Genomic DNA, 57671 nt, shown 5'->3' with positions numbered 1-57671 from the left:
CACGGCCCACAGGCAACGCTTGGGAGAACCCCTGTAGCGCATCCTGTGCGCCTTCTTCCCCCATCAAGCCAGTCCATACGCCCGTTTCAATGATGCCAGGCACAATGGTATTCACACGCAAGGGTGCCAGTTCTAGTGCCCAGACGCGGGCCGAGGCCTCGGTCGCCGCGCCAACCGCTGCAAACATGGTCGAACCCGGAAGGGGCTTCTGGGTCACCGTCCCCGAGAACAATGTGATCGACCCGGTGGGGCGTATGACTTTTGCGGCATGGTGTACACACAGCATCTGGCCCCATTGTTTGGTCTGTAAAATGCTCCAGGCCGCGTCGAAGTCCATGTTAGCGATCGGGGCGAACATGCTCGTGGCTGCGGGCGTAACGAGGTGGTCGAAAGGACCGACGGCAGCAAACAGCCCAGCCACGGCGTCAGAATCCGCCAGATCCATAAGCTGACCGTCAACATCGCCCGACAGATCGGCCAGTGCATTGTCCAGTTTGTCCTGCGTGCGGGCGGTGACGACGACTTTGGCTTCCGTTTTCAGAAGCGCTGCCGCTGTGGCTTTTGCTATTCCACCCGTTATTCCGGTTACGACAACGGTCTGCCCCTTGAGTGATGAAGTCATGCTGTATGTCCTTTGATCCATGCCCGAACTTCGGGTGTGATTCAAAGATACGAGATCACTTGAATTCCCCAATGGAAAGTAATTCATTTAGGAAATGACAAAGCGGAATATTGAAACACTCAGTCTGCTCGAGACCTTTGTTGCCCTGATCGATCAGCGCAGCGTGACCGGAGCCGCTGATGCCTTGGGCCTCACCCAGTCGGCAGTGAGCAAGCAGCTGGTAAAATTGCGAGAAAGCTACGGCGACCCTCTGTTTGTGCGCACCAGCCAGGGAATGTTGCCCACCGCACGTGCGCAGGCGATGTTGCCGAAGGTTCAAGGCCTGCTCGAGGGGCTTGACGCGCTGAAGACCAGCGATCGCTTTTCACCCCCGGAAATGAAGGGCGATATCACCATCGTGACAACCGATGAGATCCGAACGGAGCTGTCTTCTACGTTATTAAGAACCCTCAGGCATCAGAGCCCAAACCTGCGCCTGAACATGCGCAGCTTGCCCGCAGACTATGCGGCAACGGCGTTGGAGTTGGGGCAGGTAGATCTTGTTCTGTCTGTGGACTGGCACGCGCCGCAATCCCTACGCCAGCGTTTTTTGTTCGATGACCACTTTGTCTGTTTGCTTGATCGTCTGCACCCGGCAGCAGAGGCTGGCCTTACCTTGCATAGCTACGCACAGGCGCGGCACGCATTGGTCGCCCCTTTGGCGATGCATCGCGGCTATGTTGATGATGTTCTGGCGCGTCGTCGCTTGAAGCGGCACATCGCATTTTCGTTACCCGACTTCGTTGGGTTGACCGAGGCGCTATTGGGAGGTGGTTTGATCGCGACCGTACCCGCTCGGGTGGCGCATCGGGCGGTTTCGGCGTCAAATGGGCAGCTGATGACGTACGACGTTCCGATTTCGCTCGCGCCCATCCGCTACTACGCGTTCTGGCACGAGAGATTTCATAACTCGCCCCGCAACCAGTGGCTGCGGGGCGTGGTGCAACAGGCTCTCAGTAAGCCGGTTTAGCCTTTTAAAACATTGCCTACCTATTTCAGCGCGTTCGCAAAGTCTGGGCTTAATTCCGCCGCAACCAATCGGCTAGGGTACGGCCAATCGCAACAGGCTGATCTTCTTGAATAAAGTGCAAACCTTGCCCGACAAACACAGCCTCGACGTTAGGGATCAGCGCGCTATTAAACGAAACGGCCTGCGGAGGGACCAAAACCCCGGGTTCGGTATAGGTCAGCAGTACCGGCATATCGTTAGCGCCCATAAATAACTGAATATCATCCATCGGCCGCACAATCGCCGCATGTGCAAAATCCCGGATACAGCGAATGATGGTGAGCAGGACTTAGCTTCCGTTAGCAGTGGTGCGAAACAGAGATCACAGTTCATACCCGGCGCGCCTGCGCCATACCCGACCACCCCCCGGAAGGGCATTCGTTGAAGCACCGGCAGGTCTTGTGTCAACGATGCTCTGGGTCAAGACCGTCCCACGGGTAGCAGGGCCCACCCGAGGTCGGGCATGGAGTATGCGGCCTGATCGTTCTGCAGGATGGTTAAGCAACTCTGGGCTCAGCACCGACTAACGCCGCAAAAGGGACAAACACCCGCTTCGGAATGGCGAACGGCAGGACCGTTCGCCAAGATGGCTCAGATGTCGATACGCTCAGCGATGCTCAGGGCATCTTCTAGTTCGACGCCAAGATACCGAACAGTACTGTCGACCTTGGTGTGGCCAAGCAGCAGTTGAACGGCACGGAGATTGCCGGTTTTTCGGTAGATCTCTGCTGCCTTTGTTCGGCGGAGCGAATGGGTGCCATATCCACTGGGCTCCAGTCCGATCGCCGTAACCCAATCACGAACGAGCCGTCCATACTGGCGGGTTGAGATGTAGGGCCGATCATGGAAGCGGCTGGGAAACATAAACCGACACGCAAACATCTCCGGTGATTTGACCCAAGCCAGCACGGTTTCACGCGTGTTTTCAGTCAGTTCAAATTGAACCGGTCGCTTGGTCTTGCTCTGGATGACCAACACACGTTCACGGACGCGGTCATCTTTGACGAGATCGGATACTGACAGTTTAACCAGATCACAGCCACGCAGCTTGCTGTCGATGGCGACATTGAACAAAGCCAGATCGCGTAGATAGCCCGCAAGTTCGAGCCAGGCCCGGATCGCCCAGACCTGTTTTGGCAACAGCGGCCTCTTCTGACCAATGATGCGTCCTTTGTTCCAAGCCTTGCGCTTGGGGGTGATTGCGGGAAGTTGAACTCGTGGCATAATATGCCCTCCGATCCGCCCTCCGCACCCAAGCATCAGCACCGCGCTGACGGGACGATCCTACAGTCGGAAGGGATGACCGGTTTCAAAGACGCTCGATGTCAGTCGTTGCCGCGCTGGCATTGGTCCGGTCAGAGCCCAAAGTACCGATTGCTGCGCCTGTCGCAAAGGTCTGCTTTTCAGAGAGCACACAGAGACCGAAAATAACAGACACCATGACGGCGAGAATTCATCTCAAAGTCACTCGTATTGCCTCCGAAATGATGCCGTTCTCATTTTAAGCGAAATACGAAAGCTAGTTTTCCTTCAACACTTTGGATATGCGACTTCTAACTTCAAGTAAGGTTTCCCGGTTGTTCTTCAAGTCATGAAAATCCAAGTTAAAATTGACTTTCTCTTCAACTTCCATCAAATGCTTCTCAGCACTTCGAAGGTAATACACTCTTTTCGAAACATCTTCACAGTCTGCTAGATCGCAAAGTATGAGTGCAAGGTTTCTTTTCGTCATGATCCACTGTGTAGTAAATCGATCAAAAAGTTCTTCGCTTGCAAGATTTTCAAAAACCTCGATAGATTTTCTTAGATAAAGTAATTTGCTCGCGCCAGTGGAGTGATCTCCTAGGGTCTGGACTCATTGAGTTTCAAAGCCAGTAGATGACCAGGGCAGCAAGTGCGATTGCTGATAGGAAGACCTTTGGGCATCTGTCGTAGCGTGTCGCCACACGCCGCCAATCCTTTAGCCTACCGAACATGATTTCGATCCGGTTTCTGCGCTTGTAGCGGCGCTTATCGTACTTCACTGGCTTCCTGCGTTGTTTCCGGCCCGGGATGCAGGCGCGTATCCCTTTGTCTTGCAACGCTTCTCTGAACCAGTCGGCATCATAGCCTCGATCTCCGAGCAACCAATCGACGTGCGGTAAGTTGCTGAGCAAAGCGCGTGCCCCGATGTAATCGCTTACCTGTCCGGCGGTTACAAACAGATCAAGCGGGCGTCCTTGGCTGTCGCAAATGGCATGTAGCTTGGTGTTCATGCCGCCCTTGGTTCGCCCGATCAGGCGTCCACGCCCCCCCTTTTTGACGCCCAAATTGGTCGCTGTACGGTGAGCCTTGAGGTAAGTTGCGTCGATCATCACAGTCTTTTCTTCACGATGCTCGGCGGCCAGGCCGACCATCAGACGAGCGAAAATGCCCTTGTCACTCCACCGCTTCCAACGGTTGTAGAGCGTCTTGTGGGGGCCATACTCCTTCGGCGCATCACGCCAGCGTAAACCATTGCGATTGATGAAAATAATACCGCTCAAGACGCGCCTGTCATCGACGCGTGGTTTGCCGTGGGATTTCGGGAAGAAGGGCTCAAGGCGCGCCATCTGCGCGTCCGTCAGCCAGAAAAGGTCTGACATGTTCACCGCTCATTTTCGAAGCAGTGAATCACGCAGCCCGACGGAAATCAATGGGTCCTGACCCTAGAGGGCCAACACGCTGGGCCTGAGGCAAATAGGCAGAGTAAATCGGCCTGATTTGGTCACTCCTTGCACGAACCAAAAGTCACTTAACTTCAATGAGAAAGGGAAAAAATGCTTAAGGAAAACAAGACTGCTCGGGTTTCGATATTTCTGTCTTTGGCTGGCATCACGTTGGTGCTGATCGAGCGGGTTCACCATGGGTGGTGGCCGTTTTAACCGCAATAGCAACAATCGACCGCGCTAAGCATACGGGGCCCAACAGTCTTACTTGTAGGCCTTGGGTGCGTTAAGTTTCATCGTGTCGGCTCCTGCACAACAGACAACTCGGAAAAAATGGGCTTTTCAGCCAATGCCAGATAAGTTCTGCGGCTGAAGCACACGTGACAGATCCGTAATTCGCGGCGACTGCAAAACAAGTGACTAGTCAGAGGGCAGCACTGCGGACATAGTGAGCTTTCGCTGCACATGCACCAATGGCGGCTTTGGATAATTTTTCTTAGTAAATTAATGCCAAACCCTTAAACTGAAGGAAAAGTATCATCCGCCAATAAACACGTTTCCAGACCCGCTTGCGATGGAACCGCCGCAGTCGATGGCGTCGCCGACGCGGCCAGCGGGTTGGCCGTTGATGAACACGCTCCCGGACCCGGCTGAAAGTGCGCGTCCGTGGGGTGGGTGTTTGGGCTTTGCGTGCGGCGCGAAAGGGTCCCCTTTGCGCAGTGCGGGTTTGCCATTGGCGTAGACATCTCCGCTTCCAGCCGTGGCCGGTGTGGGCGGGAAGCCATCGTGTCCAGATCCTGTATCGCCTTTGCGGCCTGCTGCGGGCATATGTGATCCTCTGAAATCGTTTTGATTTTATGCTCAGCGCGGCAAATGCAACACCGAGCGCCTGTCCTGATGTTTAGACCGGATTATAGTATCGGGGCCACAGCGTGTCGGGGCGTTTTTCGCTACGATAGTTCAAGAAGTGGCGTCCTTCTTTGCCCCAGGCCCAGGCCAAATCTTCGGGTTTGATACGGATCCCATTTGGGTCCAGAAGGTTGGCGGGCTGACCGCGGCAGCGTTCATCCAGGATATAGGCTGCAAGCCGTTCTGCATGTACGCGCGCCTCGCCCCAGACGTCATCGCGACCGATCTGTAAGCCAAGCGCAAATGTCCCCGAGAGAATATTGGTTTTTACCGGAAGGTAACAAAAACAATTCTTTGCGACATTCGCCTCTATGTCCCATTGATGGTAGCTCTCGGCAGATCCGCCTGAATTCACAACCTGACGCACCACCACCATTTTTTCATAGATGGCTTCGAGAAGCGTATCGCGAACGAATCCCAGCGGGTTCATATTTTTGTGTGGGTAGTCATTTTTCCCGTAGAGCTGTTGCAATTTCTCTGCAAGAAATGAGACCCAAAAAAAGAAGCCCTCATCTGAATCCAAGCCATTCGGGTGATCGACAAGAGCCTTGGCCATTAACTCAAAGGCCCTGACCGTGTCCCCTCCGGTGGATTGAATTTTTTCGACTTCGTTTTCTAGCTTTGGTAAAAACCGATCTTCCCAAAGCGCATCGCGTAGGGTGCGGCCCGCGTTTAACGCCTCGAACATGAATTTCATCATCAAATAGGTGCCCTGAAAGGTCACAGCCCCCTGACCTTCGTTGGCCAGTTCGATATAGGCGATACAGGTCTCAAGCGCCTCGCGCTCTGTCAGGATGGGAGGATGTTGAGGTTGGGTCATTCTGCAGGTTCCAATGTCCATTGGGTCAAGGTGATCTTTGGGGGCGGCGGGTTGCGGTTGTCCACTGTAAACACGTCTTTGGTCAACCGGCCTTCCTCCGAGGTGAAACTGCCATCTGGCTGTTCGGCCCATTTTTTGTTTTCGGCAAAGTCGCGCCATGTCATGCCGCTGGCGCTCATATCTTCGACCAAGGGCTTGGCCTGATCGGCGATAAACCATTGGGGTGTGCCCCCTTCGGTGATTTCCTCTCGGTTTTTCACCGTCCAATTGTCGGGATACTTATCTTTCCCGTATCCTTCGATCGCCAAGCCGCGCCCCTGCGGCACATAAACCTCGCGGGTGCGGCCAATGCTGGAGATACCCAATTGGCTGGGAGTGCTGTTGCCGGTGGGGTCAAAGAAATTCCCGGTCAGCGTATTGTCTGGCATTCGCCATTGCACCAGCTGATCTGGTGGCGGAAATTCCAAGACCCGGATTGGCCGATTATAGGTCATACCAGCGGTGTTCCCGGTCGCGGCACCATCGTAGGCTTCACCATACGCCGCAATAACTTTCTTCCGAGCTTTGCTTGCAGCGTCACTGACCTCATCCGACGCTGCCAGCTTGATATCTTCCGGGCTGACGGCGGCATGGAATTTCTCCCACCTTGCATCAACGTCGTCCAATACGCGCTTGGGGGCATCGGCGGGTTCGGCCTCATCTGCGTCCGGTCTTGTAGATCCCTGTCCGCCTTCGCCCATGGCGCGGGCTTCCTCCGGGGTGAGGTCGGTTTCGACATTTATTTTTTGCTCATAGTCCAGCTTGCGGGTGACCGAGACATTCACCGGGATCGGGTTGGAGTAGAGAATGCCGGGTTCGACCTTGCTCAGCTCGATCTTGAAATCCCAATGCGCCGTTATTTTGCGTACTGACCGCGTGCCAAGGCGGGCGACACTGATGGCCGCGCGCAAGGCCGCACGCAAAGCCAGGGCAACGCCGGCCAACAGCCCCCCTGTTATGGCGACGATACCGGCCATGAGGCCCGTTATCACCACTTCTTCCGCGGCAAACACCATGGCGTCAATGGCGATCCGCCCGGTGGCCAGAAGCCACTGGCCGTTGCGGATAAGCTCCATGTTGTCGTCGTAATAACTGCGGATCCCGTCCCAGACGCCCTGCCACCATTCGCGCCGCCGTTGGGCGGCCAGTTCGCGACGAACAAGGTCCAGACGCACGGCTTCTTCATAATGCACGGCAGCCGCGTTGATATAGTCCGCCCCCGCCTGAGAGAGATCTCCAGCCGCGAGATAGCGGCTCATGTCTGGACGTCGAAGACCGTCCACGATGCCTTTGGCGTAGCTGGCGGTGTCGCTTGGGTGGCCGATACTGCCAATGCGTTGAACGGCTTCCTGAACGATGAGTGCCTCGTCAATGCCAAATCGATCATAGAGGTCCGGGGCGTTCCTCAGATCCAGATACTGGCGGTATCGCTCCGAAACCTGCGTGCTGAGCGGTCCGCCATCCGGGTGCAGAAAGTCGGAGATTGCTTCCATGATCGCATCACGGGCATCTTTGACCTCTTCATCGGTGCCATTGGGCCCTTTGATGCCGCAGACAAGCCCCATGAAACGGTATTGGGCCAGGACCTCGTTGAAGGCCGATTGGGCATGATCCCCAAGCGCGGCGAGTTGAGACTGGTAACTGCTGTCCACCACATCCGGCACCTCCGCAGAGCGAAGCTCCGCCAAGACAGCCTGCGCTTGCGCGTCCTGTTGTTCCCAATCAGTCATCGAACCAATTTGCCCAACTCATATTGAAATGCGCAGCCTGGAAACGGTCTCCTAGAACTTCACCCAAGGTGACCTGATTGGGCTTTCTGATCGGCAGGTTTTGGATGCCAAATTGCAGTGTTTTCAAGGCTTGATCCAGCGCATCAAGGCCGGATTGATCGCTATTGTGACCTGCTCGGGCAATAGCAATAAGCTCCATCACCTTGCTGTGTTGTGTCGCCCCGTCGGTCCCAATCTGGAATGGATCGCGCAGGCGCGGCGCGCTGTAGTCGGCAAAGAATGCGTCTCTTTTCTCATCGCGCAGCGCACGACGCGCAGCTTCTTTCTGAGCAAAAACCCCATCTCTATAGCTCATCTCGGGTCCTCAGTTCAGGTCGATCCGGCCTGCGGCGGCCTTGATCGAAGAAGAGCCTTTGAGCTCAATATCGACCCCTTCCAGAACGATTGACCCATCTTCATTGAGCTGCAACATCGACTTTCCTGAAACCAGCTCAATTCGTTTTCCGGCAACAACAACTTTGTTCTGGCCCACCTCCTCGTAGGCACCAAGCAATGTCGATTCATTGCGAATACCCTGGACAGACAGCTGATAGCCGCCTCCAACGGTCACGGTTTTTGCTGCGCCCACAATTTCGTTCGAACTCACCATCACGGTTTCGGCTTTGTTTTTGGCAACGCCAATGATCAGGTTGCCTTCGCCCATATTCAGCGCGTCTGGCAGGCCGAGTTTGCTGGTCATATCGCCGATGGCGCTGGTGAATTTTTTGAAGGCAGAGGTCACCGCAGCCTGCAGCTTGTTGGGGCCAACCATCAGGGTCATATTGCCGCCGATGACCTCGTGGTGGTTGTTTCCAACTTCAATGGATTTGTTGTGACCGACAGATTCCGACTGATTGCGGTCAATCCGTTTGGCTCGGTTGTTCTCGACGTGTATCTCCTGATCCTTTTCGGCGTGGAGATAAATCTTTTCTGCACCCGTGGCGTCTTCAAAGGTCAGTTCGTTAAATCCCTCGCTCTTATGGCTGTCCGAGCGGAAGGTGGATTTGGTTTTATGTTCCGGCAGCTCATACGGCGGCGTGTTGTGTCCATTATACACACATCCCGTGACGATCGGTTTGTCGGGGTCGCCGCGGAGGTGTTCTACGATGACTTCCATGCCGATGCGGGGGATGACCATGCCGCCCCAGCCTTTGCTGGCCCAGTTCTGGCTGACCCGCACGCGCATGGAATGCGCGCCGTCGAGGTCCCAGTGGTAGCGCACCAGAATGCGGCCGTGTTCGTCGCAGTCGATCTCGCCTTCGCCCACAACCACTGCCGTCTCGGGCCCCTGCACCCGCGGGGCGGCGGTGCGCCGTTCCGGTCGGAAGGGGGCGCTGTCGGGCATCAAGACATAAGCGCCCTCATAGGGGGTCTCATCGCCGCCTGCGTCGCCTGAGCCATAGCCCTGTGCGCGGAATTGGTGCTCGGCCCGCAGGCAGACAAAGCTCTGCCCCGTGGCGCCCGACACCGGATCACCCGCAAGCGTCACCCGCCAGCCCGCGCCCAGCGAGACCACATCGCCGACCGCCTCGTGACGTGGGGCCTGGCCGCGTTCTTCGTCAAGGCGGCGGGTCACAACCTGGCGGCCCTCATCCTGGGTCAGATAATCGCCGGGCCAGTCATAGCTTTCCACATCGCCCTGCGGATGCGCGGCCTCGCCCAGCTGGTCAACCTCTTGGGTGGCATGGGGAATTTTGAAATTATACTCGGTCAGCCGCACCGCGCCGGTGGTGATCCGGGCGGCTGTTGACCATTTGCGGAAATGTTCGTCCTCGTGGCGGTGAAACCCCTCGACCCCGTAAAAGGGGCGCACGCCACCGGGCACTTCGGGCAGCTGAACAGCGGCATCGCTCAGCACCAGCGTGTGCGAGCCAGGGGCGTGTTTCCACGACCAGCTGATGCCATGGCGCTCCAGCTGGCGGCGGATGAAATCCGCGTCGCTTTCGCCATATTGGACGGTGTATTCCAGCACCGGATAGGCGCCAGAGGTCAGGATCTCAAGATGCGGATTGCCCATGGCACCATAGGTTCCCAGCACCTCTTCGACGATCTCGATTACCGTTTTATTGTGAAAGATCCGCATATTACGCCGCAGAGAGGCAACATGCAGCCAGGGCCGCAACACCAGATCATAGCGAAACCCGTTCTCAAACGCGCCCCGGCTTCTGGCCTCGCAGACAATCCCGTCAAAGGCCCGGCGGCCCTGGGCGTGGTCGATTTCCACGGTGGCATGGGTGCCCAAAAGCGCGTTCAGATCGATCTGGTCCTGCAGGGAAAGCGCCTCAACGCGCCACTCAAACGGCCCCGAGATCTCCTCACGGCCATCCATGCGCAACAGCACCAATTGGTCCCCGCCAAGCGCGGTCATCAGCCGACCCTGACGGTCCTGCTGCGAAAAATGCCTATTCAAAATAAAAATCCAACAAACAGTTAATGCCAAAGGAGGTAGCAAGCCGAACGCCCGCACGCAAGACGTGTGTTAAGCGGTATTGCAGCAAAGCAGCCCCAAGAACACAGCGCAGCATCGGGAAAAGGGGCTCTGAGCTGCCTTGCGGTGGCGCGGCAGCAAGGGTGCAGCGAAACGGCACCTCACCCCCGCCTCCAGATGACGCCAGCCAGCCCAAACTCGATATTCGATCCCAGCGCAGAAGGTCCTATGCTGCGGTTGCGTGATCCGTATGCCAATTTCCCGAAAGCAGCCCTTCGTCGGCCCTGGTGAAGGCTCCCCAATGCTGCGACCGGCGCCAGTGTCAGCGAAGCGCAGAGAGCGGGCTTTGCAAAGTCGGCAGATCTGACGACGTGGCAAACGATCTATGCCGCAGACGCGCAAGGAAGAGCGGACCTTTGCCGCAGGTGCAGCCACCAACCATCATCGAACGGAAGGGGTGCGTACAGAGTGCCATTTCGCTGCGCCCGCTCCAATGGCTGCTTTTCTTGAGCTTGTCACAAACCCTAGATCTGGATCGTATGGGCAAAGGTCACCTACATCGACTGTTCATCAAGGTCAAAATCTGCTTGCAACCCGCATTTACCTGACTAAAGTCAGCTAAATGCATCAAGATCAGATTACTCGAATTCGAAACTTTGGCCGCTCAGTTGCTGTTGAAGTTGGCGCGCTTGAAGACTCATTTCTGGATCGAGGGCGGCCGCTTGGCGCAGCTCGTGTTCTGAATGCCATCGGCCTCGGATATGAAAATGTCGCGGAGTTGCGCGCCCTTCTGAAACTGGACACCGGGCTTCTGAGCAGATTGCTGCGCGGGCTTGAGGCAGAGGGGCTCGTCGAAACAAAGCCAAATCCGAATGACCGCCGCAGCCGCACTACCAAACTTACTGAGAACGGCGAAAAGGAATTCAACATTTACGAAACGCTTTCAAATGAACGAGCCGCAGCAATTCTGGCCCGGCACAAAAATGCCCCCCGCCTGCTTGACGCCATGGATGTCGTGACTGTCGCGCTGTCACGTGAGGACATAGTCTTCGAAGAAGCGGATTATTCATCTGAGATAGCCACCAAATGCCTCAGCGCGTTTGCAGCAGAGCTGAGCAAACGGCTGAGCCTCGAGTTCGACCTCAAAAGATCGGGTGATCCGGAGCTTTCTCAGATGAAACACCCGCACGGAACCTTTGTCGTGGCAAGGCTCGGAGACATGCCCGTGGGCTGTGTCGGCGTCAAGGGAAACGGCGATACCCTTGCAGAGATAAAGCGAATGTGGATCGCGCCCGCCGCACGAGGATTGGGGTTAGCGCGGCATCTCATGACAACTGCAGAAGATGCGGCGCGGAATCTGGGGATTGAGACGCTTCGTCTGGATACCAACCATACCTTGTTCGAAGCTGTCGGCCTCTACCGGAACATGGGCTGGCGCGAAATCGAAAGGTTCAATGACGACCCTTATCCGGATCTCTTTTTTGAAAAACGGCTTTAGCGCAGCGCCCGCTACGAACCAAAGATTAGCCTTGGCTGGAATAAACCGGAAAGCCTCTGAATGGAGCAGCTTTCTGTATCAGCTTGCCTTTTGAAAATTGAACAAAACCTGAGGATTTAAGGAAAGATATATGCTCCAGACCCGACTGACCCGGACACTTAAAATCGACCATCCAATCATTTCAGCACCAATGGCATTTGCTGCAGGCGGCGAGCTTGCCTCAGCTGTGTCCCAGGCAGGCGGGTTGGGTCTCATCGGCGGGGGCTACGGAGAGCGAGCCTAGCTTGAAGAACAGTTCAAAAAAGTTCAGCCCGCCGCAATCGGGTGCGGTTTCATCTCATGGTCCTTGCAGCAGCAGTTACCTTTGCTGGATTTCGTGCTGGCACAACAGCCCAAAGCAGTGTGCCTGTCATTCGGCAACCCTTCCGGCCTGATCAGAAAAATCCGCGACGCGGGCGTCACCACTATATGCCAGGTGCAGACCCAGAAAGACGCAAAAGCCGCAATTGATGCGGGGGCTGATATTATCGTCGCTCAAGGGACCGAAGCAGGCGGCCACGGCGAAAAGCGCGGGACCATATCCCTCGTCCCTGAAGTCGCAGACTGGATTGCGCAGAACGCTCCTGAAACTGTCCTTTGCGCCGCTGGCGGCATCGCTGATGGCCGCGGATTGGCTGCAGCCTTGATGTTGGGAACTGACGGGGCTCTCGTGGGGTCGCGGTTCTGGGCAAGCGACGAAGCGCTCGTGCATCCCAAAATGGTGAATGCAGCGATAACTGCTTCCGGTGATGATACCATCCGCACCAGTGTTATGGATGTTGCGCGCAGGCTTGCATGGCCCGGACGATATACTGCGCGGGTTCTGCGGAACCAGTTTACGGAGCGCTGGCATGGCGACCCCCACGGTTTGCAGGAAAACCTTGATGAACAGGCGGCAATCTGGACCAAGGCCTGGCAAGCGGGCGACCCCGATCTGTCAAACACCTTTGTTGGCGAAGCTGCTGGTATCATCCGTGACAAACGCCTGGCGGCTGATGTCCTGCACACGATTGTGACAGGAGCCGCGGATCACATCAGTCGAATATCAAAGGGCACTTCCAATATCTGACTGCTTTTTAGCAGACAACCTGCACCCGCTCATAAAGGCGGACAGGGGGCAGTCGCGGATAGATTTTATAGATCGAACACAGACATTGGGAACGACTTTGGCTGTGGGCACAAGACTTGACAACAATGACGGGTTCTGGAGTGAATGTTTTCACGCGCCCACCGGATAGCTGCCGCTCGATCGCGGCGCAGCATCAAGCAATATGGGCTCCAAGCGGACTTGCGGTGGTGCGGCAGCACTGTTGCAGCAAAACAGCGCTCGGTCCTACCCGCCTGATGACACCAGCCAGCCCAAACTCGACATTCGATCCCAGCGCAGAAGGTCCTATGCTGCGGATGCGTGATCCGTATGCCAATTTCCCGAAAGCAGCCTTTCGTCGGCCTTGGTGAAGGCTCCCCAATGCTGCGACCGGCGCCAGTGTCAGCGAAGCGCAGTTAGCGACATTTGCAAAGTCTCAGGATCTGCCACCTAGGCAACGGTCTCATGCTGTACGAGCAATGGAGGGAACAGACCTTCGCCGCAGATGCAGCCACCAACCACTGTCGAACGGAAGGGAGGCGGACGAAGCGGAACTTCACGATAGTGATGTAGTCTATTGGCCAATGCTTTGAACACGGAGTTCCGGCCAGAGATTTTGCCAACGCTGCGCCTTATTTTGATAAGTTTCCGCATCGAAGTGAGTAAGTGAATTCGGCCTGATGACTAAGTGTTCAAGGTCCGTAAAGCCTTTAGGCGCGTAAACGTTCACGACGTCTTTAGCCGAACCCGCAACGCCAAACATACAGGCAGTAGCAAGAAAGCGGTCGATGCCATCGGTCGCTCTTTGCAATGGTTCGTATGGCACTCCAAATTTTTCCGGATACCAAAGATGAACTCGTGCCTGATTTCGTATTTCTATTTCTACGTCAATACCGGCAAGCACCTGCATCGCTTGATGAATTGCTGCATCCTCAGCTTCCCACGATAGGTCACTGTTATCGTAATAGAAAAGGTCATAGTCTTTGATGCCGTAGTCGGGTGCGCGTCCGGTCTTGCTGTTCCAAACAGTCTGGAACAGACATCCTGACACCAACCAAACGTCACTGAGCCCTGTTTCAGGCAGTAGGTCCAAAATAGCCCGGTTGATCGGGTTTCCTCGGACAATTGAAGCAAATTCAAGCATATCCATCGTTGAGCTCTTCGGGATTTAAGAATCTTTGATACAGCAATCACCTGAGAGTGATTACCAAAGGGATTGATTGAACGCCAACAGAGGATGCTGCGCGGCAGAAAACCGCAGGATGGGCTCCGAGCCGACTTGCGGCGGTGCGGCAGCGCTGTTGCAGCAAAACAGCGCTCGATCCTACCCGCCTTATGACGCCAGCCAGCCCAAACGCGACACTCGTCCCAGATGCAGCGCGCACTCCGCTGCAGGCGCTAAATTCTGAAGCCGCTTTCTGGGAAGCGGACATCCAGTTCGGTTTAACCGACCTGGGGGATTCTGCGCTCGAAGCAGAGGTCAGCGAAGCGCAGGGAGGGGGCCTTGCAAAGCCTGCGCCGTTTCTCGATAATACTACTTGATCATTTTTGTTAGAAATTCAGCACTAAAGAACTCGGGTTTAGCCTTCATGGTATATCGAAGCGGCCTTCTGATAACGTAACGTTTGTCGCGTTGAGGATCATAGAAAGTGCATTCAAATTCAATATGAGTATCAAGGTCATCGAGACTCTGCCCTTCAAACAGCATTCCTTCGAAAACAAACTCGCGATGCTCACCACCAGAAAGCACGTGTTCTAGTCGATAATCCGCGCGTGTTGAATTTCGGAAAACCCAATCATCATCTGGGTGCGATCTACCGTAGCTTTGGTCGAATTCTAATCGAGAAGAAGTTACGCTCATACTGCGAAGAACCACAGGATACGTTCGACGATTCCAAAGCTCCAATTCAACAAACACTGCCTGCCCCAAGCGGTCTTCCGCTCTTTTCGATTTCAGGCCGTGAGTAACATCGAGGAGTATTGGCGGCCAACCAAAGTTGCTACGATAAGATTGGCGAAGAGAAATGATTGCCACGGTGATGCCGGTTATGGTCAGCGTCACGTATGCGATGAGTTGCACAAAAGCCAAAAGGTCGGGGTCAAGCACTGCTTTTTCCTATTATGTCTCTGCAATACCAATACATATGATGCCGGGGGATGGGCAAGTGATGGTATAGAACGGTCGTTTTCTATGGGGCAGGAGCGCGCGGTTTCCTTACCCTTCTAGAACCGCGCGCTCGTGCCGGTGTCCGCTTTGAGGCTGACGGCCGTCATCTTTAACAGCGACAGCAACAGTCCCGCCCGATGACCAGCCTGCTGCACCGCCGCAAGGCAGCAGTGAGCCCAAATTACCGGATGCTGCGCTTGGCGCGAATGTCCGGCTTCAGGTTTTTGCGCCGGTTCGCTTTCTTGGAGAAGTCGCATTGCTATCTCAGTGTTGCATGAGGCTGCGTATCCCAATGCGCGCTTGATGCCGGGCAAGAGCGCAGCTTCATTCATGGAAAATCTAAGGTCGATAAGGCCCGCTTCTCCAAAATGCTCTCGGATGATACCCCGGCTTGTTGCATCATCTTCCCGCCTTCCCACAAGTGCATCTGGCAATGTCGTGACTGCTCTAAATTCGTTTGAAAATTAAGGTTACATTCGGCCAGGACCGCTGCGAGGACTTGTGCATCGACACCAGCAGAGTCTGCGAGATTGAGCTCGGCTTCGACGTAGGTTCTGCAATCTGCCGTTATCGCCGCTCTCAGCCTGACTAATTAAGAAAAAAGTCAGTCGCTAGAATACCATTCGGGTTCTCACCATTCACAAAAGCATACCTTACTGTATGTTTGATGCAGAAAACATACAATAAGGTATGCTTTTTGAGAGGATATCACATGAGCTTTTGGTTTTTTTCTGCGGCTAGCGTCTTGTCGGCAATCTGGCTCGTCATCCATTTGACGGCTGGAGAACGTGAAGTCGCACAGCCTCTTTTACAGGCAAAAGAGTTAGAGGACGTGGTTCGGGAAACCCAGTATCTTTGCTGGCATTTCACAAGCGTTTCAATTGCTTGCATGGCGGGTTTCTTTGGGTTTGCAGCCTTTTGGGATGTAGATGTTTTGGCGGCTGCAGGGCTCACACTCGCCTCAGGCTTTGCTATTTGCGGTATTGGTCTCGTGATGATCCGAAGCGCCAGTCATAGCCTGATACCGCAGGGATGGCTTTTTGTCCCTGTGGCAGTCCTTGGTATGCTTGGGTTGCTAGCATGACCAAAAAGCGGCGATTGAATGCGGATGATTGGGTGGCGTTAGGATTGGCCGAGCTTGCGCGTCATGGTCCCGATGCAATTAAGTTGGAAGCGATTTGTAGTGCCGCAGGCCTAACCCGTGGGTCGTTCTATCACCATTTCAATGATCACTTGGGTTTTCTGACGTCAGTTGTAACTGCATGGCGAAACCAGTCCACACTAGATGTCATCCAAGGCATCAATAGCGCTGAATCCACCGAAGAGATCGCCTCGAATTTGACGACGGCCGCATTACAAATTGACTATAGGCTCGAACTGGGCATTCGGGAACTTGGGCGGCGTATACCCAAGATCGCGGATATTGTTCGTGAAACTGACCTAACGCGCATCGCCATACTAACCAAAATCTATGCTGAGCGGTTCGCAATGGATAAGCCGATAGCCGAGGATTTCGCATTCTTAGAGTATGCGGCCTTTAGCGGAATGATCTTGCTCAATCCTGACATGGACAGGGAAAAGCAGCATCGACTGGCAACCAAGTATGACAGATTAGTAGAAAAAGGCTTGTCGACAGATATTTAAAGAGCGCGACCTCATTGGCCGCCATTGGCGCAACCGCGGCGAACGGTAACAAAGTCCGGCGTCTTTCCCGTTCAGCCCGAGCGCAGCGAAGGCCTGCAATCTAGAGATCTAGGGGGCAGTGCGCAGGCTATGTGCCAAACCATCCTATCCGAATAATGTGCAGCAAAAAGTTCTGAACACCCTGGAAAATGTGGGTGCGTCCAACGTACTCCGCATTATCCCGTCCTCGCGATAACTCATGGACCTCTACGGTGACATGGCGAACCCCTTCATCGCCAATGCTGGGGTGCAACAAGTCTTTGGCGTGAACGACTTTGAGACGGCCAAGTGGCTGAACCAGATGATCGGCCAGGAAACCACCGTTTTTGGGAAGTCCGGATTTCCGTAAGCAGCCATTGGCGCAAGTGCGGCGAATTGGCGCTTTGTCCCGCGCCCTTCCGTTCGATGATGGTTGGTGGCTGCACGTGCGGCGAAGGTCTGCTCCTTCCATTGCTCGTGCAGGATGGGATCGCCGCCCGGCTTGCAGATCCCCAGACTTTGCAAATGTCGCTATCTGCGCTTCGCAGACATCTGAACCGAGCGCAGCATTACCCTGGTCAGTTGCGCCGGCCTGAAGGTCCGCTTCCGGGAAATTGGCGTACGGATCATGCAACCGCAGCGTAGGCTTTCTGCGCCGGGATCGAATGTCGAGTTTGGGCTGGCTGGCGTCATCAGGCGGGTAGGATCGAACGCTGTTTTTCTGCAGTCGTGCTGCCGCGCCGCCGCAAGGCAGCTCAGAGCCCAACTTTGACCGATGCTGCACACTGGACAAATGTCAGGTATTGCGCGCTGCAGCCAACCCAAAGCCACTGGCAACAAAAAGGCCACCGGTTGTCTTGTATACTCGGGTCATCAACGAGCGAGACAATTCCAGTCCGCGCACATAAGCACCGAGGCACCCATAAAACGCTGCGACTGCGAATGCACTGAGGCAAACAAATAAGACCATTCCGGCCAACTGACCAATGCCGTTGCCATCCGGGGATAAAAATTGCGGGAAGAGTGCCGTGAAGAACGCAATTGCCTTTGGGTTGCTAGCAGCAACGGTGAACCCGCCAGAAAAGAGCTTGAATGTGTGCTCTGATGCTCCGGTTCCCATCGTTCCTAACGCCACGCGCTGCGTGGCGGACCGCCAAAGCTGGATGCCAACGTAGATCAAGTACAAGGCCCCAGCGTATTTGATAATCGCAAAAAGAAGCGCCGAACTGGTGATGATCAAGCCAAGACCAGCAGATGCTGCAATTGCCTGAAGGGTCGAAGCTGATGCGTTTCCACACGCCGTGACCAAGCTTCGCAACCATCCGTAGGTCGCACCATGAGCAAATGCGATGAAGGTGCTGGGGCCGGGAATTAGTGAAACGCCGATGACGGTTCCTGCGAATATCAGCCAGTAGGTAAGGTCCATGTCGGTCTTTCCAAATCGTCTAATACGAAGAGAATGTACCGATACCTTCTAAGGCGCAAGTAAAGTCCGAGTTGAAGTAGAGCGGATAATCTGTGGGACCCAGTGACTTCTTGAAAACAGACCTTCGCGCAAGTGCAGAGAAGGGGCGATATGTCCGGCACCTCTTCCGTTCGATGTTGGTTGGCGGCTGCACGCGCAGCGAAGGCCTGTTCTTTCCATTGCTCGTGCAGCATTGGACCGCCGCCCGGATGGTAGATCCCTAGACTTTGCAAAGTCCGAAATCTGCGCTGAGCTGACAGAGGTGCGGCTGCGGCATCAGAAATATCCAAACCGCCTCACCGAGTGTCCGCTTCCGGGAAAACGCCCCTGAAATTTTGCGTCTGCAGCGGAGTGCGCGCTGCGCATGGTGCGAATGTCTCAAAAGGGCTGGCTGGCGTCATAAGGCGGGTAGGATCGAGCGCTGTTTTGCTGCAACAGTGCTGCCGCACCATCGCAAGGCGGCTCTGAGCCCAAAGTCATCGATGCTGCAAAATGCTTGAAAGTCAGCTATGCTTCACGGTACTGACGAGGGTATCGGTCCCCCCCCCAATAAAAGAACTTGGTCAAGGATGGCGGCGTAATGATTTTAATTCTTCGAGTTTTCAATCGGTGCGTCGCGATTGTTGCCCTAGCCACCGCTGCGGCTGTTGGTTCTAGTTCAGCAAGTGCCGAGGAACTGGTTCGTACCTGTGAACGTCTGCAGTATGACACGGAGGTGAACGCCACACCGCGGTACCACCTGCGCTACCGAGAAAAGGCAACCGGAGACCGGATATACTTTGTATGGGATTCTGCGTCGAGTTGCAGCTTTGTGCTTTCCACGCCGTTGGCCCCAGAAACAGATAGAATTTGGATGTTTAGGATGGCAGATCTCACGCTGCCCTCGGAATTCGTGAGACCTGCCTCGGTGAGAGTTCAGAGGTTTCTTGCAGATCGAGAAGCAGAGTCAATGATCGTGCGGGCTTTGTTTAGGGATTGTCGAAAAAGCCATCCTAGAAAACTGTGTCGTGAATTAGTATCACAAAATACGTCGAAAAACTCGGCAATACTCGACGTTAGACGGCAAACGAACCAGAACTGGGTTAGTATCTTTCGGGATCAAACGTTTACCAATGGGAATGGTTAGCCAAAAACCTAGCCGGATACTATGCAAACAGGACATTGGCGCAACAGCAGCGAAAGCTCACTTTGTCCGCACCCCTTCCGTTCGATGATGGTTGGTGGCTGCACCTGCGGCAAAGGTCCGCTCTTCCTTGCGCGTCTGCGGCATAGATCGTTTGCCACGTCGTCAGATCTGCCGACTTTGCAAAGCCCGAAATCTGCGCACAACTGCCGTTCGTACTGATCGCAGAGAAATTCGGCTCTCCGCCCATGCTGCGTTTCGCTGCAACGGCTAAATACGCGCTTCGAGCATCCGGCTACAAATAGCATGTACGCTTGGGGGTCAGCGGCCGTCTTACGCTCTAGGAGCGCGTCTTGTGACAACTTTAGTGCAAGGTAGTCGGGCGCGACCGACTTAAGACGCAGGGTCTTGCACCGGATGTTGCTTGCAATGTGCCCATACATAATTGATCAGTCGAGCTTCAGCGCAAAAATCAAAGGCTACCATGACACTGCCTGTTTGTTGCACCCACCAGGAGGGAGAGACTTTAGCGTCGTTCACCTCACGTCTTGCCGCAGCCAATGGTTTGACAGCGACTGAATTTTGTAAGGATCTTGGTCTTTCCTTTTCCGCTGTCATTTTGGGAGACACCAACACGCTTGCCAAGATTGCTGACTTTTCTGGCGCCCACCCACAAGTGCTTGCGGCTTGGTCACCGCAAAAGACTGAAGAGAGGCGGACTGATCTGCGCGGCCATTCGTTTCTGTCAAAAACGTTGAGAACTGCCCAGGTGCGGGGCTGTTTACGCTGTCTGGCAGAAGACGCCGCTCGCAATCCGAAACAGCCCGAGTTGGAACTGGCCCTACGCGGAGCCTGGATGGTGCCCCATATGCAGATCTGCTTGCGTCACGGCACTCCATTGGTGCCCCTTTGGGAACATGCGCAACCAATACAACGCTATGATTCTGCGTTGAATTTTCGTGACACTTGGTCGAAGCTTGAGGCCGTTACGAACACATTGAAACCCGTTGCGCCATCGCGTTTTGACCTCTGGATAGCGGACCGGATGGAAGGCAACTCGCAAAACACCTGGCTCGACAATCACCCTTTGCAAGCCGCATCCAGCTTTTGTTTTGCGCTTGGCACCGCAATTGGGCGTGTGAAACCCATCAAAAATCAACGCGACGCATACGCGCGCGGGTTTGACGTTGCACGCGGCGGACCCGAGACGATCAGATGCGCGCTTGAAAGCCTGCAGCACCTACCGCTTGGTCCGCAAGCCGGTGCAAAGAAAGTCTTTCCAAAGCTCTACGAACGCCTCGCCTATGACACTGCGGATGATCCAGAATACGATGTCTACCGGGACATCCTTCGCGCCCATATGACTGCGACCTGGCCGCTGGAGGCAGGCCAAGACATCCTTGGGGTCTCCCTCAAGAAACGGCGGCTGCACTCAGTGCGCACCGCTGCCAAAGCGTATAAAATCGATCCTCGCCGCTTGCGAAAAATGCTTGCGGCCGCTGGCGTGGTGCCCGCCGCAGGCGCCCAAGGCGCGCGTGCTGACACCTGGGACGTCTTCCCTGCGGAAGACATGCACGCGCGACTGGGCCAATTCTCACGCCTTTGCGACGCGAAAGAATTTGCCGCAAGCCTGAACATGAGCCGCTCACAATTCAACTTGCTCGTACGCGATGGTGTTTTACGCCCATGCTTGCCCAACGCCGACGTCAAAACCATCTGGGATCCGGAAGACGGCGCGATGTTCTTAGCATCGGTCTTTGAACATGCGCGCAGCCTCAAGCACGTAGATGCGCCCTGGGTACACATCGCCAAATCGGCACAAAGGCTGAAAATCAGCCCTGCACCGATCATTCGTGCCATACAGACGGGCAGATTTGCGCACCTGGGTTGCTCAACTCAACATACTGGATACGCATCGCTTTTTGTCGATCACGGCGAAGTATCCAGCTTTCTCAAAGCACAATAGAACAGGGCCGAGTAAATCCTACCCGGCCCTAAACTCAAGAAACGCCTTGACAGTCAATTGGCACGCTTATGCCCAAAACGGGCACTGTTATGCTGTAAGAACAACAACAGCCGAGCTAAGGCATTACCCGCACTTAGAGTGCCCGCAGCTGCTACAGGTCATGCAGCCTTCGACCATTTGCAGAGTGAACTCGCCGCAAGAGGGGCAGGCTTTCCCGGGACGCTGATCCAGGTTCACAACCTGCGCCTGCGGGTCGGATTTCAGCCCCATACCTTCGCCCTCGATAAAGCCGATCTTCACCATATGCGTCTCGATCACGCCACCGATGGCCGCAAGGATCGACGGGATGTATCTGCCTTGAACCCAGGCCCCACCGCGCGGGTCGAACACTGCTTTCAGCTCTTCCACCACAAAGGAAACGTCTCCGCCACGACGGAACACCGCCGAGATCATGCGGGTGAGTGCCAAAGTCCAAGCATAGTGCTCCATGTTCTTGGAGTTGATGAAAACTTCAAACGGACGGCGGTGGCCACCGATAATCACGTCGTTGATTGTCAGGTAGATTGCGTGCTCGGAATCGGGCCACTTCAGCTTATAGGTGGATCCCTCCAGGCTTTGCGGACGGTCCAGCGGCTCGGACATGTAGACGACCTCTGCCCCCTCGCCCGTCTGCGGTGTCTCAGCCCCTTCCCCAGGTGCCTTCTCGCTGTTTTCCGAAACCGATAGAACCGATCCGGTCACATCGTTGGGGCGATAGGTCGTGCAGCCCTTACAGCCTTGGTCCCAGGCCTGCATATAGACATCCTTGAACGCATCAAACGAAATGTCTTCCGGGCAGTTGATGGTTTTTGAAATCGAACTGTCGATCCATTTCTGCGCCGCTGCCTGCATTTTGACATGGGCCGCCGGGGCAAGGGTCTGGGCGTTTACAAAGTAGCTTGGCAGCTCGGCATCCGCGCCAAATTTTTCGCGGAACATTTTGACCGCGTAATCGACCACTTCTTCTTCGGTCCGGCTACCGTCTTTCTGCAACACCTTGCGGGTGTAGGCATAGGCAAAAACCGGCTCGATCCCGGACGACACGTTGCCCGCATACAGCGAAATTGTGCCGGTGGGTGCAATCGAGGTCAGCAGCGCGTTACGGATGCCGTGTTCGCGGATCGCGTCGCGGACATCATCGTCCATGTTCATCATATTGCCGGACGCCAGATATTTTTCCGCGTCGAACAAGGGGAACGCCCCTTTTTCCTTGGCCAATTCCACCGACGCCAGATAGGCGGCGCGAGCGATCGCGTGCAACCATTGATCCGTCTGACGCGCCGCTTCGTCGGTGCCATATTCCAGCCCCAGCATCAAAAGCGCATCGGCAAGGCCGGTAACCCCCAGACCAATCCGGCGTTTTGCTTGGGCTTCTTGGGCCTGTGCTTCCAGCGGGAACTTGGACACATCAACCACATTGTCCATCATCCGAACGGCCGTTGCGACCAGTTCCTGCATCGCGACAGGGTCCAGCTCAGCGTCTTTTTCAAACGGGTTCTTAACCAGTCGCGCCATGTTGATCGAGCCCAACAGACACGCCCCATAAGGCGGCAGCGGCTGTTCACCACAGGGGTTGGTTGCGCAGATGTTTTCAACGTAGTTGAGGTTGTTTGCCTTGTTGATCCGGTCGATAAAGATCACGCCCGGCTCGGCATAGTCATAAGTCGCCTGCATGATCTTGTTCCACAGATCGCGCGCTTCAACGGTGTGGTAGACCTTACCGCCAAAATTCAGCTCCCACGAACCATCGGCCTTGACCGCTTCCATAAAGTCATCAGTGACCAGCACCGACATATTGAACATGCGCAAACGCGCCGGGTCGGATTTGGCGGTGATGAACTGTTCGATATCAGGGTGGTCGCAGCGCATGGTGGCCATCATTGCACCACGGCGCGAGCCTGCAGACATGATGGTGCGGCACATGGCGTCCCAGACATCCATGAAGGACAGTGGGCCGGATGCGTCTGCTGCCACACCCTTCACATCTGCGCCACGGGGGCGAATGGTCGAGAAGTCGTAGCCGATGCCCCCGCCCTGCTGCATGGTCAGAGCGGCTTCCTTCAGCATGTCGAAAATACCGCCCATGCTGTCGGGCACGGTGCCCATCACAAAGCAGTTGAACAGGGTCACCTGACGCGCGGTCCCTGCACCGGCGGTAATCCGCCCTGCTGGCAGGTATTTAAAGTCCTCCAGCGCATCATAGAATTTCTCTTCCCAGGCATCCGGGTCTGCCTCGGCACGCGCAAGATCGCGGGCAATGCGCCGCCACGTATCTTCGACCGTTACATCGATGGGACTGCCATCCGCATCCTTAAAGCGGTATTTCATATCCCAGATTTGTTCGGCGATGGGGGCAGCAAAGCGGGTCATTCAGCAGTTCCTATGAATCAGCGGGCAGGTTTGGTGACGGCGTCGATACTACAGTCTTCACAAAAATCTCAACGTGGAAAATGCACACGGTTTAGATTTTATTAAAGATCATACCACAAGACCTTGTCTCCACCAAACGCCAAACTACAATATAAGGTCGAACCTTGGGACGACTCTGTGGGGAAGCTGTGGATAAGACCGTCAATCTGGTAAAGCTCTCGGTGGGCAGCGAAAGCGTAGAAACACTGGCCGCCTGGCAGGTGGCCCATTCAACACGCTGGCCCGATGGCCTGCCCCGCCATGTAACCCGTATGTGGCCCAAACGCGAGGCGGAGATCCTCAATGGCGGATCCATATTCTGGGTGATCAAAGGACAGATCCAATGTCGCCAGCGCATCCTGCGCCTGGAAGAGGTCATGGGAGAAGATGAAATCCGCCGCTGCGCCATTGTGCTTGATCCGGAAATCCATCTGACCCAAACCGCACAGAAACGCCCCTTTCAGGGCTGGCGGTATCTGAAAGCAGAGGACAGCCCCGCCGATCTGAACGGGGCGCGCAAAGAAGAAGAGCCGCTACCACCGGAACTGTCACAGGCGCTGGCAGAGATCGGCGTGATCTGATCACGCCCCGATCACGTCACGCCTTGGGCAAGGCCGCCTGCAGCGCAGCCCAAAGTTCCTCCACTGGCTCCACACCAATTGACAGGCGTATGAAGCCCGGTGCAACAGCGTCGCCCCAGCGGGCGCGGCGTTCTGCAGAGCTGTGCACCCCGCCAAAGGACGTTGCAGGGCGGATCAGCGGGCACGTATTGATAAAAGCCTCGGCCGCTGCTTCGTCCTTGAGGGTTAGACCGATCAGGAACCCAAACCGCGCGCATTGGGTCTTGGCCAGATTGTGTGACGGGTCCTGCGGCAATCCCGGATAGCGCAGGTGCAGAACCGCGCCCTGCTCTGCCAGCCGGGCTGCAATAACCTCAGCCGTTGTACACATCCTGTCATAGCGGACCTCCAACGTCTCGAGCCCCCGGTGCAACAACCAGGCCGTATGGGCACCCGGGATCGCCCCCGAGAGCAAGCGCCAGTTTTCCACCGCCGCCATCAGGTCCGGATTGCGACTGGCCACATGGCCTGCCAGGAGGTCCGAATGCCCGCCCATCGATTTGGTGTCAGAGGAAACGGTGATATCCACCCCCAGATCCAGAGGACGCTGCCCCAGCGGCGTCAGGGTTGTGTTGTCGGCAATGGTGATCCCACCCGCCGCGCGCACCCGTGCTGCAACTTCAGCGATATCCACCATATCCAGACCGGGGTTTGACGGTGTTTCCAGAAACACCAGATCGTAGCCGTCAAAACCACCCGATGTAAAATCAGCGGTGGGGCGTTCCTCGATGGTTACATTGAACTTTGCAAGGTACGCTTCGGCCAGCTTGCGAGTGGCATAGTAGCCGTCAGAAGGCAGTAGAACACGCATCCCGGCGCGGGCGGTCGCAAAGAACGCTGCCGAAATCGCAGCCATTCCAGAGGGAAAGAGGCAAACAGGCGCGGCTTCCAGAGCTGCAAGCATGGCTTCGGCTACCCCCCATGTCGGATTGCTGGCCCGCCCATAAAAATCCGAGCCATCCGGATCCCCCGGCAGATGGAACATCGACGCGGTGGAGATCGGCGGCGCAATCGGTGTGCCTTTTTCCAACCCCTGCCCGCGTTTATGCAACAGCGCGCCGAAATGCACCGGCTGTGTCTGAGGTGTCTGAGGCATGGAGCGGCTCCCTTGTGGTTTGCCACATTAGGAGCCAGAGTGGTCTGGAAATAGCAAGAAATCCAGATCGCTTGATACAATCCTGACCGGTCCGCCCTGGGCTTAGGATGGGCTCCCGCCCCGAAATTGGGCATTGAAATGCCCGGCTTCGCGTTGGGCGTGGCCCGCGCTGACGCGCGGGCGCGGCATTTGCGGCGCAGGATCAGCCCTGCAACATGTCGCGTAGCCTATTCAGGATCGCCTTGTCCTCGGGCTCGTATTTTGCAGTCCGGCTGCGCCACAGGGTGGCCTGCGAATTCAAGACCAGCCCCTCGTTCAGAACCTTCAGGTGGTTCGCGCGCAATGTCTCACCCGTGGATGTGATATCCGCAATCATCTCGGCGGTCTCGTTTTTGACCGTCCCCTCGGTGGCTCCCTGGCTATCCACCAGCTGGTAATCCGCGACACCGGCATCTGTCAGGAATTCCCGGACCAGGCGATGGTATTTGGTCGCGATCCGCAGGCGATGGCCATTGTCTGCACGGAACCGCGCCGCCACTGCATCCAGGTCATCCAGACCATCCACATCGATCCAGAACTGAGGAACCGCCAGGATCAGATCCGCGTGACCAAAGCCAAGCGGTGCCATCTCTTCAACCTGCTGCTCCCAGCGCGGCAATTTTTCCTGCACCAGATCTGTACCCGTAACGCCAAGATGAATGCGACCCGCAGCCAGTTCGCGCGGCACCTCACCGGCGGACAAGAGCACAAGTTCGACACCGTCGATCCCGTCCACGCGCCCGGCATACTCGCGATCCGACCCAATCCGCGTCAAGGTCAGCCCGCGTTTGGCAAACCAATCAAAGGTCTTTTCCATCAGCCGCCCTTTGGACGGCACGCCCAGTTTCAGGCTCATTGTACGTCCTCCTCAAGCAGCAACATCAGGTCGGGGCGCAACACGCCACCAACAGCGGGGATCTCGCTCCCCTGACCCAAGCGGCGGGTCAGCGCATCATAGCGCCCGCCGGTGGCGATGGCTGGCAGATCGGGACGTTGGTTCGCATAAAAGCCAAACACAAAGCCGTCATAATATTCCATTGACGTGCGGCCATAAGACGCCTCGAAATCGAGATTTTCCACATCAATGCCACGCGCGCGCAATGCAGCCACCCGCACATCCAGACGATCCAGCGCCGGAGAGATCTGCGGCAGATCCACCGCGACATCCCGCAGATGTTCAACCGCAAAGGGGATTGTCTCACGCACGGCGAGAAGTGTTTCCAAGGCCAGGATCTCATTCTCGGCAATTGGCTCAAGAGCCGCATCCGCGCGCAATGCCTCTACGCGTGCATCAATATCGGAAACCCGGCGTTTGCCGATCAGAGGCGCTGAGCCCGACAGCGGCCCCTCGGTTGACAGGAGCTTCTTGCGATGATCGCTCATCGGCACACGCCCGGCAAAGCGATCCAACAGAGCTTTGAACCGGCGTGGGCGCCAGAGGTGGCGCAGCAATGCCGCCTTGCGCAGTTCGGAGGTCTTGAGCCCCTGTACCGCCGCCATCAGAATGCCGATGTCTCCGCAGGCCGCCCGGACAGGTAGGTTGCGCATCTGCATTGAGATCAACGCAAAGACCTCTGCATCTGCAGCCGCTGGGTTCTCACGATCAAAGACCTCATAGCCGACCTGCACATATTCGTTTGATCGGTCCGGGTCATGTTCCTGACGGCGGAAGACTTCACCGGCATAGGTATAGCGCGCAGGCTCTGCGCCCTGACGCATGTGCATCTCAACCACCGGCACGGTGAAGTCCGGGCGCAGCATCTGCTCCCCACGCAAAGCGTCGGAGGTCACATAAGCGCGGGCCCGGATGTCCTCACCATATAGGTCCAGCAGGGTTTCCGCGGATTGCAGAATCGGCGGATCGACCACCTGGGCGCCTGCCGCCTCAAAATCCATCCGCAGCCGTTTGGCGCGGGTCAATACATCAGTAGGGTTCGCCATGGTCACTGGTCCTGACTATCGAGGATTTCACGCACTTTTGCGACCAGCTCTGCGCGTTGCACGGTGAACTGGCTTGGGCGTTCTTTCCACTCTTCCAAAGTGGCGTTTTCTGCGATTTTGGCCCCAAGGATCAAATCCTTGATCTGGATGATCCCTTGCGCCTTTTCGTCGCCGCCTTCGATCACCGCAATGGGCGAGTTGCGTTTATCCGCGTATTTCAGCTGATTGCCAAAGTTCTTGGGGTTACCCAGGTAAACCTCGGCCCGGATCCCCGCATGGCGCAATTCCGCAACCATGGCTTGATAATCAGCCATGCGGTCGCGGTCCATCACGGTCACCACAACAGGGCCGGTTGGCGTCGCGGCCAGACGTCCCTTTTCGCGCAGGGCGGCCAGCAGACGGTCCACGCCAATCGACACCCCCACCGCAGGCACTTCCTGTCCAGTGAAGCGTTTGACCAGGCCGTCATAGCGCCCACCACCAGAGACCGAGCCAAACTGACGTTTGCGCCCTTTCTCATCCAGGATTTCAAAGGTCAGCTCTGCCTCAAACACCGGACCGGTATAATAGCCAAGGCCGCGTACAATGGAGGGATCAATCAACACACGATCCGCGCCATATTGCGAGGCGGCCAACAGGTCGCCGATCTGTTCCAGTTCCGCGATACCATCTTGGCCAACCTTGCTGTCGCCCACGGCGTTGCGCAGATTTGCCATGGTGCCTGCCACGTCATCCGCTTTGGACGTCAAAAAGGCGATCACCGGATCGGCCTGCGCTTCGCCCAGCCCGACACCGTCGATAAAGGCACCCGAAGCGTCCAAACGCCCCTTGGTCAAAAGCTCGCGCACGCCGGCCTCGCCCACCTTGTCGAATTTGTCGATTGTCCGCAGCACGTCGTCCCGTTTGGGATCATCCTCAGCAAGGCCCATGGCCTCCAACACACCATTCAGAACCTTGCGGTTGTTCACGCGCACCAGATAATCGCCACGTGGAATCCCAACGGTTTCCAGCGTGTCCGACAACATCATGCAGATCTCGGCATCGGCCGCCATGGACGCGGTGCCAACCGTATCGGCATCACACTGATAGAACTGGCGATAGCGCCCCGGTCCCGGCTTTTCGTTGCGCCAGACCGGTCCCATTGCATAGCGACGATAGGGCGACGGCAGATCATTGCGGAACTGGGCATAGACGCGCGCGAGCGGCGCGGTGAGATCATAGCGCAGGGCCATCCAGTCGCCCTTGTCCCCCTCATCCGCTTCTTGCCAGGCAAACACACCCGCATTGGGGCGATCCACATCCGGCAGGAACTTGCCCAAGGCTTCGACTGTTTCCACGGCCGAACTCTCGAGCGCATCAAACCCGTAATGATGGTAGACACCCGCAACGGCCCGCAGCATCTCTGTGCGTTGGGTCACCTCTTCACCAAAATAGTCACGGAACCCCTTGGGCGTCTGCGCCGTGGGGCGGGGCTGTTTCTTGGCTTTGGCCATAGTGGCCTCCTCGCAGGTGTCGTTATGTTACGACCGGCGGAATAGCCCATGCGCCCCCGCGCGGCAAGGAGGAGCTGACACGGTTTCGCCCTTCAGGTGTCCGCCGCACCTCCAAAGACAGCCGCCCGCAGCTGATATCCAGACGCGGGCGGCGGTTCTTTCACCGGTTTCGATGGCCTGTTCAGGCCGCGCGACCCATCGCGACCGAGGTCGCGCCGCTCCCCTCGGACGGCAGCTGGAAGCTCTGAACCATCTGCGCAAGATTGGACGCATCCGATGCCAGCATATGGCCGGCCGCTGTGGTCTCTTCGACCATTGCCGCGTTTTGCTGGGTGACTTGGTCCAACTGGGTTACGCCCATATTGATCTCTTTCAGACCGGTCGACTGTTCAGATGCCCCTGTGGCAATGTCAGACACCAGCTGCGAGATATGGTTGACCTGCACCACGATATTGGTGAGCGCATCTCCTGCCCGGCCAACCAGATCAACACCTTGGCGAACCTGACGCGAACTTTCGCCAATCAACTGCTTGATCTCGGTTGCCGCTTCTGCCGAACGCTGCGCAAGCGCTCGGACCTCGGAGGCCACAACCGCAAACCCACGGCCTGCTTCCCCGGCCCGCGCCGCTTCGACACCGGCGTTCAAGGCCAACAGGTTGGTTTGGAAAGTGATATCGTCGATAACGCCAATGATCTTTACGATCTGGTCAGAGGACTGCTCAATCTCGTTCATCGCACTGACCGCGTTCTGCACAACGACACCGCTGTTTTCAGCTTCCTTGCGGGCCTCCCCCATGATGCCTTCAACCCGGCGTGCGCCCTCAGCCGAAGACGTTACAGACTCGCCCAGCTGCTCCAGCGCTGCTGCGGTTTCTTCCAGCGTTGCGGCCTGGCTTTCGGTCCGGTGGGACAGATCATCAGCGGCCTGGCTCACTTCGGATGCACCGCTTTGAATGCTGGCAGAGGCCTGCACAACCTGCGTCAGCGACTCGCCCAGGGTCAGCACTGTTGCGTTAAAGCTTTCGCGCAAAGTTTCATATTCCGCCGGGAACGCCTTTACGATTGTGCAATCGAGATCCCGGTCAGCCATGCGTCCCAGGTGACTGTCGAGTTCAGTAATCACCAGTTTGCGTGCGGCTTCCTTCTCTGCGAGAATATTCTCGGCGTCCTGCAGCGCGATGCGGGTCTGATCCATCGACCGGCTGAGCTGGCCCATCTCGGTCTGCGCTTCGACATATGCAGGGACGAAATCAAACTCCTTGTGCGCCAAACGGTCCAGATCTTGCTGCACGGTGCTCATCTGTTCGTTGAAGGTCTTCAGCAAACGGGCACCAAGACCCAGACACACAAGGCCGGACGCCAGAATCAGCACACAGTCAATGATCACACCGGTCAAAGCGCTATTTCTGGAGGTCACAGCTTTGCCGGTCAGCACAGCGGCCATGTCTTCTTCGATCTTGTGCATATAGTCGATCCACTGCGTCGAAAGACTGAACCACTCAGATGCGGTCATATAGCTGCGTTGTACCGCCGGTCCTTCGCCATCAACCTTATCGATGATGTCCTTCAGCCCGATTTCAATAGCGTGCTCCTTTAGGTTTAGCCCGGGAATATACTCGCTAAGGACGGACTGGGCCCAGTGCAGCTGCTCAAACTCGGCGGCACCATAAGCGACAAAATCGTGGTAATCCTTCAGGGTACCACCCCCTTCGGAAAAAACCGCGGATCCCGCTGACCGCTGCTTGGCCGCCGCTTCCTTCGCCAGATCAAGCGCGACAACACCCGATGAAATACTTACAAGCTCCGGGTCCTGTTGGTGCAACAACTCCAGCGCAGCTTCATCCAGCAAAGCCGCAATCGCCTTTGAATAGGCCAGCTTGACATCGCGCCCTTCTATGGCACGGCTATCGATCTTGTCCCTTATTTCGGCAAGGTTCAGGTGGTCTTTTAGGATCCCTTTGGCCAGATCATGAACGAGGTTTATGTCCTCATCTACCTTGGTCCGTGCCTTTGATAGGTTTTCCTTAAATTCCGCATCTCCGCTTTTCAGGTAGCCAACGCTTTGTCCCCGTTCGACCTGCAAATAGTGCACGAGGTCCGCAATTATCAGAGCCTCATGGGTCGTGTGAACGGTTTCACGCGCGTCCAGATATTCCCGAAAGTCACCATAAATCTTGAGCCCGCCGACAAACAATAACGCCATCGCTGGCACCGCGATCAACAATCGCACGAAATTTCGTAGTGTCATATTCAACATCCCCTGTTGAAACTTCAAATCAATCGTTACGCACTCGCCAATGCGAGTACCTGCGCAAAGTCGCGGCGAGCTCTTTTGCCAACGGAAATTCTGGACCTGGTGGTTCCGTCCAAATCCATTTTCCGAGGGCACAACCCATGCGCAAACAGTTGCAAAACCGTAATTCAAATTTTGAAACGGTATCTTCGCATCGTAAAAATAAGATCTTTAAACTCAGTTAAAGGATCGAAAAGCAATTAAATAACAGAACATTAGATTGGGAAGTCCAATTTTATGATGCATTAAAAATTCATCTTATTGCCAAAAAAAACGGCCCCCAAAACATGGGAGCCGAATCGTGTTTTTGATCTTGGATCTGAGCGCGTCAGAGGCCGATGTGGGTGCCCAGGGCTTCCATATCTGCCAACAGTTTTGCCGCGTCACTGACGAGGTCGTGCTGTTCGTTGTCTACCGCTTCCTTATGCGCTGCACGTGCCTCTTCGATAAAGGCATCCAGTTGCTCACGGGTCAGCTCAGAAGTCAGGATCGCTTTTTCGGCAAGGACCGACAGGCCCTCTACGCCGATTTCCGCGAAACCGCCTGTGACCACATATTCCGAGTTTCCTTCCGGGCTTTCGACCTTCAGGAGACCCGGGCGCAGTGTGGTGATGGTCGGCGTATGCATCGGCATTGCCGTCATGTCGCCTTCCGCGCCAGGGATCACAACCGCGCTCGCCTGGAGCGAAGCTAGGCTTCGCTCGGGGCTTACGAGGTTAAATTGCATGGTGTCAGCCATCGGGATACTCCTTAGGCCGCTTCAGCAGCCATTTTTTCGGCTTTTGCGAGCACTTCATCGATGCCGCCAACCATGTAGAAGGCGCCTTCGGGGAGGTGGTCGTATTCGCCAGCAACAACCGCTTTGAACGACGAGATGGTGTCTTCCAGCTGAACTTGAACACCGTCAGAACCGGTGAAGACTTTTGCAACGTCAAACGGCTGCGACAGGAAACGCTGGATCTTACGGGCACGCGCAACGGTCAGCTTATCCTCTTCGGACAGTTCGTCCATGCCGAGGATCGCGATGATGTCTTGCAGCGACTTGTAGCGTTGCAGGATCTGCTGAACGTCGGATGCCACTTTGTAGTGCTCTTCACCAACGATCTGCGGGTCCATCAGACGAGAGGACGAGTCGAGCGGGTCAACCGCCGGGTAGATACCCAGCTCGGAGATCGCACGGTTCAGAACGGTTGTCGCGTCCAAGTGAGCAAAGGTTGTCGCAGGCGCCGGGTCGGTAAGGTCATCCGCGGGAACGTAAACAGCTTGGATCGAGGTGATCGATCCGTTCTTGGTCGAGGTAATACGTTCCTGCATCGCACCCATGTCGGTTGCCAGTGTCGGCTGGTAGCCCACCGCCGAAGGAATACGGCCGAGCAGAGCCGAAACCTCGGAGCCCGCTTGGGTAAAGCGGAAGATGTTGTCGACGAAGAACAGAACGTCGGTACCGGATTGGTCACGGAACTGTTCCGCCAGGGTCAGACCAGTCAGAGCAACACGGGCACGCGCACCCGGAGGTTCGTTCATCTGGCCGTAGACCAGTGCCACTTGGCTCTCTTCCAGGTTATCAGGTTTGATAACGTTGGATTCGATCATCTCGTGATAGAGGTCGTTCCCTTCACGGGTCCGCTCGCCAACACCGGCGAACACGGAGTAGCCCGAGTGCACCTTTGCGATGTTGTTGATCAGTTCCATGATCAGAACGGTCTTACCAACGCCCGCACCGCCGAACAGACCAATTTTACCACCCTTGGCGTAAGGCGCCAGCAGGTCGATAACTTTGATGCCGGTCACGAGGACTTCGGATTCAGTCGACTGTTCCTTGAACTCAGGCGCTTCCTGGTGGATCGCGCGGGTCTCGGTCGCGTTAATCGGCGCGCCCTCGTCCACGGGCTCACCCACAACGTTCAGAATACGACCCAGGGTCGCGTTCCCAACAGGAATGGTGATCGGTGCGCCGGTGTCGACAACTTCCTGGCCACGAACCAGACCTTCGGTCGCGTCCATAGCGATGGTACGAACGGTGTTTTCACCCAGGTGCTGGGCAACTTCCAGAACCAGTTTCTTACCGTTGTTGTCGGTGGTGATGGCGTTCAGGATCGCGGGCAGTTGGTCGTCGAACTGGACGTCTACAACGGCGCCGATGATCTGGGTCACCTTACCTTTTGCATTTGCCATTTTATGGTCTCCGGTTGTCTCTTAGAGCGCCTCAGCGCCCGAAATGATTTCAATCAGTTCGCTGGTGATCACAGCCTGACGCGAGCGGTTGTACTCGATTGTCAGCTTGTCGATCATTTCGCCAGCGTTCCGCGTTGCGTTGTCCATCGCACTCATCCGCGCGCCCTGTTCAGATGCGCCGTTTTCCAGAAGCGCCGAGAAGATCTGAGTGGCCACACCACGCGGCAGCAGATCGGCCAGAATGGCCTCTTCGCTGGGCTCGTAGTCATATTCGGCCGAAAGACCTTCGTCTTCGCTCGCCTCATAAGAGGCCGGGATGATCTGCTGCGCGGTCGGGATCTGGGTCACAACGTTCACAAACTCCGAGTAGAAGATCGTTGCAACGTCGAATTCCCCGGCATCAAACCGTTCAAGCACGTCTTTTGCGATGCCCTGCGCATTGGCGTAGCCAACCGATTTCAGGCCGGTCAGGTCCACGTGACCAACAAACAGGTCTTCGAAATCGCGTTTCAGAGCGTCGCGGCCTTTTTTGCCAACCGTGAGCATCTTCACGGTTTTGCCTTCGGCTTTCAGCTCATTCGCCTTTTGACGCGCAAGTTTCGCGATGTTGGAGTTGAAGCCGCCACAGAGGCCGCGCTCCGCCGTCAGAACGACCAGGAGATGAACCTGATCGCTGCCGGTGCCCGCAATCAATTTGGGCGCGGTATCGCTGCCGCCGACCGAAGCCGCCAACCCCGACATCACGGCGTTGAACCGCTTGGCATAGGGACGTGCGTCTTCAGCAGCTTCTTGGGCGCGGCGAAGTTTCGCCGCGGCCACCATTTGCATGGCTTTTGTGATCTTCCGAGTGTTTTTCACACTCTGGATCCGGTTTTTAAGGTCCTTGAGAGAAGGCATGTCCTACTCTCTCCTTATGCGAAGTCAGCTGCGAATTCGTCGAGAACAGCCTTCATCTTTTCAACGGGCTCGCCCTTCTTGAACTTCGGATCTTCGGTTTGGATCCAGTCCAGGAAATCCGCCTTTTTGGCGCGCAGGAAGGTCAGAAGCTCTGCTTCAAAACGGCCTACGTCCTTGACGTCGACTTTGTCCAGGTAACCGTTGGTACCTGCAAAGATGACGCAAACGATTTCTGCGTTGGTCAGCGGCGCGTACTGCGGCTGTTTCATCAGCTCGGTCAGACGTGCACCACGGTTCAGCAGCTGCTGGGTTGCGGCGTCAAGGTCGGACCCGAACTGAGCAAACGCAGCCATCTCGCGGTACTGAGCCAGCGACAGTTTCACCGGACCGGCAACCGAAGACATCGCATCAGTCTGAGCCGAGGAGCCCACACGCGAAACCGACAGACCGGTGTTCACAGCAGGACGGATACCTTGGTAGAACAGTTCGGTTTCCAGGAAGATCTGACCGTCGGTGATCGAGATCACGTTGGTCGGAATAAACGCGGAAACGTCGCCACCTTGGGTTTCGATGATCGGCAGCGCGGTCAGCGAGCCAGCACCGAAGTCTTCGTTCAGCTTCGCAGAACGCTCCAGCAGGCGGGAGTGGAGGTAGAAAACGTCACCAGGATAGGCTTCACGGCCCGGCGGGCGGCGCAGCAGCAGGGACATCTGACGATAGGCAACCGCTTGCTTGGACAGATCATCATAGATGATCAGCGCGTGGCGGCCATTGTCACGGAAGTGCTCGGCCATTGCGGTCGCCGCATAAGGCGCCAGGAACTGCATCGGTGCCGGGTCGGACGCGGTTGCGGCCACAACGATGGAATATTCCATCGCACCGGTTTCTTCGAGCTTTTTAACCAGCTGCGCAACAGTCGAGCGTTTCTGACCAACAGCAACGTAAACGCAGTACAGTTTCTTGTACTCATCGTCGCCTGCGGCTTCGTTGTAAACTTTCTGGTTCAGGATCGCGTCCAGAGCAACGGCAGTTTTACCGGTCTGACGGTCACCAATGATCAGCTCACGCTGGCCACGGCCGATCGGGATCATCGCGTCAACGGATTTCAGCCCGGTTGCCATCGGCTCGTGAACCGATTTACGCGGGATGATGCCAGGCGCTTTGACGTCTGCAACGCCACGCTTTTCCGAAACGATCGGACCTTTGCCGTCCAGCGGGTTACCCAGACCGTCAACAACGCGGCCCAGCAGACCGTCACCGATCGGAACGTCCACGATGGATTTGGTGCGCTTTACAGTGTCACCTTCTTTGATGTCGCGGTCGGACCCGAAGATAACAACACCAACGTTGTCAGCTTCCAGGTTCAGGGCCATGCCCATGATCCCGCCCGGGAATTCGACCATCTCGCCGGCTTGGACGTTATCCAGACCGTATACACGTGCAATACCGTCACCGACGGACAGCACGCGACCGATTTCGGCCACCTCTGCTTCTTGACCAAAATTCTTGATTTGGTCTTTCAGGATCGCAGAAATCTCTGCAGCTTGGATACCCATTTATCCGACCTCTTTCATTGCATTCTGTAGGGAGTTGAGCTTGGAGCGGATCGAGCTATCGATCATCTTCGAGCCCACTTTAACGACGAGACCGCCGATGATGTCTTTGTCGACACTTGCATCGATGGTAACTTTCTTACCCACGCGATCGGCCAGCGTCTTCGCCAGTTTGTCGCTTTGGGCTTTTGTCAGCGCCTTGGCCGAGATCACTTCGGCGGTGACTTCACTGCGGGCCTCCGCCAGACGTGCACGCAAGGCCTGGATCAGCGCAGGCAGCACAAACAAGCGGCGTTTTTCGGCCATTAACGCCAGGGTATTGCGAACAGTGGGATCAATTCCCATCTTGTCAGCGACCGCAGTGATTGCGGCCCCTTGTTCATCACGGGAAACGACCGGGGAGTTGATCAGATCCGACAGGTCTTGGCTGTCGGCCAATGCGGTGGCCAGGTCGTTGATGCTGGTTTCAAGACTGTCGAGAGACTTGCTCTCTTCCGCGATCTCAAAGATCGCGGTTGCATAGCGCGCGGCAATGCCTGCGGAAATCGAAGCTGGTTCGGACACGTCCACCCTTCCGATATTTAGGCCCCGGTTGGCAGGCATAAAGCGCGCGTCCGGGGGCGTGAGTGAGCACCCCGGTGTTGCAGGGCATCAAAATCAGCGTGGATGTAGCAGAGCGTTACCAACCTATCAACTGCCTTAAATTCTTATTTCATTTCGGCGATGCACGTATTTTCAATGAGTTAGTAAAACTGCGACGCTTTTACCCAAGAATTATCCTTGAAAAAGATCTCTGCGAGTCGACATTTTTCGTGAACTGCTCTCGCTAACACGCCCGAAAACTGTGCGGTGATCGTAAAAAGCTGTCTTTTTCTCACGCATTCCGGGAATCAGCGAACTACGACCTTTGTCTACCCCTGCCCGGCCTTCCAGGCGGGCTCCGGTATCGGATTTGATAATCCTTCAAGCACACGAATGCGGCTTGGCGTTTCAGATTTGATCCGATTTCCCGACTGCGGGTAGTTTTGCTTCCGCACTTCCACCATAAAAACGCCGCCTGCCAAAACGGTTGGAAGCTTGCGGCCGAACCGCTCAAACAAACGCCCTGAACGCAACCAGAACCGTTGTTCGCTCGGCGGCAGATACAACGACGCGAAATGGCTTTCGATTTCAAACTGATGGCTGCGCAGCTGGCTTTCCAGCTGACCCAAGGTGTAGGGCCGCCCAAATCCAAACGGCGTGCGGTCAGACCGCACCCAAAGACCTGCACGGTTTGGCACGATAAACACCGCGCGCCCTCCGGGGCCAAGCACCCGCCAGCATTCATCCAGCAACCGGGTCGGCCGCTCCGAGGTTTCAAGACCATGCATGACCACCAACCGGTCCACATGCCCTGTTTCAAGCGGCCACATCGTTTCTTCGCACAGCACCGAAACATTGGGCTGACCGGCGGGCCACTGCATCACCCCCTGCGGCCCGGGCATCAAGGCCACCACGCGACGCGCCGACGTGAGGTATGGGCGCAACAAAGGGGCTGCAAACCCAAACCCTGCGATCGTTTCACCTTCAGCATCTGGCCACAATTCCATCAATCGCGCACGGATCGACGCCTGTGCGGCGCGACCGAGTTTGCTGCGATAATAGAAGTTCCTCAAATCTTGAACGTCCAGATACATTGCAGCCGCGCGCTCCTTTGGCCAAACTGGGCTTAGTTTAGCAATCCTGAGACGAATGACCATGCCCCTGGAAATCGTAACCCTGCCCTGTCGCACTGATAATTACGCCTTTTTGTTGCACAATGACGAAACAGGCGAAACCGCTTTGGTGGATGCCCCGGAAGCTTCCCCCATAGAATCTGCGCTGGACGCACGTGGCTGGTCACTGGATTACATCCTGATCACCCATCACCATTTCGACCACATCGACGCTGTTGATGCGTTGAAAGCACGGTATCGCAGCAAAGTGATCGGCGCGGCTGCGGACGCCCACCGCCTGCCTGCACTGGACCAAAAACTTGTCGATGGCGAGGTGGTTTCGATCCTCGGCGAAGACATGCACGTTTTGGATGTCTCAGGCCACACCGTGGGGCATATTGCCTTTCACTTCCCGGCCTCAAACGCGGTCTTCACGGCTGACAGCCTGATGGCCCTAGGCTGTGGTCGTTTGTTTGAAGGCACCGCGAAACAGGCATGGAACAGTCTGTGCGCTCTTGCCAGCCTGCCAGAAGAGACTATTGTGTATTCAGGGCATGAATATACACAAGCCAATGCAAAATTTGCCCTGACAATCGAAGCAGATAACCCGGCCCTGATTCAACGCGTCGCTGACATTGATGCAGCCCGCGCCAAGGACCAGCCAACGGTGCCATCTTCACTGGCACTCGAACTTGCCACCAACCCGTTTCTGAGAGCCTCCGCGCCCTCAGTAAAATCGGCAGTTGGCATGAAAGATCAAAACGCCCTCGCCGTGTTCACCGAGATTCGGCGACGAAAGGATAATTTCTAAGCCCGGAGGTTCTGGCACTCAGTTTCCTAACGTTTTGTGACCATAAAATGTGAGAAACCTCTTGAAGCTGCCGCCAGATCAACCAAACTCTAATAATATGGAGACAAGGTTGTACGAGGGATCCGCGGTTAATAGATGCCAGAAGGCACTGCAACGACCCAGGAACCAGCAACCCAAGACAGAGGAGCACGCCCGTGCCTTCATTCTCGAACACGCTTGAACAGGCCATTCACGCAGCGCTCGCGCTGGCGAATGAGCGTCGTCACGAATTTGCAACCCTGGAACATTTGCTTCTGGCCTTAACGGACGAGCCCGACGCCGCCCGTGTCATGCAGGCCTGTAGCGTCGACCTAAGTGAATTGCGAAGCGCCCTGCTTGAGTTTGTCGACGAGGAGCTGGCCAATCTGGTGACCAGTGTCGAAGGCTCCGAAGCGGTGCCAACCGCGGCCTTCCAACGGGTCATCCAGCGCGCAGCCATTCACGTACAGTCCTCCGGACGAACCGAAGTGACCGGTGCCAATGTTCTGGTTGCCATCTTTGCCGAACGCGAAAGCGACGCGGCGTATTTCCTGCAAGATCAGGAAATGACCCGCTACGACGCGGTGAATTTCATTGCCCATGGCGTAGCCAAGGATCCAGCCTTCGGTGAAAGCCGCTCGGTCAGCGGATCCGAGGACTATGAGGAAACCAGCCAGCAGGCACAACCGACCGATAGCGGTGACAAAAAAGAGAGCGCGCTGGCGAAATACTGCGTCGATCTCAATGAAAAATCTCGTGACGGTGACATCGATCCGCTGATCGGCCGCTCTCACGAGGTGGAGCGTTGCATTCAGGTTCTGTGCCGCCGTCGCAAGAACAACCCACTGCTGGTAGGCGATCCCGGCGTTGGCAAAACCGCCATTGCCGAAGGCCTCGCGCGCAAGATTGTTCAGGGCGAAGTGCCCGAAGTTCTCGCTGCAGCCACCATTTACTCCCTTGATATGGGGGCACTTCTGGCAGGCACGCGGTATCGTGGTGACTTTGAAGAGCGCCTCAAAGCGGTGGTGACCGAGCTTGAAGACCACCCGGACGCGGTGCTGTTCATCGACGAAATCCACACCGTGATCGGCGCGGGCGCAACCTCAGGCGGCGCGATGGATGCGTCAAACCTTCTGAAGCCTGCGCTTCAGGGCGGCAAACTGCGCACCATGGGATCCACCACATATAAAGAGTTCCGCCAGCACTTCGAAAAAGACCGCGCCTTGTCCCGTCGTTTCCAGAAAATCGACGTGAACGAGCCTTCGGTGGAGGATTCGATTGCAATTCTGAAAGGGTTGAAACCCTATTTCGAAGAACATCACTCGATCAAGTTCACCTCGGAAGCGATCAAATCCGCCGTAGAGCTGTCGTCGCGTTATATCAACGACCGCAAGCTGCCGGACAAAGCGATCGACGTGATCGACGAAGCCGGAGCAGCCCAGCATCTGGTGCCGGAAAGCAAACGCCGCAAAACAATTGGCGTAAAAGAGGTCGAAGCCGTTGTGGCCAAGATCGCGCGCATTCCTCCTAAAAGCGTCTCCAAGGATGACGCCGAAGTTCTGAAAGATCTGGAAAAGAGCCTAAAACGGGTGGTCTTTGGCCAAAACGATGCCATTGATGCGCTCTCCAGCGCCATCAAACTGGCCCGTGCTGGCCTGCGCGAGCCGGAAAAACCAATCGGCAACTATCTGTTTGCGGGCCCCACGGGCGTTGGTAAGACCGAAGTTGCCAAGCAGCTCGCGGATCAGCTGGGCGTAGAACTTCTGCGCTTTGACATGTCCGAATATATGGAGAAACACGCGGTCTCCCGTCTGATTGGCGCACCTCCGGGCTATGTCGGCTTTGATCAGGGCGGGCTTTTGACCGACGGCGTCGACCAGCACCCACATTGTGTTCTGCTTCTGGATGAGATCGAGAAAGCGCACCCGGACGTCTTCAACATCCTGCTGCAGGTGATGGACAATGGTCAGCTGACCGATCACAACGGCCGCACGGTGAACTTCCGCAATGTGGTGCTAATCATGACCTCCAACGCCGGTGCCGCCGATATGGCGAAATCAGCAGTGGGCTTTGGTCGTGATCGTCGAGAAGGCGAAGATACCGCCGCGATCGAACGCACCTTTACGCCGGAATTCCGCAACCGTCTGGATGCGGTGATCTCCTTCGGTGCCCTCCCGAAAGAGGTGATTCTGCAGGTGGTCGAGAAATTCGTCCTTCAGCTCGAAGCACAGCTGATGGACCGCGACGTTTCGATTGAACTGACACGACCAGCTGCCGAATGGCTCGCCGACAAAGGCTATGATGAAAAAATGGGAGCGCGCCCATTGGGCCGCGTGATCCAGGAACACATCAAAAAGCCTTTGGCCGAGGAGCTTCTGTTCGGCAAGTTGACCAAGGGTGGATTGGTCAAAGTTGGGATCAAGGACGGTAAGCTGGATCTGCGTATCGAAGGCCCTGACAAGCCACGTATTTCCGGCAAAAAACCTCCGCTGTTGACCGCGGATTGATCTGATGAAACAGGCATGGGCGCTTGCCTGCGCAATAGCGCTCGCCTCCCCCCTGGAGGCGAGTGATTTCTCGTTGGACTGGCCCGTGGAGTGCACCTTGGGTGACACCTGCCACATCCAGCAATACGTGGACCACGACACAGGCCCCGGCGCGCAGGACTTCCTGTGCCAGGGACTTTCCTATGACGGCCACAAAGGCACCGACATTGCCCTGCCAACACGGGCAGAGATGGAGGCCGGTGTTACAATCCTCGCGGCAGCACCGGGCACTGTGGCGGGCCTGCGAAATTCCATGCCTGACGCAAGGTTTAGCGAAGAGACCGCCGCACAGGTCCAGGGCCGCGAGTGCGGCAATGGCGTGGTGCTGAAACACGCGGACGGCTGGGAAACCCAATACTGCCACATGAAACAGGGATCCGTTTTGGTCCAACCGGGACAAGAGGTTTCGGCGGGCACACCCCTTGGTGAAATCGGCCTGTCCGGCCAGACACAGTTCCCTCATCTGCACATCTCGGTCCGCCACAACGGTACGGTTGTGGATCCATTTGCGCCTTCGGGTGTCGAAGCGACATGTGCGCCGCCATCTGAAACGCTTTGGTCTGACGTTATTGCATATGAACCAGGCGGCTTTCTCGCTTCCGGTTTCAGCGCCTCCGTACCCGACTATGATGCCATTCGCCAAGGCACCGCAGCGCAGGACCGGCTCACAGCAACTTCCCCGGCTCTGGTCTTCTGGGGCTACGCTTTTGGCGGTCGCCTCGGCGACCAGATCGAGCTTGTGATAACAGCGCCTGATGGCGGGGAGTTTGTGTCACACATCGAAGAGCTGCCCAAACCACAGGCACAGTATTACCGCGCCGCAGGCAAGCGGCTGCGCACCGACAGCTGGCCGCGTGGTAACTACATAGGCACCGCCAGGCTCCTGCGCGCTGGAACAGTGATCGACCAAACCTCCGCAACGATTTCCGTGCAATAGAAGATCGCGCCTGCCTTGCTCGTCAGAGCAAGGCCACGCCCAACCGATGCGCAGCCTCCGTCAGGAGGTTGCACGCAATGGGCGGGAGCCCTGCCCCCTACCCCAGCTGATGCCGTCCACAGATCAGCGTTCGGTGAATTTCAGTTCAATCCGACGGTTTTGCGCACGTGCCTCCGGCGTATCCGCCGGGTTTACAGGCTGGAACTCCCCAAAACCGTTGGCTGCCAGCCGTTCAGGTGGCAATCCAAGGACTTCAACCATATACCGTACCACCGACAACGCCCGGCCCTGACTCAACTCCCAGTTGTCGGCAAACTTCGGGTGGTTGATCACCGGATCATTATCCGTATGCCCATCCACCCTGATAATCCAGTTCAGTCCCGGCGGAATATCAGCCGCCACGCTTTGCAGGATCCGCGCCACTTTGGCGATCTCGGCCCGCCCGGCACCCGACAGGTCCGCGCTCCCCGCGTCGAACAGAACTTCCGATGCAAAGACAAAGCGGTCGCCCTGAATCCGCACCCCTTCCTGATTGCCCAGAACATCCCGCAACCGGCCAAAGAACTCGGATCTATACCGCGCCAGATCCGCGCTCTCCGCTTCCAGTGTTTCCGCCTTCAGGGCCAATGCGGCCTTCTCCTCTTCCAGCCGCTTGCGCTCAGCCTCTTCCAACAGACGGCGTTTCCGCTCCTCAGATGCCGCACGCGCCAATGCGGCGTTCAGATCCTGGCCGAGGCTTTGCAATTGCACGGATTGCGCCACATCGCGCGCCTCGTAATCATCCAACAACGCCTGAAGGCTACCCAATTGCTCCCGCAGTGCTGCAACCTGCTGGTTCAACAGGGCTGTCTCCCTCTGCGCGTCCAACGAGATCGCCTGCTCATCCGCCAAAGCTGCACGGGCCTGTGCCAGTAAGGCCGCGCGTTCATCTGCCAGTGTTCGACTTTGCGCCGCCGCATTTTCAGCCGCGTCCTGACCTTCCAGCGCCGCCAAAAGCCGGGCCTGCAGCAGGTCTTCATCCTGCGCCGCTGCATTGGCGCGTTCCAACTCCTCCAGAGCCATCAGAAGGCGCGCTTCAATCTCGGCCCGCTGGTCCTCGGTTGAAGTGGTCGAAGCCCGCGCCGCCACCAGATCCGTCTGCGCCTGCGCCAATTGGGCTTCAAGACTTGCCTTGGCCGAGGCGAACTCGGTCTCGGCATCGGCCAGCTCCGCACGCAGGCGCTCTTCCTGCTCTGCCGCATTTGAGGCAGCCTCAGCCAGAGCTTGCTCATAGGCCCGGACCGCGCTGTCCCGGTCTTCATTCAGGCGGGCAATCTCTTCGTCAAAAGCGCTTTGCGTTTGCACGGACTCGGCGGCCTGCTGGGCCAGCTGACGCTCCAGTTCCTGCTGGATGCGCAATGCCTCTGCCTGCGCTGCATCAAGAGCGCCCTGCAATTGCTTCTGGCTCTCTGCGCCCGAGCTGCGGACACGGTCCAGTTCCGCCTCAAGAGCAGAGACACGCGCTGCCGCCTCGGATTGGGACACTTCCATCTGCGCCAGAACCCGCGTCAGCCGTTCGGCCAGGACATCGCGCTCTTTTGCCTGCGCCTTGGCTGCTTCCAACGTGCCCAGCGCCTCTGCCAGTTGGGAATTCAACTGACGACGTGCCGCATCCGCGGCCGCCAGAAGGGTCAGTGTATCCTCAGCCTCCTGGCGCTGCTGTTCCAGCGCAAGTGTCATGGCTGTCAACTCAGCGTCCGCATTTGCCAGCTTGTCCCGTAACGCTTGCGCAGCAGCGGCTTCAGCCAGACGGGCCGCCTCCTCTTGGCTCAACTGCTCCTGCAACCCCGCAATCGCCTCGGACTGGACGGTTCCCTGGGTTTCAAGATCCGCGATCAACGCTTCCAACGCCTCTCGCTTGGCAGCTGCCAGACGCGCGGTTTCGATCTGGGCATCAATTTCCTGTCGCGCGGTTGCCAGAGCAAGGCTCAAGGCATCCTGTTCGCTCACTAACTCGCTTTGACGGGCCTGAAGATCATCCCGTTCAGCCGCCAATGCAGAAACCTGACGCTCAGCTTCATCGCGGCTGGTGATCAACGCTGCGACCTGCGCTTCAAATGCAGTGATCCGGTTTTGCGCGATTTCCAGTTCCGAAGCTGTCAGATCCCGTTGCGCTGACACATCCGCCAATTGCGCCTGCGTCTGGCTGAGCAGCGACCGGGTTGAGTTCAACGTCGCATTCAGCGCCCCGAGCCGGGTTTCCAGCTCTGTCTTTTCCCGTTCTTCCAACCCCAGCGCCTGGGCCAGCGCACTGACCTCATCGGCAAGCTGTTCCAGACGGTTCTCCTGACCGGAAATCGTCTCTTCCTGCCCAGAAATTGTCTCGCGCAGGACAAACTGCACCATCATGAAAATGGTGAGGACGAACATCAAAACCAGCAAAAGGCCGGTCATCGCATCCACAAATCCGGGCCAGATCGAGGCCTGGAACCGCTGACCGGTGCGCCGCGACAGGGCCATGGGTTACGCCCCCTCAGACGGTGTCTGTCTCGACCGGCCTCGCGGAGTGGCAAACGCCTTGACCAACAGGTCGATATCCTTGCGCAGCTCTGCCAGGCTTTCCTGACGGCCCGCAGACATTTCCTCGAGGATCCGCAACATCTGCACATCAATCGACCGCAACCGCATGCGGCTTTCTGCATCGATGCCCACATCCCCCTGTGCCCGCAGAATTTCGGTCAGGGCCTCCTGTCCCACGGCCACGCGCTCAATCGCCGCAGAGACGGACTCGGTGCGGTCCTGCCGCTGGTTCATGTCGGAAATCACGTTGATCAGATCATTCATTCTCTGATCCAATTTACCTCGCGCCTCGGCCGTATCCATAAACATCTCTTGCAGCGCTTCCATCTGTTCGGCCATTGTGTCCAACACCTGGCTGACAGCTCCCCCTTCGCTGCCTGCATCCTCGGACGACAGGCTGACGCGGGTGAAGGAGGACAGCCATTCCTCCAGCTCACGGTAAAACCGGTTCTGCCCGTGCCCTGCAAACAGTTCCAACAGGCCAACGATCAGCGATCCCGCAAGCCCCAAAAGCGAGGACGCAAAGGCCACGCCCATGCCCCCAAGCTGAGATTCAAGCCCGCTCATCAAACGGTTAAAGACCGCAAGGCTTTCCTCTCCCTCACGCGGGGCCAGACTGCGGATGGTATCCACCACCGCCGGAACCGTGGTGGCCAAACCGTAGAATGTTCCCAGAAGGCCCAGAAAGATCAGGAGGTTCACGATATAGCGGGTAATCTCGCGGTCTTCGTCAATGCGGGTTGCGACCGAGTCCAGAATGGACCGGGTCGAAGACGAGCCAAGCTGCATCCGCGCGCCACGTGAGCGCAGCAAAGAGGCTAAAGGCGCCAGCATCGACGGCGGGCGGTCGCCGTCATAGGTTTCGCCGCTGGCAAAGCGTTCGATCCAGCGCACCGACCCGATCAACTGCACCACCTGCCAGAAACAGGCCAGCACGCCGACCACAAACACAAACAGGATAAACCCGTTCAACCAGGGGTTCGCCTCAAAAACCGGAAGCACCCGCGGCAGCGCAACAAAGGCTCCAAATCCAGAGAGCCCCAGCGCGATCAACATCATGATCACCTGCCGGACGGGTTGAGAAAACTGTGGCCTCGCCTCGCGCTCTTTTTGCGCCATAGGGTCTCGCTCCTGACACCTGTTACTGCTCGTTGTCCCGAGCCGAGCCTATAGGGAAAGAGCTTTCAGAGCCAAGTGTTTATCGTGCGTTTACGCCCTCAATTGCCGCACGCGCGCCGCCAACCAGTTCAGATCGTCATCTTCCAAGCCGATTTCAGCCAGATGCTCGGCCGTATTATAGAGATATTCTGTATTTGGCCCCCGTCCGCCGATGGCCCGTGCAATCACTTGCGCCTGGCTCTCCAATGGCATGCCGCCGCAGTACTGGACATGATCTGGGTCTATCACATAGGTCACCGCTTCGACCTGGCTGCCGTCCTCAAGCTCCACATGGAGATCACGTTCCACATAGGCCGAAGAAATCAACTCACGCTCACGCAGCTGCTCCAGCGTCACTTTTTCGTGTCCCGGCTCCACAGCCAAGGCCATCCCGGTGCAATGGGCGCCCTTGACCTCATCAAGAGCCAGAACCAGACCGGGGTTTTCCTCCGTCCCGCGATGGTGGATCGACCACATGCAGAAAGACCGCGCAAATCCATGCAAGGTTGCCGCGCGCTTCTGTGCCACCGGAAACCCCGGGTTCCACAGCAGCGATCCATATCCAAATACCCACATCGTCATGTCGTTACTGGTCCTTTCTGACTGCACCTTATAAACAGCATTTCAAAGCTGCGAAAAGGGGGGCGTGATATGCGCCGGGTGATCAATTGGCTGCTGGTGATCTGCGTTTTGTGGAGCGCCTACTGGGGCGTGGCAGCATGGGCCTTGCGTGAGGGCTTTACGGCCTGGTTTGCGGAACGTATCCGCGAGGGCTGGCATGCGGAATATGATGGGTTCGAAACCGCTGGCTATCCGCTCCACCATGAGACCCGCATCCTCAACCCGGTGCTGGCTGACCCGGGCACCGGAACAGCCTGGAGTGCAGATTGGATCGCCTTTCACAACGCGGCAGTTTCCCCTGCCCACCAGGGGCTGATGTTTCCCGCCACGCCTCAGCGGTTTTCCTATTTCGACAAAACCTTGACACTGACGGCCAAAGACATGCGCGCCAGCCTTGGACTTGCGCCCGGCCGTGCGCTGGCGCTTGAACATATGGATCTGGTGGCCGGCTCCTGGCAAATTGATACCGGGAGCGAGCCGCTCTTTGGCGGCCAGGCCGTACTGCTGCGCATGGCCGAGACGGACGACGGCGCGCGCTCCTATGACCTGCAGGGCAATATCCCGGAACTGGAGCTTCTTGGGGCCACGCGCAGGCTTCTGTCTGCCAGCCAAGGATTGCCGGAACATTTTGAGGCTCTGGAGTTTCGCGCAACCGCAACCTTTGACACCGCCTGGGACCGCCGCGCGCTGGAATTGCGCCGCCCTCAGCCCCGCCACATTCACCTGCAAGACGCCCGCGCCCAATGGGGACCCATGCTCCTGCGCGCATCAGGTGAGCTGAGCGTGGATGAAACCGGCCAACCCGATGGAGCGGTCACGCTTCAGGCCCAGGACTGGCAGCGCATGTTGACCCTGGCAGAGGAATCCGGCTTCCTGAACGCCAGTCTGCGAAACAACGTGGAACAGGTTCTGACACTCCTGGCCGGACGCGGCGGCCATCCTGACCGGCTCGAACTGCGGCTCACATTTGTACGCGGCAATATGATGCTTGGTCCTTTGCCTCTGGGGCCCGCCCCGCGCATTCTTTTACACTGATGCGGCCCGATTGGGCGGCTGCAGTCCCATTTGGCTGAAACAGGCTGCTGCTTGCCACCGGATGCGACCGCATCGCGCCTTTGGCGCGATGCCACGCCCAAGGCTGTAATGGGCCGCAAGGCCCCTTCAGGCGCGGGAGCTGCCCGGTGCCTTTACTGCTTTTACCGGCAATATGGGCCACCTCGGTGGCGCGCGGTGTCCAGATGGAAATGATCTTGATGATAACGGTCCGCCCTTGGCCCTAATACCGTGCCAAACGGTCCACAGGCCGCTTTCCAGGCCTTTTCCAACCGCTTACGGGACTTGCGATGTTTCCAACCTTCCAGAACGGTTACAACGTCTCCATTCTTCAGGATAAACCCAGAAATATCGATCGCCTTGCCGCGCCCATGTTCCGAGATCTTGGCACCGGGGCGATTGTTGCGGGTCCGGCAGGCATAATGGGCCGCAACCCGCAGCCCTACCACATCCTTGCGAAAGGCCGGCTGCACGCCGTTCTCCACCCATTTCTTCAACGCATGAGCAGTGTCGCAGGTCATGACCGACTGCTGACTGAGGCTCACACCGGAAATCGCGCGCACCCGCACGGCATCCTGTGCACCGCAGCCATTCAGACGCCCGGGCACCGCACCCACCTCTTCGCCCTGAATATCTATGTCACCACAGACCGAAGCCTTGCGCCGTTTGCGATTGCCAAACAGAACCGGCTCCACCAGATCCGGCAAAACCATGCGCCCATCAATCCGGTTGGGCAGTTGCCATGTGAAGTCGCCTGCGTCAGACGGGGCGGCCCCCAACTGATCCGCCGCGACAGACCCCGCCCCCAGAACCACGGCCAAAACTGCGGAAGCAACCAAATATCTCATCACGTTTTCCGCCCAAAATTCGGTGCCGCCGTATCCTGACCGGCCTCGATAATGCCACGCCGGATTGCACGGGTGCGGGTGAAATAGTCATGCAAATGCTCTCCGTCACCGGTGCGGATCGCCCGCTGCAGCGCAAAAAGCTCCTCGGTAAAACGCCCCAGGATCTCAAGCGTTGCGTCCTTATTGGTCAGGAACACATCGCGCCACATGGTCGGGTCCGATGCTGCAATCCGGGTAAAATCCCGAAACCCCGCAGCCGAATATTTGATAACCTCGCTATCCGTCACACGCCGCAGGTCATCCGCCACGCCGACCATTGTATAGGCAATCAAATGCGGCGCATGAGAGGTCACCGCCAGCACCAGATCATGGTGGTCCGCGTCCATCTCATCCACATTGGCCCCCATCCCTTCCCAAAGGGCGCGCAGGCGCGCGGTTGCGGCAGGGTCGGTGCCCTCCACCGGCACCAGAATGCACCAGCGATTATCATAAAGTTCAGCAAAGCCCGATTCCGGACCGGAATGTTCCGTCCCTGCCAGCGGGTGGGCGGGGACAAAATGCACACCCTCCGGCAGATGCGGCATTACATCCTTGATCACATGCCCCTTGACCGAGCCCACATCCGACACGGTTGCCCCCGGTTTCAGATGCGGCGCGATTTCGGCGGCCACCGCGCCCATTGCCCCGACCGGCACGCAGAGAACCACCAGATCGGCGTCCTGCACCGCCTCAATTGCGCTGTCACAGACCCGATCACACAGGCCAATGCGGCGCGCAGTCTCGCGGGTTTCGCCGCTGCGGGCAAAGCCTGTGACTTCACCGGCCAGACCACCGCGTTTCATGGCCCAGAACATCGACGATGCGATCAGCCCCAGGCCAATCAGCGCCACGCGCTCATAAACAATTGTTGTCATGCGCGCGCGCCTTCCTTGAACTCTTTTATGACTGCCGCAACGGCGCGGGTGCTTTCTTCATCGCCCACCGTGATGCGCAATCCATCAAGAATGCCATAGCCTGCGACCTTGCGCACAATAATGCCGCGTGACTGCAACAGCGCGTCGCAGGCCTCTGCCTCTTGTTGGTTGGCAAACCTGGCCAGAATGAAATTGGTATGGCTCTCATCCGAAGGCACCCCCACGGCAGCCAGCTCAGCCGCCAGCCAGTCTCGCCATCTGGCGTTTTCGCTCTGGCACAGCTGCAGATAGTCGCGGTCCAACAGCGCTGCCTCGGCCGTGGCCAGAGACAGGTTTGACAGGTTAAAAGGCTGGCGCACCCGGTTCAGAACATCAATGATCTCTCGCTGTGCATAGCCCCACCCCACACGTAATCCCCCCAACCCATAGATCTTGGAGAAGGTGCGCGTCATGATGACATTGGGATGTCTGTCCACCAGCGCAGCACCTCCGTCAAACGGCTCCGCCCCGCGCACAAACTCCGCATAGGCCCCATCAATCACCAACAGGATATGTGAAGGCAAAGCCTCTGCCAGGCGCGCGACCTCGCTCTCGGGGATCATGGTGCTGGTGGGATTGCCCGGATTGGTCAAAAAGACCAATCGGGTCTGCTCCGTCACCCCGGCCAGGATCGCATCGACATCCACCCGGCGCTCCTTTTCCGGGACACAAACCGGGGTTGCCCCCGCCTGCCGGGCCAGGATCGGGTACATGGAAAACCCGTGTTCCGTATAGATCACCTCATCCCCCGGCCCGGTATAGGACTGGGTGATGAACTGAAGAACCTCGTCACTGCCGACACCGCAGATCACACGATCCGCGTCCAGCCCATGGACCTCTCCGATGGCTGCGCGCAATGACGCGTGATCGGTCGAAGGATATCGATGCAGATCGGGTGCGGCGGCCTGTGCGACAGCAATGGCCTTGGGACTTGGGCCAAGCGGGTTTTCATTTGCGCTGAGCTTGATAACCCGCTCTTGGCCCGCCACATGGGATTTACCCGCCTGATAGAGGGCGATATCCATGATTCCGGGCTGCGGTGTGATCTGCGTCATATGCTTGGGCTCCTTTGATCGACCCACTCATATCGCCACCGCAGCCGATGGAAAAGCGGCAAGACTGCGCGCCCTAGCCCGCTTTGGCCATTTTTTTCAGTTCTGCATCCGCTTTTTTCTGGATCATGGCGGCAATTTGTTTGCGCAGGTTGGCGTCTTTGCGCATCGCCTCCTCCATGGATTTCTGCATGGATTTCCCGGATTTGCTGCCATCAGACCCGCCCAGAATATCGTTTGCAAACTGGATGATCGTCTTGCTGTTCACGGAATCGGCAATGTCCTTGTAGATCTTTGGACCGTGTTTTTCCGCAAAAGCCTCAACCACATCCGGCCCGTATTTCTTGGCCAGTTCCTTTTTGACCATGCCGTCCATCGTCGAAGGGATCATCTTTTTCAGCAGCCAGTTCTGAGTATTGGACATATAGCTGCCCGCAAATTCGCTGACGTTTTTCATCGGCGCGGCTTTCATCAAACCACCGGTCAAAGTTTTGACAATGGCGTCCAGAACTTCCTTTTGGTTGGGGGGACGCCCCTTTTCCACCAGAGGTTTGAACAGCATAATCGCCTCTTTGGCGGCGTTGTTGATCAGCTCTTGTCCTACCGCAGTGGTGAACATTTTCTCCATGAACTGGGTGAGCGCCTTTTGCGAGAAGGTCTGGAACGCTTTGGAAGGCAATTGCGCGGCAACCTTACCCGCAATCCCTTTGAGGAAAGCCCCGCCCAGTTTCCCGCCAGCCGCACCGGCCAGAGCGGCAAAGAAGGTATCGGTTGCAACCTTCTTGGCCGCGCCCTCCCATGTCACCTTGTTGCCCGCCAGATATTCCCCAAACTGACCGGCACCGGATTTCATCGCCTCGGTGCCCGCTGCCGCAATGGCATGGGCTTTCCAGGGGTCCATCCCCTTGGTCGCCATCAGACGCGCGGTGGCATAGACCTCGATAATGGTGAATGATGTCTCGCGCACGATTTCCAGGGTGAAAATCGCCTTGCTGGCCGAACCGATACGCGCGTCAATGAACTTCTGAAACGCCTTCTGCCCGTCGTTATAGGCCCGCGTCGCCTTGGCATCCTGTTTCTGGACCTTCTTCCAATCCGGCCTGTCGCGTTTGACCAAAGACTGGAGCGAAGAGGCCTCGGAACGCGCCTTCAGAATGGCACTCCAGGGCGGATCGGTGTCGCTGTTGACGGTCGACATGGTGAATTCCACAATCGCCATCATCATACCGTCTTCGGCCTGACGGGTCTTTTCCACATCATTGCAGAAATCGACCCAGGTTTCGGCCTGACCGTACATCATATTGGCCTTGGACAGGATCTCGTGGCGCAGGGCTTTTTCACCGGCCAGGAATTCATCGACCTTGACCTGCTTGGTTTTGCCCTCTTCCTTGATCTCATAGACTTCCACCTTCTGGTCGTCCGCAATCATCTTCTGCAATTTCGGCAGGCCGGTCTTCCAGGTGCCAAGGCCCGGATCCACGATCCCGTCGGGCTTCTTGTATCCAACCTTCTTGGACTGAAAATCCCGGATCAGCTTGATCAAGCCTGCATCGCATTTGCCCGAGATCTCGATATTGGAATAGCCATTCGCCTTGAGCATCAGCCGCACCATCTTCACATCAGAAGGTGCGTTTTTCACCGGTTTGAACTTGCTGGTTCCGGTCTTGGGATCGGTTTTTGTAATACGGTTTTTGTCCCCCACAGGGGCCGAAAGACTGAGCGCCATAACAATGCTCCACACATTAACAAACGGTGAAATGTTGCCATGGTTTTTTTATTCTGTCACCTCTTGCTTCAGGGGAATTTTATTGCCCGCGCACCCCTCAGCCTGCAGCCTTGAACCGGGCAGTGGCCGGATCCGCACGATACGCCGGGCACAGCTGATCCACCTGCTCTGCCAGCTCAATCACTGATCGCAGTACATATTCCACGGTCTCAGGTGACATCAGATAAGAGAAGTTGAGCCGCACCCAGCCCGGTTTTTCCAGCTCCTGCCCCGCATCCAACCGTGCAAACAGCGCCTCAGATCCGTTTGCATCAATGCCCAGAAGCCGGTGTGCGTAAGGGCCTGCGCAGGCACATCCTCCCCGCGCCTGAATGCCGTAGATATCGCTCAGCATCCGGGTAAAGAGCTGCTGGTGAACCGGCGTGCCGCGCGGATCGCGCACCGCAAAGGAGAAGATCGGAAGACGCTTGGCCTCTGGATGCCCCAACAGGGTGATCTGCGGATGATCCGCCCAGGCCGCACGGGCCATCCCGGCATATTTCTCTTCGATCTCAGCGATGGCTCTGTGACCCACGGCGTCCTTGACCAGAAACGCCAGCGCCGCACGGATGTCACCAACGACATTGGGCGTGCCCGCCTCTTCACGCGCGGCCAGATCAGAACTGTAATCATGACGCCAGGGCGAGACAAAGCGCACAGTTCCCCCACCCGGCCAGCTTGGCGTTTGCCGGGTCACCGCGGATTGATTCACGATAAACACACCTGATGCGCCCGGCCCACCCGCAAATTTATGAGGGGACACAACGACCGCGTCTTTACGCACCGCTCCGTTTGCGCCCATGTCGATCGGCACATATGGGCCCGCCCCCGCATAATCCCAGACCACCCGCGCGCCGTGGGCCCGCAGCAGGCGCGACACCGGATCCGGGTCGGTCACAATTCCCGTTACATTGGACGCGGCAGAGAAACTGCCGATCTTGAGGTCCGCATCCTGATGCGCCTCCAACGCCGCCTGCAACGCCAGCAGATCCACGCCCCCGGTATCGGCTTCGGGGATCTCGACAACCTCCGCACGGCTCTCCCGCCAGGGCAAGATGTTGGAGTGATGTTCATAAGGCCCGATAAACACAACCGGGCGCGCGGCCTCATTCACCCCAAAGAGGCTCACCAACCGGTTTAGCCCGGCCGTGGCCCCGGATCCGGCAAAGACCACCGTATCCTCTGCCATTGCGCCACAAGCTGCGCCAATTTCTGCCCGCGCCGCACGGCGCATCTGGGTCATGTACTCGCCGCAAAACGACGCCTCGGTATGGGAATTTGCGTAAAACGGCAGTACCTCGGCCGCGATGAACTCTTCCACAACCCGCATCGCCCGGCCCGAGGCGACGTAATCCGCATAGACCAGCGGCACATCTCCATTGAGACCAGGGATCTTTGTGCCTTCACCAATGATCTCATCGCTCAGGGTTCGGGCCGCGACATGCTGGGCCAGTTTGGCTTTGAAGGTGGTAAAGGACATCGGTGTCTCCGTTCTGGTTCCAGCCATAATGACACCCTTTGATTTAGAAAATGCCTCATATTTATCGTTGAATTCACCGGACTATCGTTCATATGATTGCCAATGAGCGAAAAAATAGATCAGATTGACCGCGCATTGCTAAGGGCCCTGCAAACGGACGCCAGCCTGTCCCAGCGGGAGCTGGCCGAAAAGCTGAACCTGTCGCAAAACACCTGCTGGCGGCGGCTGCGCGCGCTGGACGAGGCAGGCGTTTTACAAGGCACCACCGCCCGGATTGACCGGCAAGCGCTGGGACTGGATCTGGTGGTTTTTGTGATGTTGCGCACCCGGCACCACTCGGCGGAATGGCTGGCCGCGTTCAGACGACACGTGCTGACCATCCCCGAGGTGGTCGATTTCCACCGTATTGGTGGCGATTATGACTATCAGCTCAAGGTCGTGACCCAGGATATGCCCAGCTATGACAAGGTCTACCAACGGCTGATCGCCGGGGTAGAGCTGGACAGCGTGACGTCTTACTTCGCGATGGAAGCGATTGCGGAAGGGCGCCCTCTTCCGCTGTAATATCTTGACCGTAAAGGCTTAATGACCAAACGCGCTGTCCGGCATCCACTTGGGACGTTTGCCTTGAGGCCCCATCCGCATATGCAGACATGCCGTATTTGTGCGCTGGAAATACAGTGCTTTCAACGGATACCACCCGGCCTTGGGCACCTCGACATCCACGGCAAAGGTCTCTTCACAGGGTTGCCGCCCGTCAAATTCTCCGACGGTCTGGCCCCCAACCGTGGCACGCAATCCATCGTTGGTCAGAAAATCAATGGTATATAGGCCCGGCGCATCAAACCGCACATAACCGGAGATATCCGCAACCACACGCTCCGCACGTTTGGAGGTCATCACCTTTTCGCCAATATCCGTATCCCGATGATCCAGCCCGGCAATTGGAGCGCCCTGTTCAACCTTGTAGCGCAGAGCATTTTCGGCAGACTTCAAGGTTTTTACATCGGCGGGATAGGCATAACGCACCGCCAGACCCGGTTTCAGATTTGTAGGCTGCGGATCCGCGGGCTGCAGTTTCAGCGCTCCGGCGACGGCCATCTGCGCGCACATCCCCAAGGCCAGACCCAAAGCCAGTTTCATGACGTTCATTGTAATTCCCCGTTGTCTTGGGCGCTTGTGACCCAACCGTCCAAAGCTGAGGCGCCTCTATTACACCAACGCAAAAACTCTATGAAAATTTGATCCGACTTGGCAATCGCAATGATCCATTCCCCTGTGTTTCCACACAAAAAAGGGCCGCCCACTGGCGACCCTTTGGAATGTCTTGCATTTTCGGCGAAGATTAGTTCTTCGCGTAGAATTCAACAACCAGGTTCGGTTCCATAACAACCGGGTACGGAACATCCGACAGGCCCGGTGCGCGAACGTATGTCGCGGTCAGTTTGGAGTGGTCAACGTCGATGTAATCCGGAACGTCACGCTCTGCCAGTTGAACAGCTTCCAGAATGGCGGCCATTTGCTTGGACTTTTCGCGAACTTCGATTACGTCGCCTTCTTTGACGCGGTAAGACGGGATGTTCACCTTCTTGCCGTTAACCAGCACGTGGCCGTGGTTCACGAACTGACGTGCAGCAAAAACGGTCGGCACGAATTTCGCGCGGTAAACAACTGCGTCCAGACGGCGCTCCAGCAGACCGATCAGGTTTTCACCGGTATCGCCCTTTACGCGCTCAGCGTCGGCATAGATGCGACGGAACTGTTTCTCGGTCAGGTCGCCGTAGTAGCCTTTCAGCTTCTGCTTGGCACGCAGCTGGATACCGAAGTCGGACAGCTTGCCCTTGCGGCGCTGACCGTGCTGGCCGGGGCCATATTCACGACGGTTCAGCGGGGACTTCGGACGACCCCAGATGTTTTCGCCCATACGGCGGTCAATTTTATACTTGGCAGCGGTACGTTTAGTCATACGCTGATCTCCTTCGATGTAACGAGGCCAAAGCTGGCCACTATGAAGGGCGTTGTCCTCTTGAACGAACTCAAAACTTGCGCTTTGAACCACATCCATGACAGGCATCCCCTTGCGGGGGCCACCAACACCAATGAAGTCGCGCTTCTATAGGATTGCGGGCGGGTGTCAACAGCCTTCCTGCCCGCAAGCGCAATTATCGCATCAGACCGCAACCATGGCCATGTGGCTGGCCAGGTTGCAAATCAGACCTCAGGCCGCCTCATGCAGCAGGATCGCCGCCTCTGACGGGTTCAGATTGCGGCGGACAAAGCCGCCAAACCCCATCGGGTTGTCCTGCACATCGGGCAATTCCGCCAGCAGGCGCTGACGATCCCCCACATCCAGCGCATCCAGCGTGGCCGACGCCGGGTGAAAGCTCTCTGTCTCCACCCCATTGGCCCAGACCACTTGATGGCCATCCAGCAGCATATGAATATAGGTCACCTGCCGCACCTGATGATCCACAAGAATGGTCCGGTTATTGATCAGATCCCGCGCGGCCACCATGACCTCGGGTGTGTTGAACAGGGCCTGCACATGCGCCCCCTTGATCAACATCCGATGTTCCGGAGAGACCAGCAACTCTTCTTCGGGCCGTTCAATCCCAAGAGCCCCAGCCCGAATGCGCACAGGCCGCAGGGACGGCATCACATAAAGCCGCGCCCCGCTCATCCGGCGCCCCCCGATCCATCGCAAGGGCTGAGCTCCGTTATCGCGGGTCTCGACCATATCGCCTTCGCGCAGATCTTCGACGCGGCGCGCCCCATCCGGCGTGGCAATCCGCGTCCCCGGAGTGAAACAGATCACCCCGTTGCGCTCTGTCACCGCCGCCGAGCGCAACGGGTCCAATTTGATTTCAACCACCCACAGCTCCTGTTCACGCGGCGGCACAGCGCCCAGAAACAGAACCAGCGGTAATTGCCCCGGCCCCACGTCAATCAGGGTTACGGAAAAACTCTGCACCCCGTTGGTCACCACAAAGGAGCTGTCGCGCAAAGATGACACGTCCTGCCCCAGCGCCACGTCAGGAACCTGTGCGCAGGGTGTTCCTATCATTTTGCGCACGATTTTTGCCGCGCGATGGCGCGTCAGGTCTTCGCTCTCGTTCGCATCCAGCCGCAGTCCGGTTGCAGGCCCATCCACCCGCACGACATCCCCATGCCATACCCAAGCCGAGCCAACCTGCAGCCTATCAGGTGTGGCCGCGGGAAGCCCGTCTATATCTGTCTGCGACCAAGAGATTACAAACGCGCCGTCCAAGCCCGCTCTCATCTGCTCTAATCCTGCCTCGGTTTATATTTATTAACGAGAAGTTAACAAAACACCCTGCCCGGACAAATATTCGTTTTTGGTGATTTTACTAAGCGTGGCGCGAAAGCCGCAATGCGCCTCCAGTCGCCCCAGAATCCCCTATGGCTCAGGGGAAAACCCGCCCGGTTGGCTTTTGAAGAAAGCCAAAGGAACGCCGCTTTTGGCCATGGCACCGCGCAAAACCTGACCAACAAAGATCATGTGATCACCGCCATCATAGGCCGCATAGCGCTTGCATTCGAATCGCGCCAAAGCCCCTTCCAGAAGCGGTACGCCTTCAGGGCTCACCGCAAGGTCCAACGGCGCCAGGCAAAAAGCGTCCTTGGCCACCTGCCAACACAGATCCTTTTGGTCCGCCGACAGAATATGAACTGCAAAATGATCCGCCTGCTCGAAATAGGAAAACCGCCGCGACTTGCGATCGCACGACCACAACAGCAACGGCGGGGCCAGAGAGACCGAAGAAAAACTGTTGGCCGTGATGGCCGCCGGACCATCCTGTGTTGCAACCGTCACTACGGTGACACCGGTGGTGAAACATCCAAATGCATCACGCAACATACGGGCATCGTCGCCTTCTGGCGTGAAATGGGTCACTTCAGTCATAACCGGCCGCTGCTCCAAATCGGTATCGTGGGTTCACCTAAACCAGAAAATCCGAAAAGCTACCAGAGCCACTGCGGGAGAATTCTGCCAATACCATAAGGAACTATACGTAAGCTCCTGCAGGACAAAGCGAACCGGACGAGTTTTGCGCAGTATTTATTCTTCACCCCGACACAAACAGAAAAACACCTGCCCCGGATCCGGGACAGGTGTTTGTGGGCTCCACACGTGCCGCGCTTAGTTTAATCTTGCGCGTATGTTTGTTTCGTATGTTTTTCTTGCTTGTTTGACCTTGTCTCTGTTTGAGACTTCTGGGACGGCGACGTCCCACCAGTGTCCGCCGTCTGGTGTGCTGGGGTATGGGTCT

The 57671-nt window shown here is 57.0% G+C and carries 51 protein-coding genes (2 of these 51 cut by a window edge); 14 read left to right on the top strand and 37 right to left on the bottom strand.

The genetic code is table 11. The features are described from left to right. Nucleotides 1-622, bottom strand: partial view of an SDR family oxidoreductase gene (locus ACXAEW_RS11745; protein WP_474941486.1) — the 5' portion only. Its footprint begins 104 nt before the window's first position; 622 of the gene's 726 nt are visible here — the first part of the coding sequence; the start codon lies at nucleotides 620-622; its stop codon lies off the left edge, out of view. Nucleotides 623-716: 94 nt separating this feature from the next. On the opposite strand from ACXAEW_RS11745, the gene ACXAEW_RS11740 reads away from it, so the two are divergent. Then, the gene (locus ACXAEW_RS11740) at nucleotides 717-1631 is read left to right on the top strand and encodes a LysR family transcriptional regulator (RefSeq protein WP_474941485.1); all 915 of its coding nucleotides are present in this window, start codon (nucleotides 717-719) and stop codon (nucleotides 1629-1631) included. A gap of 49 nt (nucleotides 1632-1680) precedes the next feature. On the opposite strand, the gene ACXAEW_RS11735 is transcribed toward ACXAEW_RS11740, so the two are convergent. The 8 genes from ACXAEW_RS11735 to ACXAEW_RS11700 all read right to left on the bottom strand — a co-directional run bounded on the left by ACXAEW_RS11735 (nucleotide 1681) and on the right by ACXAEW_RS11700 (nucleotide 10304). Then, nucleotides 1681-1899 carry a hypothetical protein gene (locus ACXAEW_RS11735; protein ID WP_474941484.1) on the bottom strand — a complete coding sequence of 73 codons (219 nt, stop codon included), beginning with the start codon at nucleotides 1897-1899 and terminating at the stop codon, nucleotides 1681-1683. Nucleotides 1900-2261: 362 nt separating this feature from the next. Then, a complete protein-coding gene (locus ACXAEW_RS11730; protein ID WP_474941483.1) occupies nucleotides 2262-2894 on the bottom strand; it encodes a tyrosine-type recombinase/integrase in 633 nt (210 codons plus the stop codon). Nucleotides 2895-3535: 641 nt separating this feature from the next. Continuing rightward, nucleotides 3536-4294, bottom strand: a complete 759-nt coding sequence (locus tag ACXAEW_RS11725; RefSeq protein WP_474940135.1) for an IS5 family transposase — start codon at nucleotides 4292-4294, stop codon at nucleotides 3536-3538. A 600-nt stretch (nucleotides 4295-4894) separates the two neighbouring features. Further along, nucleotides 4895-5185: a type VI secretion system PAAR protein gene (locus tag ACXAEW_RS11720; protein ID WP_474941482.1), complete on the bottom strand. Its 291-nt coding sequence runs from the start codon at nucleotides 5183-5185 to the stop codon at nucleotides 4895-4897. Nucleotides 5186-5258: 73 nt separating this feature from the next. Then, nucleotides 5259-6086 (bottom strand): hypothetical protein, encoded by an 828-nt coding sequence (locus tag ACXAEW_RS11715; RefSeq protein ID WP_474941481.1) that lies wholly within the window; start codon nucleotides 6084-6086, stop codon nucleotides 5259-5261. Beyond that, a complete protein-coding gene (locus ACXAEW_RS11710) occupies nucleotides 6083-7855 on the bottom strand; it encodes a hypothetical protein (RefSeq protein ID WP_474941480.1) in 1773 nt (590 codons plus the stop codon). The genes ACXAEW_RS11715 and ACXAEW_RS11710 overlap by 4 nt, the downstream gene beginning before the upstream one ends. After that, a complete protein-coding gene (locus ACXAEW_RS11705) occupies nucleotides 7848-8210 on the bottom strand; it encodes a hypothetical protein (RefSeq protein ID WP_474941479.1) in 363 nt (120 codons plus the stop codon). The genes ACXAEW_RS11710 and ACXAEW_RS11705 overlap by 8 nt, the downstream gene beginning before the upstream one ends. Before the next feature lie 9 nt (nucleotides 8211-8219). Beyond that, nucleotides 8220-10304 carry a type VI secretion system Vgr family protein gene (locus ACXAEW_RS11700; protein WP_474941478.1) on the bottom strand — a complete coding sequence of 695 codons (2085 nt, stop codon included), beginning with the start codon at nucleotides 10302-10304 and terminating at the stop codon, nucleotides 8220-8222. Between the two features lie 640 nt (nucleotides 10305-10944). Between ACXAEW_RS11700 and ACXAEW_RS11695 the strand changes: the two genes are divergently transcribed. The 3 genes from ACXAEW_RS11695 to ACXAEW_RS11685 all read left to right on the top strand — a co-directional run bounded on the left by ACXAEW_RS11695 (nucleotide 10945) and on the right by ACXAEW_RS11685 (nucleotide 12928). Then, nucleotides 10945-11820 carry a GNAT family N-acetyltransferase gene (locus ACXAEW_RS11695; protein WP_474941477.1) on the top strand — a complete coding sequence of 292 codons (876 nt, stop codon included), beginning with the start codon at nucleotides 10945-10947 and terminating at the stop codon, nucleotides 11818-11820. 130 nt (nucleotides 11821-11950) lie between these two features. Further along, nucleotides 11951-12103: a nitronate monooxygenase gene (locus tag ACXAEW_RS11690; RefSeq protein WP_474941476.1), complete on the top strand. Its 153-nt coding sequence runs from the start codon at nucleotides 11951-11953 to the stop codon at nucleotides 12101-12103. 81 nt (nucleotides 12104-12184) lie between these two features. Continuing rightward, nucleotides 12185-12928: an NAD(P)H-dependent flavin oxidoreductase gene (locus ACXAEW_RS11685; RefSeq protein ID WP_474941475.1), complete on the top strand. Its 744-nt coding sequence runs from the start codon at nucleotides 12185-12187 to the stop codon at nucleotides 12926-12928. 592 nt (nucleotides 12929-13520) lie between these two features. Here the strand turns inward: ACXAEW_RS11685 and ACXAEW_RS11680 are convergent. Beyond that, nucleotides 13521-14096, bottom strand: coding sequence for a nucleotidyltransferase family protein (locus ACXAEW_RS11680; protein ID WP_474941474.1), 576 nt, complete (start codon nucleotides 14094-14096; stop codon nucleotides 13521-13523). 384 nt (nucleotides 14097-14480) lie between these two features. Beyond that, on the bottom strand, nucleotides 14481-15053 hold the full coding sequence (locus ACXAEW_RS11675) for a hypothetical protein (protein ID WP_474941473.1): 573 nt from the start codon (nucleotides 15051-15053) through the stop codon (nucleotides 14481-14483). A 772-nt stretch (nucleotides 15054-15825) separates the two neighbouring features. Here ACXAEW_RS11675 and ACXAEW_RS11670 point away from each other — a divergent pair. The 3 genes from ACXAEW_RS11670 to ACXAEW_RS11660 all read left to right on the top strand — a co-directional run bounded on the left by ACXAEW_RS11670 (nucleotide 15826) and on the right by ACXAEW_RS11660 (nucleotide 17145). Next, a complete protein-coding gene (locus ACXAEW_RS11670) occupies nucleotides 15826-16197 on the top strand; it encodes a hypothetical protein (protein WP_474941472.1) in 372 nt (123 codons plus the stop codon). Then, nucleotides 16194-16757 (top strand): TetR/AcrR family transcriptional regulator, encoded by a 564-nt coding sequence (locus ACXAEW_RS11665; protein ID WP_474941471.1) that lies wholly within the window; start codon nucleotides 16194-16196, stop codon nucleotides 16755-16757. The genes ACXAEW_RS11670 and ACXAEW_RS11665 overlap by 4 nt, the downstream gene beginning before the upstream one ends. Before the next feature lie 238 nt (nucleotides 16758-16995). Next, a complete protein-coding gene (locus tag ACXAEW_RS11660) occupies nucleotides 16996-17145 on the top strand; it encodes a TraM recognition domain-containing protein (RefSeq protein WP_474941470.1) in 150 nt (49 codons plus the stop codon). Between the two features lie 426 nt (nucleotides 17146-17571). Here ACXAEW_RS11660 and ACXAEW_RS11655 read toward each other — a convergent pair whose 3' ends face one another. Continuing rightward, complete coding sequence (locus ACXAEW_RS11655; RefSeq protein ID WP_474941469.1) at nucleotides 17572-18201, bottom strand: LysE family translocator; 630 nt, start codon at nucleotides 18199-18201, stop codon at nucleotides 17572-17574. A 1646-nt stretch (nucleotides 18202-19847) separates the two neighbouring features. Between ACXAEW_RS11655 and ACXAEW_RS11650 the strand changes: the two genes are divergently transcribed. Continuing rightward, nucleotides 19848-21329 (top strand): TniQ family protein, encoded by a 1482-nt coding sequence (locus ACXAEW_RS11650; protein ID WP_474941468.1) that lies wholly within the window; start codon nucleotides 19848-19850, stop codon nucleotides 21327-21329. 123 nt (nucleotides 21330-21452) lie between these two features. Here ACXAEW_RS11650 and ACXAEW_RS11645 read toward each other — a convergent pair whose 3' ends face one another. Further along, nucleotides 21453-23738 (bottom strand): adenosylcobalamin-dependent ribonucleoside-diphosphate reductase, encoded by a 2286-nt coding sequence (locus ACXAEW_RS11645; protein ID WP_474941467.1) that lies wholly within the window; start codon nucleotides 23736-23738, stop codon nucleotides 21453-21455. A gap of 188 nt (nucleotides 23739-23926) precedes the next feature. Here ACXAEW_RS11645 and ACXAEW_RS11640 point away from each other — a divergent pair, with 188 nt between their 5' ends. Next, nucleotides 23927-24358, top strand: a complete 432-nt coding sequence (locus ACXAEW_RS11640; protein ID WP_474941466.1) for a DUF1489 family protein — start codon at nucleotides 23927-23929, stop codon at nucleotides 24356-24358. A gap of 16 nt (nucleotides 24359-24374) precedes the next feature. On the opposite strand, the gene ACXAEW_RS11635 is transcribed toward ACXAEW_RS11640, so the two are convergent. The 11 genes from ACXAEW_RS11635 to ACXAEW_RS11585 form a co-directional block, all read right to left on the bottom strand. Then, nucleotides 24375-25493 (bottom strand): cystathionine gamma-lyase, encoded by a 1119-nt coding sequence (locus ACXAEW_RS11635; protein WP_474941465.1) that lies wholly within the window; start codon nucleotides 25491-25493, stop codon nucleotides 24375-24377. Between the two features lie 202 nt (nucleotides 25494-25695). Beyond that, nucleotides 25696-26388: an ATP phosphoribosyltransferase gene (hisG, locus tag ACXAEW_RS11630; protein WP_474941464.1), complete on the bottom strand. Its 693-nt coding sequence runs from the start codon at nucleotides 26386-26388 to the stop codon at nucleotides 25696-25698. Further along, nucleotides 26385-27473: an ATP phosphoribosyltransferase regulatory subunit gene (locus ACXAEW_RS11625; protein ID WP_474941463.1), complete on the bottom strand. Its 1089-nt coding sequence runs from the start codon at nucleotides 27471-27473 to the stop codon at nucleotides 26385-26387. Before ACXAEW_RS11625 ends, hisG begins: the two co-directional genes overlap by 4 nt. A 2-nt stretch (nucleotides 27474-27475) precedes the next feature. Further along, nucleotides 27476-28966 carry a histidine--tRNA ligase gene (gene hisS, locus ACXAEW_RS11620; RefSeq protein ID WP_474941462.1) on the bottom strand — a complete coding sequence of 497 codons (1491 nt, stop codon included), beginning with the start codon at nucleotides 28964-28966 and terminating at the stop codon, nucleotides 27476-27478. 181 nt (nucleotides 28967-29147) lie between these two features. Then, entirely contained in the window at nucleotides 29148-31214 is a 2067-nt protein-coding gene (locus ACXAEW_RS11615; RefSeq protein ID WP_474941461.1) for a methyl-accepting chemotaxis protein, read from the bottom strand. A gap of 373 nt (nucleotides 31215-31587) precedes the next feature. After that, a complete protein-coding gene (locus ACXAEW_RS11610; RefSeq protein ID WP_474941460.1) occupies nucleotides 31588-31998 on the bottom strand; it encodes a F0F1 ATP synthase subunit epsilon in 411 nt (136 codons plus the stop codon). 11 nt (nucleotides 31999-32009) lie between these two features. Further along, a complete protein-coding gene (gene atpD, locus ACXAEW_RS11605; protein ID WP_474941459.1) occupies nucleotides 32010-33434 on the bottom strand; it encodes a F0F1 ATP synthase subunit beta in 1425 nt (474 codons plus the stop codon). 21 nt (nucleotides 33435-33455) lie between these two features. Beyond that, nucleotides 33456-34331 (bottom strand): F0F1 ATP synthase subunit gamma, encoded by an 876-nt coding sequence (locus tag ACXAEW_RS11600; protein WP_474941458.1) that lies wholly within the window; start codon nucleotides 34329-34331, stop codon nucleotides 33456-33458. A 14-nt stretch (nucleotides 34332-34345) separates the two neighbouring features. Continuing rightward, a complete protein-coding gene (gene atpA, locus ACXAEW_RS11595) occupies nucleotides 34346-35887 on the bottom strand; it encodes a F0F1 ATP synthase subunit alpha (RefSeq protein WP_474941457.1) in 1542 nt (513 codons plus the stop codon). Further along, nucleotides 35888-36448 (bottom strand): F0F1 ATP synthase subunit delta, encoded by a 561-nt coding sequence (locus ACXAEW_RS11590; protein ID WP_474941456.1) that lies wholly within the window; start codon nucleotides 36446-36448, stop codon nucleotides 35888-35890. It lies immediately after the preceding gene. A 347-nt stretch (nucleotides 36449-36795) separates the two neighbouring features. Further along, nucleotides 36796-37560 carry a class I SAM-dependent methyltransferase gene (locus ACXAEW_RS11585; protein WP_474941455.1) on the bottom strand — a complete coding sequence of 255 codons (765 nt, stop codon included), beginning with the start codon at nucleotides 37558-37560 and terminating at the stop codon, nucleotides 36796-36798. Between the two features lie 55 nt (nucleotides 37561-37615). On the opposite strand from ACXAEW_RS11585, the gene gloB reads away from it, so the two are divergent. The 3 genes from gloB to ACXAEW_RS11570 all read left to right on the top strand — a co-directional run bounded on the left by gloB (nucleotide 37616) and on the right by ACXAEW_RS11570 (nucleotide 41890). Beyond that, a complete protein-coding gene (gene gloB / locus ACXAEW_RS11580) occupies nucleotides 37616-38389 on the top strand; it encodes a hydroxyacylglutathione hydrolase (protein ID WP_474941454.1) in 774 nt (257 codons plus the stop codon). 194 nt (nucleotides 38390-38583) lie between these two features. Next, nucleotides 38584-40914: an ATP-dependent Clp protease ATP-binding subunit ClpA gene (clpA, locus tag ACXAEW_RS11575; protein WP_474941453.1), complete on the top strand. Its 2331-nt coding sequence runs from the start codon at nucleotides 38584-38586 to the stop codon at nucleotides 40912-40914. A gap of 4 nt (nucleotides 40915-40918) precedes the next feature. Further along, nucleotides 40919-41890, top strand: coding sequence for a M23 family metallopeptidase (locus ACXAEW_RS11570; protein WP_474941452.1), 972 nt, complete (start codon nucleotides 40919-40921; stop codon nucleotides 41888-41890). Nucleotides 41891-42013: 123 nt separating this feature from the next. Here the strand turns inward: ACXAEW_RS11570 and ACXAEW_RS11565 are convergent, their stop codons facing one another. From ACXAEW_RS11565 to ACXAEW_RS11555, 3 genes are all read right to left on the bottom strand, one after another. Then, the gene (locus ACXAEW_RS11565; RefSeq protein WP_474941451.1) at nucleotides 42014-44389 is read right to left on the bottom strand and encodes a peptidoglycan -binding protein; all 2376 of its coding nucleotides are present in this window, start codon (nucleotides 44387-44389) and stop codon (nucleotides 42014-42016) included. A 3-nt stretch (nucleotides 44390-44392) separates the two neighbouring features. Then, the gene (locus ACXAEW_RS11560) at nucleotides 44393-45568 is read right to left on the bottom strand and encodes a biopolymer transporter ExbB (RefSeq protein WP_474941450.1); all 1176 of its coding nucleotides are present in this window, start codon (nucleotides 45566-45568) and stop codon (nucleotides 44393-44395) included. Nucleotides 45569-45658: 90 nt separating this feature from the next. Continuing rightward, nucleotides 45659-46189 (bottom strand): gamma-glutamylcyclotransferase, encoded by a 531-nt coding sequence (locus ACXAEW_RS11555; protein ID WP_474941449.1) that lies wholly within the window; start codon nucleotides 46187-46189, stop codon nucleotides 45659-45661. A gap of 69 nt (nucleotides 46190-46258) precedes the next feature. Between ACXAEW_RS11555 and ACXAEW_RS11550 the strand changes: the two genes are divergently transcribed. Further along, complete coding sequence (locus ACXAEW_RS11550) at nucleotides 46259-47263, top strand: DUF2125 domain-containing protein (protein ID WP_474941448.1); 1005 nt, start codon at nucleotides 46259-46261, stop codon at nucleotides 47261-47263. Between the two features lie 161 nt (nucleotides 47264-47424). Here ACXAEW_RS11550 and ACXAEW_RS11545 read toward each other — a convergent pair whose 3' ends face one another. From ACXAEW_RS11545 to ACXAEW_RS11525, 5 genes are all read right to left on the bottom strand, one after another. Then, nucleotides 47425-48129 carry an extensin-like domain-containing protein gene (locus tag ACXAEW_RS11545; protein WP_474941447.1) on the bottom strand — a complete coding sequence of 235 codons (705 nt, stop codon included), beginning with the start codon at nucleotides 48127-48129 and terminating at the stop codon, nucleotides 47425-47427. Continuing rightward, nucleotides 48129-49043, bottom strand: coding sequence for a prephenate/arogenate dehydrogenase family protein (locus tag ACXAEW_RS11540; protein ID WP_474941446.1), 915 nt, complete (start codon nucleotides 49041-49043; stop codon nucleotides 48129-48131). The genes ACXAEW_RS11545 and ACXAEW_RS11540 overlap by 1 nt, the downstream gene beginning before the upstream one ends. Next, a complete protein-coding gene (gene hisC, locus ACXAEW_RS11535) occupies nucleotides 49040-50137 on the bottom strand; it encodes a histidinol-phosphate transaminase (protein WP_474941445.1) in 1098 nt (365 codons plus the stop codon). The genes ACXAEW_RS11540 and hisC overlap by 4 nt, the downstream gene beginning before the upstream one ends. 73 nt (nucleotides 50138-50210) lie before the next feature. Continuing rightward, complete coding sequence (locus ACXAEW_RS11530; RefSeq protein ID WP_474941444.1) at nucleotides 50211-51860, bottom strand: peptidoglycan-binding domain-containing protein; 1650 nt, start codon at nucleotides 51858-51860, stop codon at nucleotides 50211-50213. Between the two features lie 97 nt (nucleotides 51861-51957). Next, nucleotides 51958-53379 (bottom strand): aminotransferase class V-fold PLP-dependent enzyme, encoded by a 1422-nt coding sequence (locus ACXAEW_RS11525; protein WP_474941443.1) that lies wholly within the window; start codon nucleotides 53377-53379, stop codon nucleotides 51958-51960. Between the two features lie 102 nt (nucleotides 53380-53481). Between ACXAEW_RS11525 and ACXAEW_RS11520 the strand changes: the two genes are divergently transcribed. Then, nucleotides 53482-53943 carry an Lrp/AsnC family transcriptional regulator gene (locus tag ACXAEW_RS11520; RefSeq protein ID WP_474941442.1) on the top strand — a complete coding sequence of 154 codons (462 nt, stop codon included), beginning with the start codon at nucleotides 53482-53484 and terminating at the stop codon, nucleotides 53941-53943. Nucleotides 53944-53961: 18 nt separating this feature from the next. Here ACXAEW_RS11520 and ACXAEW_RS11515 read toward each other — a convergent pair whose 3' ends face one another. The 5 genes from ACXAEW_RS11515 to iolD all read right to left on the bottom strand — a co-directional run. Further along, the gene (locus ACXAEW_RS11515; RefSeq protein WP_474943030.1) at nucleotides 53962-54522 is read right to left on the bottom strand and encodes a PA14 domain-containing protein; all 561 of its coding nucleotides are present in this window, start codon (nucleotides 54520-54522) and stop codon (nucleotides 53962-53964) included. Between the two features lie 202 nt (nucleotides 54523-54724). After that, a complete protein-coding gene (gene rpsD / locus ACXAEW_RS11510; protein ID WP_474941441.1) occupies nucleotides 54725-55345 on the bottom strand; it encodes a 30S ribosomal protein S4 in 621 nt (206 codons plus the stop codon). A gap of 252 nt (nucleotides 55346-55597) precedes the next feature. Next, on the bottom strand, nucleotides 55598-56659 hold the full coding sequence (locus tag ACXAEW_RS11505) for a Hint domain-containing protein (RefSeq protein ID WP_474941440.1): 1062 nt from the start codon (nucleotides 56657-56659) through the stop codon (nucleotides 55598-55600). Between the two features lie 138 nt (nucleotides 56660-56797). Next, entirely contained in the window at nucleotides 56798-57304 is a 507-nt protein-coding gene (locus ACXAEW_RS11500) for a flavin reductase family protein (protein ID WP_474941439.1), read from the bottom strand. A 237-nt stretch (nucleotides 57305-57541) separates the two neighbouring features. Next, nucleotides 57542-57671, bottom strand: partial view of a 3D-(3,5/4)-trihydroxycyclohexane-1,2-dione acylhydrolase (decyclizing) gene (iolD, locus tag ACXAEW_RS11495; RefSeq protein WP_474941438.1) — the 3' portion only. Its footprint extends 1718 nt past the window's final position; 130 of the gene's 1848 nt are visible here — the last part of the coding sequence; its start codon lies beyond the right edge, outside the window; its stop codon occupies nucleotides 57542-57544.

The organism is Epibacterium sp. ABZ3_068 (genome assembly GCF_056159265.1).
This window is presented reverse-complemented; position numbering and strand designations above follow the sequence as displayed.

Bases quoted from the DNA above. Each gene is read 5' to 3' on its own strand.
- ACXAEW_RS11525 (WP_474941443.1), bottom strand. From the start codon at position 53,379: ATGTCCTTTACCACCTTCAAAGCCAAACTGGCCCAGCATGTCGCGGCC.
- ACXAEW_RS11690 (WP_474941476.1), top strand. From the start codon at position 11,951: ATGCTCCAGACCCGACTGACCCGGACACTTAAAATCGACCATCCAATC.
- ACXAEW_RS11735 (WP_474941484.1), bottom strand. From the start codon at position 1,899: ATGGATGATATTCAGTTATTTATGGGCGCTAACGATATGCCGGTACTG.
- ACXAEW_RS11645 (WP_474941467.1), bottom strand. From the start codon at position 23,738: ATGACCCGCTTTGCTGCCCCCATCGCCGAACAAATCTGGGATATGAAA.
- ACXAEW_RS11570 (WP_474941452.1), top strand. From the start codon at position 40,919: ATGAAACAGGCATGGGCGCTTGCCTGCGCAATAGCGCTCGCCTCCCCC.
- ACXAEW_RS11695 (WP_474941477.1), top strand. From the start codon at position 10,945: ATGCATCAAGATCAGATTACTCGAATTCGAAACTTTGGCCGCTCAGTT.
- ACXAEW_RS11625 (WP_474941463.1), bottom strand. From the start codon at position 27,473: ATGGCGAACCCTACTGATGTATTGACCCGCGCCAAACGGCTGCGGATG.
- ACXAEW_RS11555 (WP_474941449.1), bottom strand. From the start codon at position 46,189: ATGACGATGTGGGTATTTGGATATGGATCGCTGCTGTGGAACCCGGGG.
- rpsD (WP_474941441.1), bottom strand. From the start codon at position 55,345: ATGACTAAACGTACCGCTGCCAAGTATAAAATTGACCGCCGTATGGGC.
- ACXAEW_RS11710 (WP_474941480.1), bottom strand. From the start codon at position 7,855: ATGACTGATTGGGAACAACAGGACGCGCAAGCGCAGGCTGTCTTGGCG.
- ACXAEW_RS11585 (WP_474941455.1), bottom strand. From the start codon at position 37,560: ATGTATCTGGACGTTCAAGATTTGAGGAACTTCTATTATCGCAGCAAA.
- ACXAEW_RS11530 (WP_474941444.1), bottom strand. From the start codon at position 51,860: ATGGCGCTCAGTCTTTCGGCCCCTGTGGGGGACAAAAACCGTATTACA.
- hisG (WP_474941464.1), bottom strand. From the start codon at position 26,388: ATGAGCCTGAAACTGGGCGTGCCGTCCAAAGGGCGGCTGATGGAAAAG.
- gloB (WP_474941454.1), top strand. From the start codon at position 37,616: ATGACCATGCCCCTGGAAATCGTAACCCTGCCCTGTCGCACTGATAAT.
- ACXAEW_RS11665 (WP_474941471.1), top strand. From the start codon at position 16,194: ATGACCAAAAAGCGGCGATTGAATGCGGATGATTGGGTGGCGTTAGGA.
- ACXAEW_RS11565 (WP_474941451.1), bottom strand. From the start codon at position 44,389: ATGGCCCTGTCGCGGCGCACCGGTCAGCGGTTCCAGGCCTCGATCTGG.
- ACXAEW_RS11725 (WP_474940135.1), bottom strand. From the start codon at position 4,294: ATGTCAGACCTTTTCTGGCTGACGGACGCGCAGATGGCGCGCCTTGAG.
- ACXAEW_RS11610 (WP_474941460.1), bottom strand. From the start codon at position 31,998: ATGGCTGACACCATGCAATTTAACCTCGTAAGCCCCGAGCGAAGCCTA.
- ACXAEW_RS11680 (WP_474941474.1), bottom strand. From the start codon at position 14,096: ATGGATATGCTTGAATTTGCTTCAATTGTCCGAGGAAACCCGATCAAC.
- ACXAEW_RS11600 (WP_474941458.1), bottom strand. From the start codon at position 34,331: ATGCCTTCTCTCAAGGACCTTAAAAACCGGATCCAGAGTGTGAAAAAC.
- ACXAEW_RS11615 (WP_474941461.1), bottom strand. From the start codon at position 31,214: ATGACACTACGAAATTTCGTGCGATTGTTGATCGCGGTGCCAGCGATG.
- ACXAEW_RS11740 (WP_474941485.1), top strand. From the start codon at position 717: ATGACAAAGCGGAATATTGAAACACTCAGTCTGCTCGAGACCTTTGTT.
- ACXAEW_RS11660 (WP_474941470.1), top strand. From the start codon at position 16,996: ATGGACCTCTACGGTGACATGGCGAACCCCTTCATCGCCAATGCTGGG.
- ACXAEW_RS11515 (WP_474943030.1), bottom strand. From the start codon at position 54,522: ATGAAACTGGCTTTGGGTCTGGCCTTGGGGATGTGCGCGCAGATGGCC.
- atpD (WP_474941459.1), bottom strand. From the start codon at position 33,434: ATGGCAAATGCAAAAGGTAAGGTGACCCAGATCATCGGCGCCGTTGTA.
- ACXAEW_RS11560 (WP_474941450.1), bottom strand. From the start codon at position 45,568: ATGGCGCAAAAAGAGCGCGAGGCGAGGCCACAGTTTTCTCAACCCGTC.
- ACXAEW_RS11635 (WP_474941465.1), bottom strand. From the start codon at position 25,493: ATGCCTCAGACACCTCAGACACAGCCGGTGCATTTCGGCGCGCTGTTG.
- hisS (WP_474941462.1), bottom strand. From the start codon at position 28,966: ATGGCCAAAGCCAAGAAACAGCCCCGCCCCACGGCGCAGACGCCCAAG.
- atpA (WP_474941457.1), bottom strand. From the start codon at position 35,887: ATGGGTATCCAAGCTGCAGAGATTTCTGCGATCCTGAAAGACCAAATC.
- ACXAEW_RS11705 (WP_474941479.1), bottom strand. From the start codon at position 8,210: ATGAGCTATAGAGATGGGGTTTTTGCTCAGAAAGAAGCTGCGCGTCGT.
- ACXAEW_RS11505 (WP_474941440.1), bottom strand. From the start codon at position 56,659: ATGAGAGCGGGCTTGGACGGCGCGTTTGTAATCTCTTGGTCGCAGACA.
- ACXAEW_RS11650 (WP_474941468.1), top strand. From the start codon at position 19,848: ATGACACTGCCTGTTTGTTGCACCCACCAGGAGGGAGAGACTTTAGCG.
- hisC (WP_474941445.1), bottom strand. From the start codon at position 50,137: ATGACGCAGATCACACCGCAGCCCGGAATCATGGATATCGCCCTCTAT.
- ACXAEW_RS11550 (WP_474941448.1), top strand. From the start codon at position 46,259: ATGCGCCGGGTGATCAATTGGCTGCTGGTGATCTGCGTTTTGTGGAGC.
- ACXAEW_RS11670 (WP_474941472.1), top strand. From the start codon at position 15,826: ATGAGCTTTTGGTTTTTTTCTGCGGCTAGCGTCTTGTCGGCAATCTGG.
- ACXAEW_RS11540 (WP_474941446.1), bottom strand. From the start codon at position 49,043: ATGACAACAATTGTTTATGAGCGCGTGGCGCTGATTGGCCTGGGGCTG.
- ACXAEW_RS11500 (WP_474941439.1), bottom strand. From the start codon at position 57,304: ATGACTGAAGTGACCCATTTCACGCCAGAAGGCGACGATGCCCGTATG.
- ACXAEW_RS11720 (WP_474941482.1), bottom strand. From the start codon at position 5,185: ATGCCCGCAGCAGGCCGCAAAGGCGATACAGGATCTGGACACGATGGC.
- ACXAEW_RS11730 (WP_474941483.1), bottom strand. From the start codon at position 2,894: ATGCCACGAGTTCAACTTCCCGCAATCACCCCCAAGCGCAAGGCTTGG.
- ACXAEW_RS11520 (WP_474941442.1), top strand. From the start codon at position 53,482: ATGAGCGAAAAAATAGATCAGATTGACCGCGCATTGCTAAGGGCCCTG.
- ACXAEW_RS11545 (WP_474941447.1), bottom strand. From the start codon at position 48,129: ATGAGATATTTGGTTGCTTCCGCAGTTTTGGCCGTGGTTCTGGGGGCG.
- ACXAEW_RS11715 (WP_474941481.1), bottom strand. From the start codon at position 6,086: ATGACCCAACCTCAACATCCTCCCATCCTGACAGAGCGCGAGGCGCTT.
- ACXAEW_RS11655 (WP_474941469.1), bottom strand. From the start codon at position 18,201: ATGGACCTTACCTACTGGCTGATATTCGCAGGAACCGTCATCGGCGTT.